This is a genomic window from Glycocaulis sp., from assembly GCF_050485565.1.
Lineage (GTDB): Bacteria > Pseudomonadota > Alphaproteobacteria > Caulobacterales > Maricaulaceae > Glycocaulis.
The window spans coordinates 295,567-347,860 of the sequence record NZ_JBJHBQ010000002.1 but is presented as its reverse complement, the minus strand read 5'-3'; the positions used below and the strand labels follow the sequence as shown (position 1 = coordinate 347,860).

General features: G+C 63.0%; 50 protein-coding genes. 21 read left to right on the top strand and 29 right to left on the bottom strand.

Annotated elements, in window-relative coordinates; translation table 11 throughout:
* The 9 genes from recO to folK all read right to left on the bottom strand — a co-directional run.
* Window positions 1-110, bottom strand: a 110-nt coding sequence (gene recO, locus ACQ5ID_RS03830; RefSeq protein WP_429911155.1) for a DNA repair protein RecO, incomplete at its 3' end; no start/stop codon positions are given.
* A 156-nt stretch (window positions 111-266) separates the two neighbouring features.
* Window positions 267-1,214, bottom strand: a complete 948-nt coding sequence (gene era, locus ACQ5ID_RS03825; protein WP_429911148.1) for a GTPase Era — start codon at window positions 1,212-1,214, stop codon at window positions 267-269.
* The gene (rnc, locus tag ACQ5ID_RS03820) at window positions 1,204-1,893 is read right to left on the bottom strand and encodes a ribonuclease III (RefSeq protein ID WP_429911147.1); all 690 of its coding nucleotides are present in this window, start codon (window positions 1,891-1,893) and stop codon (window positions 1,204-1,206) included. Before rnc ends, era begins: the two co-directional genes overlap by 11 nt.
* Window positions 1,890-2,303 (bottom strand): holo-ACP synthase, encoded by a 414-nt coding sequence (gene acpS / locus ACQ5ID_RS03815; RefSeq protein WP_429911146.1) that lies wholly within the window; start codon window positions 2,301-2,303, stop codon window positions 1,890-1,892. Before acpS ends, rnc begins: the two co-directional genes overlap by 4 nt.
* Window positions 2,300-3,046 (bottom strand): pyridoxine 5'-phosphate synthase, encoded by a 747-nt coding sequence (locus tag ACQ5ID_RS03810; RefSeq protein WP_429911145.1) that lies wholly within the window; start codon window positions 3,044-3,046, stop codon window positions 2,300-2,302. Before ACQ5ID_RS03810 ends, acpS begins: the two co-directional genes overlap by 4 nt.
* Window positions 3,047-3,051: 5 nt before the next feature.
* Window positions 3,052-3,639 (bottom strand): orotate phosphoribosyltransferase, encoded by a 588-nt coding sequence (gene pyrE, locus ACQ5ID_RS03805; protein WP_429911154.1) that lies wholly within the window; start codon window positions 3,637-3,639, stop codon window positions 3,052-3,054.
* A 29-nt stretch (window positions 3,640-3,668) separates the two neighbouring features.
* The gene (locus tag ACQ5ID_RS03800) at window positions 3,669-5,888 is read right to left on the bottom strand and encodes a RelA/SpoT family protein (RefSeq protein WP_429911144.1); all 2,220 of its coding nucleotides are present in this window, start codon (window positions 5,886-5,888) and stop codon (window positions 3,669-3,671) included.
* Window positions 5,889-5,891: 3 nt separating this feature from the next.
* A complete protein-coding gene (rpoZ, locus tag ACQ5ID_RS03795; protein ID WP_429911143.1) occupies window positions 5,892-6,257 on the bottom strand; it encodes a DNA-directed RNA polymerase subunit omega in 366 nt (121 codons plus the stop codon).
* 107 nt (window positions 6,258-6,364) lie between these two features.
* Window positions 6,365-6,883, bottom strand: coding sequence for a 2-amino-4-hydroxy-6-hydroxymethyldihydropteridine diphosphokinase (folK, locus tag ACQ5ID_RS03790; protein WP_429911142.1), 519 nt, complete (start codon window positions 6,881-6,883; stop codon window positions 6,365-6,367).
* Between the two features lie 44 nt (window positions 6,884-6,927).
* Here folK and ACQ5ID_RS03785 point away from each other — a divergent pair, with 44 nt between their 5' ends.
* Together ACQ5ID_RS03785 and ACQ5ID_RS03780 are read left to right on the top strand one after the other, a co-directional pair.
* The gene (locus ACQ5ID_RS03785; protein ID WP_429911141.1) at window positions 6,928-7,509 is read left to right on the top strand and encodes an NYN domain-containing protein; all 582 of its coding nucleotides are present in this window, start codon (window positions 6,928-6,930) and stop codon (window positions 7,507-7,509) included.
* Window positions 7,499-8,149, top strand: coding sequence for a uracil-DNA glycosylase (locus ACQ5ID_RS03780; protein WP_429911140.1), 651 nt, complete (start codon window positions 7,499-7,501; stop codon window positions 8,147-8,149). Before ACQ5ID_RS03785 ends, ACQ5ID_RS03780 begins: the two co-directional genes overlap by 11 nt.
* Here the strand turns inward: ACQ5ID_RS03780 and smpB are convergent.
* Window positions 8,146-8,616, bottom strand: a complete 471-nt coding sequence (gene smpB / locus ACQ5ID_RS03775) for an SsrA-binding protein SmpB (protein ID WP_371394603.1) — start codon at window positions 8,614-8,616, stop codon at window positions 8,146-8,148. The genes ACQ5ID_RS03780 and smpB overlap by 4 nt on opposite strands.
* On the bottom strand, window positions 8,613-9,485 hold the full coding sequence (dapA, locus tag ACQ5ID_RS03770) for a 4-hydroxy-tetrahydrodipicolinate synthase (RefSeq protein WP_429911139.1): 873 nt from the start codon (window positions 9,483-9,485) through the stop codon (window positions 8,613-8,615). Before dapA ends, smpB begins: the two co-directional genes overlap by 4 nt.
* A 154-nt stretch (window positions 9,486-9,639) precedes the next feature.
* Here dapA and ACQ5ID_RS03765 point away from each other — a divergent pair, with 154 nt between their 5' ends.
* Window positions 9,640-11,793 carry a transglycosylase SLT domain-containing protein gene (locus tag ACQ5ID_RS03765; RefSeq protein ID WP_429911138.1) on the top strand — a complete coding sequence of 718 codons (2,154 nt, stop codon included), beginning with the start codon at window positions 9,640-9,642 and terminating at the stop codon, window positions 11,791-11,793.
* Here the strand turns inward: ACQ5ID_RS03765 and ACQ5ID_RS03760 are convergent.
* Window positions 11,790-12,695 carry a LysR family transcriptional regulator gene (locus tag ACQ5ID_RS03760; protein ID WP_429911137.1) on the bottom strand — a complete coding sequence of 302 codons (906 nt, stop codon included), beginning with the start codon at window positions 12,693-12,695 and terminating at the stop codon, window positions 11,790-11,792. The two genes, ACQ5ID_RS03765 and ACQ5ID_RS03760, sit on opposite strands and share 4 nt — an antisense overlap.
* A gap of 138 nt (window positions 12,696-12,833) precedes the next feature.
* Here ACQ5ID_RS03760 and ACQ5ID_RS03755 point away from each other — a divergent pair, with 138 nt between their 5' ends.
* Window positions 12,834-13,607 (top strand): SDR family oxidoreductase, encoded by a 774-nt coding sequence (locus tag ACQ5ID_RS03755; protein WP_429911136.1) that lies wholly within the window; start codon window positions 12,834-12,836, stop codon window positions 13,605-13,607.
* A gap of 74 nt (window positions 13,608-13,681) precedes the next feature.
* Here the strand turns inward: ACQ5ID_RS03755 and ACQ5ID_RS03750 are convergent, their stop codons facing one another.
* Window positions 13,682-14,656, bottom strand: coding sequence for a threonine ammonia-lyase (locus ACQ5ID_RS03750; protein WP_429911135.1), 975 nt, complete (start codon window positions 14,654-14,656; stop codon window positions 13,682-13,684).
* Window positions 14,657-14,848: 192 nt separating this feature from the next.
* Between ACQ5ID_RS03750 and ACQ5ID_RS03745 the strand changes: the two genes are divergently transcribed.
* Both ACQ5ID_RS03745 and ACQ5ID_RS03740 read left to right on the top strand, forming a co-directional pair.
* Entirely contained in the window at window positions 14,849-16,486 is a 1,638-nt protein-coding gene (locus tag ACQ5ID_RS03745; protein ID WP_429911134.1) for a long-chain-fatty-acid--CoA ligase, read from the top strand.
* 251 nt (window positions 16,487-16,737) lie between these two features.
* Complete coding sequence (locus ACQ5ID_RS03740) at window positions 16,738-16,929, top strand: superinfection immunity protein (protein ID WP_429911133.1); 192 nt, start codon at window positions 16,738-16,740, stop codon at window positions 16,927-16,929.
* On the opposite strand, the gene ACQ5ID_RS03735 is transcribed toward ACQ5ID_RS03740, so the two are convergent.
* From ACQ5ID_RS03735 to ACQ5ID_RS03725, 3 genes are all read right to left on the bottom strand, one after another.
* The gene (locus ACQ5ID_RS03735) at window positions 16,930-18,351 is read right to left on the bottom strand and encodes an MATE family efflux transporter (protein WP_429911132.1); all 1,422 of its coding nucleotides are present in this window, start codon (window positions 18,349-18,351) and stop codon (window positions 16,930-16,932) included.
* An 85-nt stretch (window positions 18,352-18,436) separates the two neighbouring features.
* Window positions 18,437-20,719, bottom strand: coding sequence for an NADP-dependent malic enzyme (locus ACQ5ID_RS03730; protein ID WP_429911131.1), 2,283 nt, complete (start codon window positions 20,717-20,719; stop codon window positions 18,437-18,439).
* An 86-nt stretch (window positions 20,720-20,805) separates the two neighbouring features.
* Entirely contained in the window at window positions 20,806-22,338 is a 1,533-nt protein-coding gene (locus tag ACQ5ID_RS03725) for an NAD(P)H-hydrate dehydratase (RefSeq protein ID WP_429911130.1), read from the bottom strand.
* 110 nt (window positions 22,339-22,448) lie between these two features.
* Between ACQ5ID_RS03725 and ACQ5ID_RS03720 the strand changes: the two genes are divergently transcribed.
* The 11 genes from ACQ5ID_RS03720 (at window position 22,449) to ACQ5ID_RS03670 (ending at window position 36,935) form a co-directional block, all read left to right on the top strand.
* Window positions 22,449-22,787 carry a P-II family nitrogen regulator gene (locus tag ACQ5ID_RS03720; protein WP_127567030.1) on the top strand — a complete coding sequence of 113 codons (339 nt, stop codon included), beginning with the start codon at window positions 22,449-22,451 and terminating at the stop codon, window positions 22,785-22,787.
* 67 nt (window positions 22,788-22,854) lie between these two features.
* Window positions 22,855-24,258, top strand: coding sequence for a type I glutamate--ammonia ligase (gene glnA / locus ACQ5ID_RS03715; RefSeq protein ID WP_429911129.1), 1,404 nt, complete (start codon window positions 22,855-22,857; stop codon window positions 24,256-24,258).
* 205 nt (window positions 24,259-24,463) lie between these two features.
* Entirely contained in the window at window positions 24,464-27,673 is a 3,210-nt protein-coding gene (locus ACQ5ID_RS03710) for an autotransporter outer membrane beta-barrel domain-containing protein (RefSeq protein WP_429911128.1), read from the top strand.
* A gap of 45 nt (window positions 27,674-27,718) precedes the next feature.
* Complete coding sequence (locus ACQ5ID_RS03705) at window positions 27,719-28,327, top strand: hypothetical protein (RefSeq protein WP_429911127.1); 609 nt, start codon at window positions 27,719-27,721, stop codon at window positions 28,325-28,327.
* A gap of 97 nt (window positions 28,328-28,424) precedes the next feature.
* On the top strand, window positions 28,425-28,709 hold the full coding sequence (locus ACQ5ID_RS03700; RefSeq protein WP_429911126.1) for a type II toxin-antitoxin system prevent-host-death family antitoxin: 285 nt from the start codon (window positions 28,425-28,427) through the stop codon (window positions 28,707-28,709).
* A complete protein-coding gene (locus ACQ5ID_RS03695; protein ID WP_429911125.1) occupies window positions 28,710-29,138 on the top strand; it encodes a type II toxin-antitoxin system PemK/MazF family toxin in 429 nt (142 codons plus the stop codon). It begins immediately after the preceding gene.
* Window positions 29,139-29,186: 48 nt separating this feature from the next.
* The gene (parE, locus tag ACQ5ID_RS03690; protein WP_429911124.1) at window positions 29,187-31,286 is read left to right on the top strand and encodes a DNA topoisomerase IV subunit B; all 2,100 of its coding nucleotides are present in this window, start codon (window positions 29,187-29,189) and stop codon (window positions 31,284-31,286) included.
* 120 nt (window positions 31,287-31,406) lie between these two features.
* Window positions 31,407-32,870, top strand: a complete 1,464-nt coding sequence (locus ACQ5ID_RS03685; protein ID WP_429911123.1) for an amidohydrolase — start codon at window positions 31,407-31,409, stop codon at window positions 32,868-32,870.
* A gap of 1 nt (window position 32,871) precedes the next feature.
* Window positions 32,872-34,146, top strand: coding sequence for an amidohydrolase family protein (locus ACQ5ID_RS03680; RefSeq protein ID WP_429911122.1), 1,275 nt, complete (start codon window positions 32,872-32,874; stop codon window positions 34,144-34,146).
* Between the two features lie 193 nt (window positions 34,147-34,339).
* Window positions 34,340-35,758 carry a DEAD/DEAH box helicase gene (locus tag ACQ5ID_RS03675; RefSeq protein ID WP_429911121.1) on the top strand — a complete coding sequence of 473 codons (1,419 nt, stop codon included), beginning with the start codon at window positions 34,340-34,342 and terminating at the stop codon, window positions 35,756-35,758.
* Between the two features lie 133 nt (window positions 35,759-35,891).
* The gene (locus ACQ5ID_RS03670; protein WP_429911120.1) at window positions 35,892-36,935 is read left to right on the top strand and encodes a GGDEF domain-containing protein; all 1,044 of its coding nucleotides are present in this window, start codon (window positions 35,892-35,894) and stop codon (window positions 36,933-36,935) included.
* Window positions 36,936-37,030: 95 nt separating this feature from the next.
* Here the strand turns inward: ACQ5ID_RS03670 and ACQ5ID_RS03665 are convergent, their stop codons facing one another.
* The 10 genes from ACQ5ID_RS03665 to ACQ5ID_RS03620 form a co-directional block, all read right to left on the bottom strand.
* Window positions 37,031-37,636: a glutathione S-transferase gene (locus ACQ5ID_RS03665; RefSeq protein ID WP_429911119.1), complete on the bottom strand. Its 606-nt coding sequence runs from the start codon at window positions 37,634-37,636 to the stop codon at window positions 37,031-37,033.
* 59 nt (window positions 37,637-37,695) lie between these two features.
* Window positions 37,696-38,055 carry a HesB/IscA family protein gene (locus tag ACQ5ID_RS03660; protein ID WP_429911118.1) on the bottom strand — a complete coding sequence of 120 codons (360 nt, stop codon included), beginning with the start codon at window positions 38,053-38,055 and terminating at the stop codon, window positions 37,696-37,698.
* 11 nt (window positions 38,056-38,066) lie between these two features.
* Complete coding sequence (locus ACQ5ID_RS03655) at window positions 38,067-38,498, bottom strand: SUF system Fe-S cluster assembly protein (RefSeq protein WP_429911117.1); 432 nt, start codon at window positions 38,496-38,498, stop codon at window positions 38,067-38,069.
* A gap of 20 nt (window positions 38,499-38,518) precedes the next feature.
* Window positions 38,519-39,760: an aminotransferase class V-fold PLP-dependent enzyme gene (locus ACQ5ID_RS03650; RefSeq protein WP_429911116.1), complete on the bottom strand. Its 1,242-nt coding sequence runs from the start codon at window positions 39,758-39,760 to the stop codon at window positions 38,519-38,521.
* Entirely contained in the window at window positions 39,757-40,854 is a 1,098-nt protein-coding gene (locus tag ACQ5ID_RS03645) for a SufB/SufD family protein (protein ID WP_429911115.1), read from the bottom strand. Before ACQ5ID_RS03645 ends, ACQ5ID_RS03650 begins: the two co-directional genes overlap by 4 nt.
* A complete protein-coding gene (sufC, locus tag ACQ5ID_RS03640; RefSeq protein ID WP_429911114.1) occupies window positions 40,854-41,618 on the bottom strand; it encodes a Fe-S cluster assembly ATPase SufC in 765 nt (254 codons plus the stop codon). Before sufC ends, ACQ5ID_RS03645 begins: the two co-directional genes overlap by 1 nt.
* Window positions 41,611-41,979, bottom strand: coding sequence for a hypothetical protein (locus tag ACQ5ID_RS03635; protein WP_429911113.1), 369 nt, complete (start codon window positions 41,977-41,979; stop codon window positions 41,611-41,613). Before ACQ5ID_RS03635 ends, sufC begins: the two co-directional genes overlap by 8 nt.
* On the bottom strand, window positions 41,979-43,484 hold the full coding sequence (sufB, locus tag ACQ5ID_RS03630; protein ID WP_429911112.1) for a Fe-S cluster assembly protein SufB: 1,506 nt from the start codon (window positions 43,482-43,484) through the stop codon (window positions 41,979-41,981). The genes ACQ5ID_RS03635 and sufB overlap by 1 nt, the downstream gene beginning before the upstream one ends.
* A 131-nt stretch (window positions 43,485-43,615) precedes the next feature.
* Complete coding sequence (locus tag ACQ5ID_RS03625) at window positions 43,616-44,755, bottom strand: cysteine desulfurase family protein (protein ID WP_429911111.1); 1,140 nt, start codon at window positions 44,753-44,755, stop codon at window positions 43,616-43,618.
* An 8-nt stretch (window positions 44,756-44,763) separates the two neighbouring features.
* Entirely contained in the window at window positions 44,764-45,234 is a 471-nt protein-coding gene (locus tag ACQ5ID_RS03620; RefSeq protein WP_429911110.1) for an Rrf2 family transcriptional regulator, read from the bottom strand.
* Between the two features lie 238 nt (window positions 45,235-45,472).
* On the opposite strand from ACQ5ID_RS03620, the gene ACQ5ID_RS03615 reads away from it, so the two are divergent.
* Complete coding sequence (locus ACQ5ID_RS03615) at window positions 45,473-46,147, top strand: alpha/beta hydrolase (RefSeq protein ID WP_429911109.1); 675 nt, start codon at window positions 45,473-45,475, stop codon at window positions 46,145-46,147.
* A gap of 134 nt (window positions 46,148-46,281) precedes the next feature.
* Here ACQ5ID_RS03615 and ACQ5ID_RS03610 read toward each other — a convergent pair whose 3' ends face one another.
* Entirely contained in the window at window positions 46,282-47,400 is a 1,119-nt protein-coding gene (locus tag ACQ5ID_RS03610) for an anhydro-N-acetylmuramic acid kinase (RefSeq protein WP_429911108.1), read from the bottom strand.
* A gap of 229 nt (window positions 47,401-47,629) precedes the next feature.
* Between ACQ5ID_RS03610 and tyrS the strand changes: the two genes are divergently transcribed.
* Window positions 47,630-48,895, top strand: a complete 1,266-nt coding sequence (gene tyrS, locus ACQ5ID_RS03605) for a tyrosine--tRNA ligase (protein ID WP_429911107.1) — start codon at window positions 47,630-47,632, stop codon at window positions 48,893-48,895.
* A 90-nt stretch (window positions 48,896-48,985) separates the two neighbouring features.
* Here tyrS and ACQ5ID_RS03600 read toward each other — a convergent pair whose 3' ends face one another.
* Entirely contained in the window at window positions 48,986-49,162 is a 177-nt protein-coding gene (locus ACQ5ID_RS03600; protein WP_127566698.1) for a DUF1328 family protein, read from the bottom strand.
* Window positions 49,163-49,265: 103 nt separating this feature from the next.
* Between ACQ5ID_RS03600 and ACQ5ID_RS03595 the strand changes: the two genes are divergently transcribed.
* Window positions 49,266-49,793, top strand: a complete 528-nt coding sequence (locus ACQ5ID_RS03595; RefSeq protein ID WP_429911106.1) for a phosphoribosyltransferase — start codon at window positions 49,266-49,268, stop codon at window positions 49,791-49,793.
* A gap of 126 nt (window positions 49,794-49,919) precedes the next feature.
* Window positions 49,920-50,792: a CPBP family glutamic-type intramembrane protease gene (locus ACQ5ID_RS03590; protein ID WP_429911105.1), complete on the top strand. Its 873-nt coding sequence runs from the start codon at window positions 49,920-49,922 to the stop codon at window positions 50,790-50,792.
* Here the strand turns inward: ACQ5ID_RS03590 and gltX are convergent.
* Window positions 50,789-52,135 (bottom strand): glutamate--tRNA ligase, encoded by a 1,347-nt coding sequence (gltX, locus tag ACQ5ID_RS03585; protein ID WP_429911104.1) that lies wholly within the window; start codon window positions 52,133-52,135, stop codon window positions 50,789-50,791. The two genes, ACQ5ID_RS03590 and gltX, sit on opposite strands and share 4 nt — an antisense overlap.
* Window positions 52,136-52,294: the final 159 nt, after the last annotated feature.

Below are 52,294 nucleotides of genomic sequence, written 5' to 3'. Positions count from 1 at the left end.
CGCACCAGACCGGGGTGACGTCCATGCTCCGGGGTGAGCAGCTCCACAATGGCGCTGGTCTCGCCGTAATTGCGCACAGCGATGATGCGGCCTGTGTCAGTCCATTCCATGGGGGCCGTCTTTGACGCTTTTTACGCCCGTCATCGTTCTTGGCAGAGCCCCACCCATCAACAGCGTTTTCCCGGCGGAAGCCGGGATCCAGAAAAAGTCTGGGCACCGGCTTTCGCCGGTGAAACGCCAGTCAATGGCCGAATGAGGAAGTCTACTCACGCATCAAACTCCAGGCCGAGGGCGGAATAGCGCGCGCGCTCCTCGCTCCAGCCTGGACGGACCTTCACGTGCAGGAAGAGGTGAACCTCGCGCTCCAGATCGGCAGAGAGCTCCTTGCGGGCCAGCTCGCCAATGGTTTTGAGCGTCTGGCCGCCCTTGCCGATGACCATCGGCTTGTGGCCTTCGCGCTCGACATAAATGGTTTGCTCGATACGCACCGAGCCATCCTTGCGGTCCTGCCAGCTATCGGTCTCCACCGTGAGGCCATAGGGCAGCTCGTCATGCACGCGCAGGAAGAGTTTTTCGCGGGTGATCTCGGCAGCGAGCAGGCGCATGGGCAGATCGGCAATCTGGTCCTCATCATAGAAGAACTCGCCTTCGGGCATCAGCGCGACCAGGCGCGCGGCGAGGTCCTTCACGCCGCTGCCATTGCTCGCAGAGACCATGAAGACCTCGCTGTAAGCACCTGTTTCATGGAGACTTTGCGCCAGCGCGAGAAGTTCGTCCCGCTTGATGAGATCAATCTTGTTGAGCGCCAGAATGGCCGTGCGATTGGCGTTTTTTAGCCCTTCGATCACGCGGCGCGTGTCTTCATCGGCGCGCGCATCTTGCCCGCCTGTCCGGCCCTTCAGCACGCGCGATGCGGCAGCCGCATCGACGACATGGACGATGGCATCGGCCTCGTCTGCCCCGGCCCAGGCCGCTTTCACCATCGCCCGGTCGAGGCGGCGGCGCGGCGCGAACACGCCGGGCGTATCGACCAGCACGACCTGCGTGCGGTCCTTCATCATCACGCCGCGTATCTGGAAGCGCGTGGTCTGCACCTTGTGGGTGACGATGGAGACCTTCTGGCCGACCAGCGCGTTCACTAGGCTGGATTTGCCCGCATTGGGCGCACCCATCACGGCGACAAAGCCTGCGCGGGTGGTGTCCTTACTGGTCATGGGCGTGTTCCCGTTTGAGCATGGCGTCTGCGGCGGCGCGCTGCGCGGCCTGTTTGGTCGCGCCTTCACCCATAGCAGGTTCCAGCCCGTCTATCGTCACTTCCACCGTGAAATGCGGGCGATGGTCCGGCCCTTTGCGCGATACCAGCTGATAGGCTGGCGCTGGCAGGCTATTGCGCGCCGCCCATTCCTGCAGATAGGATTTCGCGTCCTTGGTCTGGCGGGTGAGCTGGGCCAGCTCCTCCTCCCACGCGGCGGCGAAAAAGGTACGTGCGGCCGGCAGCCCGCCATCAAGATAGATAGCACCGATCAACGCCTCGCAGGCATCACCGAGGATGGATTCCTTGTCGCGTCCACCCAGACGTTCTTCGCCCGGCGACAGTAGCAACGCCTCCCCCAGCCCCAGTGAGCGGGCCACGCGCGCGCATGCGCCCTTGTTGACGAGCGCGTTCAGACGATGCGCCAGCCCGCCCTCGCTAAGCCCTTCAAACATGGCGTAGAGCTGCTCGGCGACCAGAAGCCCCAGCACGCGGTCTCCCAGAAACTCCATGCGTTCGTTGGAATCGGTGCGGCGGCGGCCATCGCCATGGCTCGCATGCGTCAGCGCGATTTCCAGCAGGCCGGGATCGGTGAATTTGTAGCCGACAACCTCCTCAAGGCGCTTGATCCGGTTGGTCATGCGCCCGGCTCCGCCTTCGGGATCGCTTCCAGGATCGCGAATGCCTGCGCCCAGGGGTAATCATCGGTCAGGGTCAGGTGAACGGTGAAATCCATGCCTTCGGGCGTCAGCGCGCGCGCACGCTCCAGCGCCTTGCCCGAAAGGTTCATGGTCGGCTTGCCGCCTTTGAGGTTGATGACTTCCAGATCGCGCCAGATCACGCCCCGGTAAATGCCGGTACCCAGCGCCTTGGCGGTCGCTTCCTTGGCGGCAAAGCGTTTGGCATAGGTGTCCACCTCGCGCATGCGGCTTTCCGCCTTGGCGCGCTCGCCTGCGCTGAAAACCCGGTTCTTGAAGCGGTCGCCAAATCGCTCGATCGACCGCTCGATGCGGCGGATATCAATAATATCGGTGCCGATGCCGATTATCACGCGACCTTCTCCGCACGCGCTTCATCCATCAAGGCGCGCATGCGCTTCACGGCCGTCTCCAGCCCGGTGAAAATCGCCTCGCCGATGAGGAAATGGCCGATATTGAGCTCGGCCAGCTCCGGTATGGCCGCCACCGGCTTCACATTGTCAAAGGTCAGGCCATGACCGGCATGCGGTTCGATACCACGCCGGACGGCCTCTCTGGCCGCGTCCTGCAGGCGTTCCAGCTCACGCGCCACGCCCGCCTCATCGCCCTCCAGCCAGAGCTCGGCATAGCGCCCGGTGTGCAGCTCCACGACCGGCGCGCCCAGAACCTCGGCTACCGCAATCTGCACCGGGTCCGGCTCGATGAAGAGCGAGACACGGCAGCCAGCGTCTTTCAGGCGGCGTACAATCGGCGCAATCGTGTTGTGCAGGCCCGCCACGTCCAGCCCGCCCTCTGTCGTGCGCTCCTCGCGCTTTTCCGGCACCAGGCAGGCGGCATGGGGCTTAAAGCGCTCTGCGATCTCCGCCATCTCGTCGGTCGCGGCCATTTCCAGATTGATCGGCAGGCGCGTGGCCGAGCGGATAGCCTCCAGATCACCATCGCGGATATGACGCCGGTCTTCACGCAAATGGATGGTGATGCCGTCCGCGCCAGCGCTTTGCGCCACCGCCGCCGCACGCACCGGATCGGGATGCGTGCCACCGCGGGCATTCCTGATGGTCGCGACGTGATCGATATTGAGGCCCAGACGCAACATCTGCCTTACGCCTCCAGCCCCCGGCTACCGGGCTTGATAGCCGGAATGCGCTCCAGCTCCGGCGGCAACGCATCTTCGGCATAGGCCGGGAAGGCCACCGTCGCGAGCGCGATAAGCGGCACGCCGACATCGGCGCGTCCGCCAGAACGGTCCACGAGGCAGCATTCAGCCACCACTTTGGCACCGGTCTTCGATATCGCGTCGATACATTCACGCGAGGAGAGACCCGTCGTCACGATGTCCTCGACAACCAGTACGCGGTCAGCCGCCGTCAGCTGGAAGCCGCGGCGCAGGCGGAACTCGCCATCCTCGCGCTCGACGAACAGGAAAGGCAGGCCCAGCTGGCGCGCCGTTTCATAGCCCGGAATAATCCCGCCCAGCGCGGGCGAGACGATGGCCGTGATATTGTCCTGAACCTTCGCGCGCACCGCCTCGGCCATCGCCTTGCACAGCTTTTCGGTGCGGGCAGGCTCGCGGAAGACCAGCGCCTTTTGCAGAAAGACCGGGCTGCGCAGGCCCGATGACAGGATGAAATGGCCCTCCAGCAAGGCACCCGCCTCGCGGAACTCGTCCAGCACTTCGTCTGCGGTCATCATGTCCGGCCTCCCGATAAAACGCGGCGCTACTCGTAGCGGGCGCGCTCGGCACTGACTACCCGGTCACACGTCTTCAGTGCAGCGACGATATTGGACAGATGGCGCACGTCCACCACTTCGATATCGAACGCCATGTCGAAGAAATCGCGCGAGCGCGACAATGTCTTGATATTGGTGATGTTGCCACGTGCCTCACCAACCGCGCCGGCAATCTCGGCCAGCACGCCCGGCTCATTGCGCACCGTCGCCAGTACCCGGCCTACCGAAACAGCGTTCGAGCGCGCTTCAGGCGTCCATTTCAGGTCGATCCAGTTATCGCCGGAGGCCGGGTCTTCTTCCTCCAGCTCCGCCAGGCGTTCGCAGTCAATGACATGCACTTCAACGCCGCTACCTTCACGCAATATCCCGACAATCCGGTCACCGGGCAGCGGCGAGCAGCAGGCAGCAAAATGCAGCGACACGCCGGGCGTCAGACCACTGCCATGCACGTAGAGCGCGCCTTTCTCGTCGTCGATCAGCTCGCGCTGGCTCGGATCATTGGGGTTTTTCTCGCGCTGGCCGGGAAACACGGCGTCGAAAAGCTGGGTTGAGGTGATCTGGCCGCGCCCCAGCGCCTGGTAGAGTTCCGGCGCGGATTTCAGGTCGAGCCGGGCGAGCGCTTCACTCAACATGTTTTCCTTGAACGCCTTGCCCTCGCGCTGGAAGGCATGCTCGGCAATCACCTTGCCGAGCCGCTCAAACTCCTGCAGCTGGGTTTCGCGGATCAGCTTGCGGATCGCGGCCTTGGCGCGCCCTGTGACCACCAGGTCTTCCCACCCGGCGGGCGGCTGACGCACACCGCCCTTGATGATCTCCACCGTATCGCCATTGCGCAGGCGCGTTCTCAGCGGGCGCTCGCGTCCATTGATGCGCACGCCGACAGCGCCTGCCCCCAGCTCGGTATGGACCGCATAGGCAAAGTCCAGCGGCGTTGCACCCTGTGGCAGGGCAATCAGCTCGCCCTTGGGCGTGAAGGCGTAGACCTGGTCTGTGAGCATCTCCAGCTTGGCATGTTCCAGGAACTCGTCCGGATCACCGCCCTGCTCGAGGATCTCGACAAAGGCGCGCAGGCGGCTGAGCGGATCGCCGCCCGCCTCCCGCGCTGATTTGGGATCATAGCCGTACCGGCCGGCCTTGTAGCGCCAGTGTGCGGCCACGCCGGTCTCGGCTACCGCCTCCATCGCCTCGGTACGTATCTGCAGCTCCATGCGCACATTGTGCGGACCGACAATCGTGGTGTGCAGCGATCGGTAATTATTGGGCTTGGGTGTGGAGATATAGTCGTGGAAGCGCTCCGGCACCGAGCGCCAGTTCTGATGGATCACGCCCAGAGTCCGGTAGCATTCATCCGGCGTGTTCACGATCACGCGGAAGGCATAGATGTCGGCGATATCGTCAAACGAGGTCCCCTTGCGCTCCAGCTTGCGCCAGATCGAATAGGGCCGCTTCTCGCGTCCGAACACGCGGCAGTCTATGCCCGCCTCCTCCAGCCGCTGGGACAAGAGCGACGACATGGCAGCAATGGCAGAGGCGCGTGTGGTGCGCAGCGCGGCCAGCCGGCGGGTAATGGACTCGTAGGCATCGGGATTGATGTTGCGGAAAGCCAGGTCTTCCAGCTCCACGCAGATCCGGTTCACACCGATACGCCGGGCCAGCGGCGCGTAAATCTCCAGCGTTTCGCGGGCGATGCGTTCGCGCTTTTCCGGCTTGGGCATGAAATGCAGCGTGCGCATATTGTGCAGCCGGTCGCACAGCTTCACCAGCAGCACGCGGACATCATCGGTGATGGCCAGCACGAGTTTCTGGAAATTTTCGGCCTGACGGGTGCGCTTGTTGATCAGCTCCATCTGGCTGAGCTTGGTCTCGCCATCGACAAGCCGGGCGACATCATCGCCGAACAATTCTGTTATTTCTTCGAGCGTTGCATCCGTATCTTCAACTGTATCGTGAAGAAGGCCCGTGCAGACGGTTGCCACGTCAAGGTGCAGATCGGCCAGAAGCATCGCAACAGCCACCGTGTGCCCGTAATAGGGCTCACCCGAATGGCGTTTCTGATGGGAATGCTTGTCGCGCGAATACTCATAGGCGCGCCGGATAAGGTCTGCATCCGCATTGGGATGATAGGCCCTTACCCGCGCAATGAGCTCATCGGCGCTTGGGATACTTCCCGGCGCTTCGGCGGACGCGCTGAGCGCTACCCCGCCCAATGCTTACAAACGGCCGTCTGCCGGCCCGTCCCGATCGCTCTGCAGGGCGCGCAGCATGGCCGCCTCGTCCATTTCCGGAGCCGGAAGCGCGCGCGGAGCTTCAGCGGCGTCATGGCGCGCATCGTCCTCGTCTTCATCGGCGGGAATGACACGCTCCAGACCGGCAACCAGGCTTTCCGACAATGCGTCGAGATCCAGCTTTTCCTCGGCTACCTCGCGCAACGCCACAACCGGGTTCTTGTCGTTGTCCCGGTCAATCTGCAGCTGGGAACCGGCCGCGATATTGCGGGCGCGGTGCGCAGACAGAAGGACCAGCCGGAACCGGTTGGGGATTTTTTCGATGCAGTCTTCGACAGTAACGCGAGCCATGAGCGTGGACGCTCCCAATGCAAACAGGGGGTCGGGGGTAATAGCGAACCCTCCTGATACCTTAGTGCGGCTCCCGCTTCAAGCGCGGCGCTGCGCTGCACAAAGGTTCAGCTCTTAGCGGCAAACATGCCAAGGCGCGTCGTCGCTTCAACATCCGCGCGGGCAAGCGCCTCTGTAAGGGCGGCAATTCCCTCGCCCGTCTCGGGGTGAGTCCAGTCCGGCGCGATCTCGGCAAGGGGCAGCAGAACGAAGGCGCGCTGATGCGCGCGCGGATGTGGCAGGAGCGGCCCCTGCGCCTCACCGGCTACCAGGCCGTCAAAATCGATGATATCCAGATCAAGCGTGCGCGGCGCATTGCGCACGGCGCGCACCCGTCCGAACTGCGCCTCCACCTCATGCAGGCAGGCAAGCAACTCAGGCGGCGTCAGGCGCGTTTCAACTTCAGCCACAGCATTCACATAAGCCGGGTCTGCCGGATCCGGCCAGGCAGGCGACCGCCAGAGCGAGGAGCGCGCAACAAGCTGGACACCTTTGGCCTCAAGCGCATTTCCCGCCTCGCAGAGCAATGCGGCTGGCTGTATGCTGCCAAAGGCTTGGTTTGAGCCAAAAGCGATGTAGATACTCAAAACACTGCCTATTTCAGTTCGCGATAAGCCCCTTAAGGAGCCCCATGACATTCTATCCCAATGAGCGCATCGGCCTTTTTATCGACGGTGCCAACCTCTATTCCGCAGCCCGCGCCCTCGATTTTGACATCGACTACCGCAAGTTACTCGAAGAATTCAGGAAACGCGGCCGGCTGGTGCGGGCCAATTATTACACCGCCCTCCTGGAGAATGACGATTACACCCCTATCCGCCCCCTCGTCGACTGGCTGGATTATAACGGGTTCTCCATCGTCACGAAGGCGGCGCGCGAATATACCGACGAACATGGCCGCCGCCGCATCAAGGGCGATATGGATGTCGAGATAGCCGTCGATATCTTTGAGGCGGCTGGCTATCTCGACCATATCCTGCTGTTCTCCGGTGACGGTGATTTCCGCAAAGTGGTCGAGGCCGTGCAACGCAGAGGCGTACGCGTTTCGGTCGTGTCCACGCTGAAGTCCCAGCCGCCCATGATCGCCGACGATCTGCGCCGTCAGGCCGACAATTTCATCGAGCTGGCCGAGCTTGGCCGCCTTGTGGGCCGCGAGCGCCGCGCCCGTGAAGACTTCGTGCCCCCAACCACCGACAATGACGATGACGCATAGCGTGCCGGCCGAGCCGCAGCCCGCCTGCCCGCTCTGCCCGCGCCTTGTCGCCTACCGGCAGGAAAACGCCCGTCAGGAGCCGGACTGGTTCAATGGGGCCGTCCCCTCCTTCGGTGACGCCAACGCGCGCCTGCTGATCGTGGGGCTGGCACCGGGACGGACAGGAGCCAATCGCACCGCCCGGCCCTTCACCGGCGACTGGGCGGGCGATCTGCTCTACGCGACGATTGAGACCTATGGCTTCTCAAAAGGCACCTATAAGGCCGACCCAGCTGATGGCCTGACCCTGCACGACGCCATGATCACCAATGCCGTGCGCTGCGCTCCGCCGCAGAACAAGCCGGTGGGCGAGGAAATGGCCAATTGCCGGCCCTTCCTGGCCGCGCGCATCGCGGCCCTACCCAGGCTGAAAGTGATAATCGCGCTGGGGCGTATCGCGCATGAGAACACGCTGCGCGCGCTGGGCCATCGTCCAGCGGGTTTCAAGTTTGCCCACGGGGCAGAGCATGAGGTGAAAGGCCCGCAAGGCCCCCTCACCCTGATCGATAGCTATCACTGCTCACGCTACAACACGAACACGGGCCGGCTGACAGAGCCCATGTTCCATGCTGTGTTCGAGAAGGCCAAAGCGCGGCTTTAGCCGAAATCTTTCATCAGGCGGGCCTTGGAGCGGTTCCACTCACGCTCCTTGATGGTTTCGCGCTTGTCGATGGTCTTCTTGCCCTTGGCGAGGCCAATCAGGAGCTTGGCGAGACCCCGGTCGTTGAAATAGAGCCGCAAGGGGATGATGGTGCGTCCCTCGCGCTGCACCGCGCCGGCCAGTTGGGCCATCTGCTTCTTGTGGAGCAGCAGCTTGCGATGACGGCGCGGCTCGTGATTGAAGCGATTGCCGCCCTCGTAAGGGGGAAAATCGGCATTGATCAGGTAGAGCGCGCCATCGCGCTCCACGCTGACATAGGCTTCGGCAATATTCGCCCGTCCCTGACGCAGGGATTTCACCTCGGTGCCGACCAGCATCAGGCCAGCTTCCATCGTGTCCTCGATCTCGTAATCGAAGCGCGCACGCCGGTTGACGGCGATAAGCCCGTTATCGTCGCTCTTGCTCATATCAGCGACAACTCTTCCATCACCGACCTGATCCGCGCCTTCACCGCGTCGGGGCATTCCACCAGCGGCAGACGCACTTCGGCTGAGCACAGGCCCAGCAGGCTCGCGGCGTATTTCGCAGGTGACGGGCTGGAATAGGCGAACAACACCTCATGGAGCGGTTGCAGACGGTCATTAAGCGCGCGCGCCTCGTCCCAGCGCCTCTCCAGTGTTGCGTTCTGGAACGCCGCGCACAGGGCGGGTGCCACATTCGACGACACAGAAATCACGCCTACGCCGCCATGCGCGTTATAGCCCAGCGCGCTGCCATCTTCGCCGGAGAGCTGGATGAACTCAGCGCCGATGGCGCGGCGATGCTGCGTCACGCGGGCAATATCGCCCGTCGCGTCCTTCACCCCGATAATGTTCGGGTGCTTGGCGATGCGGGCCATGGTCTCAACCGAGACATCCACGATAGACCGCCCCGGCACATTGTAGATAAAGAGCGGAATTTCCACCGCGTCGGCGATGGCGAGATAATGCGCCGCCAGCCCCTCCTGCGAGGGCTTGTTGTAATAGGGCGCAGCGACCAGCACCGCATCCGCGCCCGCAGCCTTGGCAAAGCGCGCCAGCTCAATCGCGTGGGCGGTGTTGTTGGACCCTGCGCCAGCGATAACCGGCACCCGGCCTGCCGCCGTGGCAATAACGGTCTCCACGACATGACGGTGCTCGTCATCGCTCAGCGTGACGCACTCGCCCGTAGTGCCGACCGGCACCAGCCCATGGCTTCCCGCCTTTATCTGGTGCTCGACCACGCGTTTCAGCGCGGCGGTATCGACCTGGCCGTTGCTGAAAGGGGTGATGAGTGCCGTAAAAGAGCCGCGGAACATGGTTTGCATTGCCTTGTGAGAAGAGTGCGCCAGCGCAAATGGGCGCGGACCATATCGATTGCAACACCGCGCGCCAAGCCGCTGCAATCGCTGTGGACAGTGCGCGCGCGTTGGACGAGTCTGTAGATCTGCCTGCCGCCAGGAGTTTGCCCCCATGCTGTTGCGTGCCGCCCTGCTCGCCCTTTCAGTATCCATGCTGAGCGCGCCCGCCTTTGGCGATGCGCCGGTGCCGCGGCTCAAACCGCCCATGGCCAATCATTCGGCGATCCTGAATGATGCTGATTTCGACCTTTTGCGCCGGGGCTTGCGGGCGGCTGATGCAGGCGACTGGACCTTTGTGCGCGAGGCACGCTTCAACATTTCCCACCCGGTCGCGCAGAACCTCCTGCTCTGGCGGATTGCGTCGGCGGATGCGCGCGCGATCTTCTCCGAGCTGCATATGGCGCTGGAGGCGCTGGAGGGCTGGCCGCGCCAGGCGGCGATCCAGCGTGAGGCTGAATGGAAGCTCGCAGAAGCGGGCATGGGACCGGACCTGACCGCGGGCTGGTTTGCCCGGCGCGAACCCTTGACTGGCGAAGGCCGCATCGCCTGGGGCGAGGCGCTTATCGCCCTGGGCCGCGTTGACGAGGGCCGCGAGCAGATACGTGAGGCATGGCGGACCCAGTCCCTGCGCCAGACCCATCAGAGCCGCGTGCTGCGCGAGCATGGCAGCATTCTGACCGCCGCCGACCACGCCGAGCGCGTGGATTTCCTGCTCTGGGCCGGTCAGCGCAGCCTGGCCAGCGCCCTGCTGCCCCAGCTGGCGGCCGGTGAACGCCGCGTTGCCGATGCCCGTATCCGGTTGGCCGCGCGGGGCAGCGGTGTCGACGGCGCGGTAAATGCCGTACCGCCCAGCCTGCAGAATGATCCGGGCCTGGTGTTCGAGCGCACGCGCTGGCGGCGGCGGGCGGGCAATGCCGATGGCGCGCTGCAGCTGGCACTGGAGCTGCCGGATGCCCACACCAACACCGTTGCACTGGAATCGATGTGGACCGAACGCAAGCTGATCATCCTTGATCTGATGCGCTCCAACGATCACGCCACCGCCTACCGGCTGGCGGCTTCCAACGGCATGACATCTGGCGTGGCGTTTGCCGATGCGGAATTTCTGGCTGGCTGGCTGGCGCTGGTGCACCTGAACCAGCCCGAAGATGCTCTGGCCCATTTCAACCGGCTGGAAACGGGCGTCACCACGCCTGTATCGCTCGGGCGGGCCAAATACTGGCAAGGGCGCGCCGCAGAGGCCGCAGGCAATCCCCTGCTCGCCCGCGAACGCTTCATGGCCGCTGCCCAGCACGCCACCACCTATTACGGCCAGCTGGCCATTCTGGCGCTTGGCGGCGCGGCAGCCGAGCTCGACCTGCCCGCCGATCCGGTCATCACTGAGGCCGAGCGCGCCGCCTTCAATGAGCGCGAGCAGGTTCTGGCCTTACGCATGCTCGGCGAGCTGAACCAGACCTTCCTCTTCCGGACGTTCGCGGCCCATCTGGAGGGGCGCATGGAAACACCGGCAGAACAGGCCATGCTGGCCGATATCGCGCTGGACCATTTGCGCCTGCGCGAGTCTGTGCGCGCGGCCAAGGCTGGCCGCATGCAGGGCATGATACTGGCCGAACGCGCCTACCCGGTCATTGATGTGCCGTCCAATGCGCCGGTCATGGCCGACCCCTCCCTGACGCTGTCGGTCATCCGGCAGGAAACCGAATTTGATGCGCGCGCCGTCAGCGGCGCTGGTGCTCGCGGCATGATGCAGATGATGCCGGCCACCGCCCGCCAGACCGCCCGCCAGCTCGGCCTGCCGTACGAGTTTGAGTGGCTGACCGATGACCCCGACTACAATATGCGCCTTGGCATGGCCCATCTGCAGGAGGTGGTCGACAATTATGACGGCTCACTCGTCATGGCGTTGGCCGCCTATAATGCCGGCGGCGGGCGCGTGCGCCGCTGGGTGCAGGAATATGGCGATCCGCGCTATGGCGCGATTGATCCGATCGACTGGGTGGAGAGCCTGCCGTTTGCCGAAACGCGCAATTATGTGCAGCGCGTGATCGAGAATCTGCAGGTCTACCGCGCCCGCCGGGCCGGCCACACTGCTGTGCCGCTGGAGATCGAGCGCGACATGGTGGGAGCGGGTGCCGGCCTGCGCCGCATCCTGCCCCATCTCAGTGACGAGCAGCTGGCCGAGATCGAGGCCGCCGACGCCGCCGCCCGCGAAGAGCTGGGCATGGCACCACTACCGGATGCGGACGACGAGGATGGCGGGAGTTAGGTCTGGAGCAGATGCTGCCTTAACAGCGGCTCCACCCAGTCAAAGAAGGCCTGAAGCCGACGGGAGAGATGCTGACGGTGGGGGTATAGCAAAGCAACCGGCATAGGTTCCGCGCGATATCCCGGCATTACGTCGATCAGCTCACCGGCTTCCAGATGCTTCTGGATGTCGTAGGCGGGTACCTGAATCAAGCCCGACCCGGCGAGACAACACGCGATATAGGCCTCGGCACCGTTGACGGTGACGCGGCTGCGTACCGGCATGGTTCGCTGTTCTCCCTGCTCAACCCACTCCCACTCTTCCACCCGCCCGGTTGAGGGCGAGGCATAGTTCACGGCCCAATGTGCCCCCAGATCCTTTGGAGAGCGAGGCGTTCCGAAGCGTGCCAGGTAGGCGGGGCTGGCGACGTTGAGCAAGGGTAGCCTACCCAAAGGCCGCGCGATCAGACCGGAATCGCTGAGCGGACCCACACGAAGCACGCTGTCGACCGCATCCTCGACAAGGCTCACTGCCCGGTCGGTGACACCCAACTCGATGTCGATACCGGGATAGCGTTCGAGAAACTCCGGCAAGGCAGGCGCGATAATCAGCCGCCCGATCCGGCCGGGCACATCGACACGCAATCTGCCCGTCGGTTCACTCCCGGCCTTCCTGAACAGGTTTTCGGTATCCTCAACCTCGGCGATAACGCGCTGGCAGCGTGCGTAAAATGCCGTGCCATCATGAGTCACCGACACCTTCCTGGTCGTGCGATGTAGCAACCGCGCGCCGACGCGCCCTTCCAGCTCCTGAATGGCCGCCGAAACGGTAGAGCGCGGAATGCCGAGCGTGTCGGCAGCACGGGTGAAGCTGGCAGAATCCACAACCCGCACGAACACACGGAACAGATCGATACGATCCAAAAGACTCTCCGCCTATTGTTCGGGCATTTTGACAAGTGATGTCGAGCATCGCACCTTTATCCACAACAGGCAAACGATCACCTTCAAAAGGCAGAAGCGGCCAACAGCCCGGTCGCAAACCTGGAAGGAGACCAGCCAATGACCGATCACAGCATCAAAGGTAAAACTGTCATCATCGCCGGTGGCGCGAAAAACCTTGGCGGGCTTCTCGCCCGCGATCTCGCCGCTCACGGCGCCAAGGCGATCGCCATCCACTACAACAGCGATGCGGCGCGCGCGGACGCTGAGGCGACCGTTGCCGCCGTCAAGGATGCCGGCGCACAAGCAGCCGCTTTCCAGGCCGACCTGCGATCCGCGAAGGCCATGGAGTCGCTATTTGCGAACGTGGTTGCTGAGTTTGGCAGGCCGGATATCGCCATCAATACCGTCGGCAAGGTACTGAAGAAGCCCATCGCCGACATCTCGGAGGCCGAGTTCGACGAGATGAGCGTGGTGAACACCAAGAGCGCCTTCTTCTTCATCAAGGAGGCAGGCAAACACCTGAATGACAATGGCAAGCTGGTCACGCTGGTGTCATCGCTCCTGGGCGCTTTCACGCCCTTCTATTCCAGCTACGCCGGCACCAAAGCGGCTGTGGAGCACTTCACCCGCGCAGCAGCCAAGGAATACGGCGACCGGGGCATATCCGTGACGGCCATCGGCCCCGGCCCGATGGACACGCCCTTCTTCTACGGCCAGGAAACTGTTGAAGCGCAGGCTTACCATAAGACGGCAGCGGCGTTGTCCGGTTTCTCGAAAACGGGGCTTACCGACATCGAGGACATCGTCCCCTATATCCGCTTCATGGTTTCTGATGGCTGGTGGATGACGGGCCAGACCATCCTGGTCAATGGCGGCTACACCACAAAGTAGAACAGCACAGATGCGGACCCGGGCAGCCGTCATGCGGTGCCCGGGTCACCTGCATGAAGCGGCTGATGACAGGATCAGCCCCCTATCGCCTTTGCAAACACCGCCGCATCCACATTGCCACCCGTGGCGACAATCACGGTCGTCTTGCCCTTCGCGTCGATCTTCCCTGAAAGAAGGGCGGCGAGTGCGCACGCCCCGCCCGGCTCCAGCACGATTTTCAGATGCCGCCAGGCAAAGGCGACAGCAGCCATCGCCTCGGCATCGCTGACCACGCCGACGCCTTTCAGGCGAGGCTGGTTTATCGGGAAGGTCATCACGCCGGGCGCTTCCGACAAAAGCGCGTCCTGCAGAGAACCGGCCGTGCGGGCATTGCGCTCGCGCTGGCCGGAGGCAAGCGAGCGGGCATGATCATCAAAGCCTTCCGGCTCCGCGCCATAGACCGCGATGTCCGGCGCGCGTTCAGCCAGCGCCAGATTGATGCCCGCAATAAGCCCGCCGCCACCGACACAGCAGATGAGCTGATCTGCCGTTTCGCCGCGCTCTTCAAGCTGCTGGGTGATTTCCAGCCCGCACGTCCCCTGCCCGGCTATGACGCCAAAATGGTCAAAGGAGGGAATCAGCGTGGCGCCTGTCTCCTCGCATAGACGCCGGGAGATGGCTTCGCGGTCCTCGCGTGTGCGATCAAAGGTAATGACCCGGCCGCCCCTCGCCCGCACACCATCAGCCTTGATGGCGGGAGCGTCGGCGGGCATCACGATAGTGGCCGGAATGCCAAACAGCTTTGCCGCCTCGGCTATGCCTTGCGCGTGATTGCCGGAGGAGAAGGCGACCACGCCGCGCGCCCGGCCGGCTTGCGGGATCAGCGAGATCGCGTTGTACGCGCCGCGAAACTTGAACGAGCCGGTACGCTGCAGGCATTCGGCCTTTACCAGCACGCGCCCGCCGATAGCTTCGTCGAGCGCGGGGGACCATAGCAAGGGCGTTCTGACCGCCAGACCCTCAAGGCGCGCCGCAGCGGCCACGACATCACTGAAGCCGGGTAGATGCATGCTCTTTCCTCCGCGCAATGGCCGCCTGCTGCATCAGGGCCTTATCCGCTGAGGACGAGTTGCGCAAAAGGTATTGCATCGCAGCGCGGGCGCGCCTTTGATAACGCCAACTTCAAACAACGGGCCAGGCAGGCGGGCAAAATGCTCTGCCCTGTGAATGGCCGGTAACATCCGAGCGGGAGGACAAACGCCATGTTGCGTGGACAGATGATGAATCGCCAGCTGATGATTTCTGGCATTCTACAGCATGCAGCCGACAATCACGGGGGCCGCGAGATCGTGAGCCGCCTGCCGGATACTAGCGAAATTCACCGCTATGGCTGGAAAGACTGCCACGCCCGCGCCAAACGCCTCGCCAACGTGCTGACAGGCCCGCTGAAAGTGAAGTCCGGCGACCGGGTGTCCACCATTGCCTGGAATACGCACCGCCATCTGGAGCTTTATTACGCGGTTTCCGGCGTCGGGGCCGTCATCCACACGGTCAATCCGCGCCTTGCGCCTGACCAGATCGCCTGGATGCTCGACCACGCCAAGGCCAAGCACGTCTTCTTCGACGTGTCGTTCGCGCCGATCATCGATGCCATCGCCAAGAAGTGCAAAACCGTCAAACGCTTCATCGTGATGACGGACAGCGCACACGCGCCAAAAATCGCCACCAAATGCGATGCCTATGAGGTTTTGCTGAACAGCGCCTCGCCGGAGTTTGACTGGCCGGAGTTTGACGAGAACCTCGCCGCCGGCCTGTGCTACACCTCCGGCACGACGGGCGACCCCAAGGGCGCGCTCTATTCCCACCGCTCCACCGTGCTGCATGCGATGGCGTGTCTGGGACAGGACGTGCTGGGCGTCGGCTCACGCGGCACCATCCTGCCGGTCGTCCCGATGTTCCACGTCAATGCCTGGGGCGTGCCGTATGCGACGGCCATGGGCGGCGGCAAGCTGGTCATGCCGGGCGCGCAGCTGGACGGCAAATCGCTTCAAGAGCTGATCGAGAGCGAGCAGGTGACGCAGGTGCTCGGCGTGCCGACCGTCTGGCTCGGCCTGTTGCAGTATCTGCGCGAGAGCGGCAAGCGCATCGACAGCGTGGACAATGTGCTGATGGGCGGCTCTGCCATGCCCGAAGCGCTGCTGCGCGCCTATGAGGGCGAATATGGCGTCGACATGCAGCAGGGCTGGGGCATGACCGAGATGAGCCCGCTGGGTACGGTCGGCAAGCTCCTGCCCAAGCATGATGACCTCTCCGACGACGAGAAGATCAAGATCAAGCTCAAACAGGGCCGGCTGATCTATGGCGTGGAAATGCGCGCCGTGGACGATGATGGCAATGTGCTGCCGCGCGACGGCAAGTCTTCGGGCCATATCCAGGTGCGCGGTCCCTGGATCATCGATGCCTATTTCCGCGGCGCGGGCGCCGAAGCCTTCACCGATGATGGCTGGTTCCGCACCGGCGATGTCGGCTATCTCGACGAGGATGGCTACATGACCATCACCGACCGCTCCAAGGACGTCATCAAGTCCGGCGGTGAATGGATCAGCTCCATCGATCTGGAAAACGTGGCCATGGGCCACCCCGAGGTGATGATGGCTGCCGCAGTGGGCATGCCGCACCCCAAATGGCAGGAGCGCCCGCTGCTGGTGATCCAGCCCAAGCCGCACACCACGCCCACAGCCGAGGCCATTCAGGAATTCCTCGCCGAACGCCTGCCCAAATGGTGGGTGCCGGACGGGATCGAGTTCATCGACGAAATGCCGCTCGGCGCAACCGGCAAGATCCTGAAAACCCGCCTGCGGGAAATCTACAAGGACTATCAATTCCCGGATGCGGGGTAGGTCTGCCCTACTCTCGTCATTCCGGGCGAGTGTTTTCCTCCCCCGTTTACGGGGGAGGTGGTCCGAAGTACCGGAGGGGGGAAATCTTTCTCAACAATCCCCCCCCTCGCCGCTTCGCGGCACTCCCCCCGTTCACGGGGGGAGAAAACTCGTGGGCCCACGGCACCGCCTCAGCAATATTACCAACCTGTCACTTGCGCACCGGGGAAATCACCCTATATTTATCGAAAATCGATAAAAGGAGCCCGCAAATGGAAATCCTCGTTCTTCTTCTGGTTGGTCACTTCCTGCCCACGATCATTGCCGTCGCGCGCGGTCATCACAACGGCTTCGCCATCTTCCTGACGAACCTGCTGCTCGGCTGGACGCTGATTGGCTGGGTGGTGGCGCTCATCTGGTCGACGACCGCCGTACAGCGCCGTGCCACCATCATCAATGCGTAATCATTTAGCGGGTTTCACCGGCACCCCGGCCTTTGCCGCCTGCGCAGGCGGCACAACGGGCCGGGCCTTGCTCTCAATGGCCGTCATCGGCGCATAGCGCAGCACCACAAACGCGGTAATGGCACCCGCCAGCACATTGGCCAGCGCATAGCCGCTAATCATGCCGGCCGGGCCAAACTGCATCGCGCCCAGCCAGACCAGCGGCACCAATAGCGCGAAGCAGCGCATCAGATTGACCCCCACCCCCAGCAGCGGGCGGCCAAGCCCGTTAAATCCAGCGGCCGCGGCCATGGCGATGCCATAGCCGCCCATGGTCACCGGCGCGATCCACCAGGTCAGCCGGGCCATGGCCTGCGCTTCTTCCGACGGCAGGAACAGCCAGGACAGCGGATAGGCCAGCACCGCCAGCACAGCCGCCATGGCCACGCCCCAGCCTGCACAGAACAGGAAGGCGGATCGAAAGGCTTCGCGCACGCGGGCCACATGACCGGCCCCGCCGTTCTGGCCTGTAATGGGACCAATAGAACCGGACAGCGCAAATAGCGGTATCAGGGCCAGCGCTTCCACCCGCCCGGCCACGCCGAACCCGGCCACGACCGGCTCGCCAAACTGTGCAGCGGCGGCAAAGACCATCGTCATCGCGATCGGGTTGATCATGTTGGAGCCGGCAGCAGGCGCGCCGATGCGCGCAATCTCGCCCCAGTTCCACGCGATCTCGGAAATGCCCGGCCAGGACAGATCCATGATCTTCTCGCGGAAGATCATGATCCCCATCGCCACCACGAAGACCACCAGGTTGGAAATCAGAGTGGCCAGCGCCGCGCCCTGAACCTCCATCGCCGGGATCGGCCCCAGACCGAAGATCAGGATCGGGTCGAGGATCATGTTCAGCACGGCGGCGATAATCATGATGATGCTGGGTAAAATCGCATCGCCGAGCGCACGAAGAATGTTACTGGCGACCATCGGCCCGACCATGAAGATGATGCCGGCAAACCAGATGACCATGTATTCGCGCACAAACGGCATCATAGCCTCGCTCGCGCCCATCAGGCGGAAGAGCGGATCAATCAGGGCAATGCCGATGGCCGAGGTGATGGCGGTAATGACCAGCGCCAGAAGCACGGCGTCGGTCGCCACGCGTTTGGTCCGCTCGCCATCGCCGCGTCCGGCGGCGCGCGCCACGACGGACACCGCCCCCGCCCCCAGGCCGATGGCGATACTCATCACGGCCATGGACACCGGGAACACGAACTGCACGGCGGCCTGCTGAACCGTACCCAGACGGCCGACCCAGTAGGCATCGACAATGCCGACCATCATCATGGCCACGATGCCAAAGCTCATCGGGATGACCATGCGCATGAGATGGCCGAAGACCGGCCCTTGCGTCAGGTCGCGGGCATTGCGTTTCTGGGACATGCAGGAAGAACCGGCCTTTTAAGAATGGCTCTCACATTTAGGCGCGTCCGCCCTCTCCCGCCAGAGGCAGTGCGTGAAATATTCGTCACGTCCTGCGTGTGAGGTCAAAGCTGGCCATGCCGGCAAGGTTCACGATGTCGGATACCGGCGAGCCGAGCCGAGCGATCTGCACCGATTTTTCGAGACCCACGAGCAGTCCTTCGATCACGGTTGCGCCGCCCGTCGCCTTCAGCAGCCGCGTGGCAATCGAGGCAGAGTGAACCGCCGGCATGACCAGCACGTTCGCCGCGCCGGACAGACGCGAAAAGCTATAGGCTTCATGGTGATCGGGGTTCAGGGCCACATCTGCGGCCATCTCGCCCTCATACTCGAAATCCACACCGCGCGCGTCGAGAAGACGTACCGCGCTCTGGATCTTTTCGGTACGGATGCCCGGCGGGTTGCCAAAGGTCGAGTAGGAGAGAAACGCCACACGCGGCGTCAGGCCCAGCTTGCGGGCAGCAGCCGCGGCGCCAACGGCGATGTCCGCCAGCTCCGGCGCTTCTGGAAACTCGGTGACATTGGTGTCGGCGATAACCAGCGTGCGGCCCCGGCTGATCGCCAGCGACAGGCCGATCAGGCGCCCGCCCGGCGCTTCGTCCAGAACCAGGCGGATGTCTGACAGCGTGTTGGTGAAATGGCGCGTCACGCCCGTCACCATGCCGTCCGCATCGCCAAAGCGCAGCATGCAGGCGGAGAAGACATTGCGGTCATTATTGACCAGGCGCTGCACGTCCCGGCGCAGATAGCCCCGGCGCTGCATGCGCTCATAGAGGAAATCCACATAGTCGGGATTCTGGTCCGACAGGCGTGCGTTCCAGATTTCCAGCGAGCCGGGATCAATGCCCAGCTCCTTCATATTGGCTTCGGCAATCTTCTCGCGCGCAACCAGCACCGGCGTGCCCAGCCCCTGTGCCTGGAAGGCGGCCGCCGCGCGGATCACGCTTGGCTCCTCGCCCTCTGCAAACACGATGCGCTTGGGTTCGGCCTTGATGACCTCGGTAATGTGCTGTTGCAGGGCGGCGGTCGGGTCCAGCCTGCGGGCCAGCCGCGCGCGATAGCCTGAGCCCTCTTCGGGCATGGGCAGACGTGCGACACCGCTATCCACCGCCGCCTTTGCCACATAAGGCGGCACAAACGAAATCAGGCGCGGATCGAAGGGCGACGGGATGATGTAGTTGCGCCCGAAGCTGAGGCGGGCGGAGCGATTGGCGCGCGCTACCTCATCTGGCACGTCGGTGCGGGCAAGATCGGCCAGCGCGCGGGCAGCGGCCAGCTTCATCTCCTCATTGATCGTGGTCGCGCGTACATCCAGCGCGCCACGGAAGATGTAAGGAAAGCCCAGCACATTATTGACCTGATTGGGAAAATCAGATCGCCCGGTCGCGATGATGGCGTCAGAGCGCACCGCCTTGATCTCGTCGGGCATGATTTCCGGCGTCGGGTTGGCCATGGCGAAAATGATCGGGTCAGCCGCCATGGACTTGACCATGTCCTTGCTGACAATGCCGCCCGCCGACAGGCCCAGCATCACGTCGGCATCCACCATCGCCTCGTCCAGCGTGCGCAGATCGGTCTTGCGCGCATGCGCGGCCAGACGGGGGTGCAAATCGTTCCGGCCCGTATGCACCACGCCCTTCACGTCAATGATCGTGACATTGTCGTGCTGCACGCCGAGCGATTTCACCAGTTCCAGAACCGACAGGCCCGCAGCCCCTGCCCCGATCAGCACCAGCTTCACGTCTTCGAACTTGCGGTTGGTCAGGTGCAGCGCGTTCATCAGGCCAGCCGCGGCAATGATCGCCGTGCCATGCTGGTCGTCATGGAACACCGGAATGGCCAGCCGCTCGCGCAATTGCGCTTCAATTTCAAAGCATTCCGGAGACTTTATGTCTTCCAGGTTTATGCCACCAAAGCTGTCGCCAAACCCCGCTACGCAGTCGATGAATTTCTGCGGGTCTTCGTAATCAATCTCGATATCGAATGCGTCGATATCGGCAAAGCGCTTGAAGAGAACGGCCTTGCCTTCCATCACCGGCTTGGAGGCGCGTGGCCCCAGATTGCCCAAGCCCAGAATGGCCGTGCCGTTGGAGACGACCGCCACCATATTGCCCTTCGACGTGTAGTCATAAACCGCGTCCGGGTTGGCAGCGATGGCCCGGACAGGCGCCGCCACACCGGGGCTGTAGGCCAGCGCCAGATCACGCTGGGTGGCCATCGGCTTTGTAGGTGCCAGCGCCAGCTTGCCGGGCGGATATTCGCGATGGAACGCGAGCGCATCCTCATCAGTGCGCGACTGGGCCAGTTCGGCGGCGGTCTTTTCGGTCATCAGTCAGGTCCGGTGGCTGGATGCGTCGATCATGGTTACCTATCAGGCTATAGCCGCGCCCACGGCCAAGAGCCATGGCCTATCTGTCACCGGGCCAGACGATTGAGCGTCAGCAGGCGCGCCTGCTCGCGCCCAAGGCTTTCCAGCGCAGCCGGAATCACCGCCAGCAGGTCTTCTGCCGTACCGCCCGGCGGCAGGTGATATCCCGCTTCGCCATGGAGGAAAGCGGCAGACCGCGCGGCCTCGAACGGTGCAATTCCTTGCGCCATCAGAGCACCGGCAATCCCGGCCAGCACATCGCCACTGCCTGCCGTGGCGAGCCGTCCGCTGGCGTGGATATTCACCGCGACGCGGCCATCGGGGTGCGCGATTGTGGTCGCTGGCCCCTTCAGGAGCACGATGGCTCCAGATTGAACCGCTGCAGCTCTGGCTGCGTCCAGCGGGCTGGCGCCGGCGTCCAGCAGCCCGGGGAAGAGCAGTTCGAACTCGCCAGGATGCGGCGTCAGCACGGCGCGATCATGCAGGGCCGCAAACAGCGCTTTCGGATCATCGGCAAACACGCTCAGCGCGTCGGCGTCGAGCACGGTCTGAATCCCGGTAGAGAGCGCTGCCAGCACGCGCGCTTTGAGCGCCTCGTTCAGCCCGCCCCCCGGTCCAATCACCAGCGCGCTGGCGCGGTGAAGGCTCAAGGTATCGGCAAAGTCCTCCTCGCGGATGGATTTCGTCATAACGGCGAGACTGGCGCTGGCTGCTTCCATCAGCGAGGCGGGCGGACAAAGCAGCGTGACGAGCCCTGCCCCGGATTTCAGCCCTGCCATGGCGGAAAGGCGCGCAGCGCCGGTAGCGCCCGGCGGCCCGGCCAAAACGCAAAGCCGCCCCTTGCCATGCTTGTGCACAGCGCGGTCATGCCCGGTGTCCGGCAGAGTGATGCCCGGCAGCTGCACGATTTCGGGCAGAGCGCCTGCACCCTGCCGCCAACCATCCGGGATACCGATATCGACAACGATGATCTCACCGCAGGCGGCGCGCGCCGGGTGGAAGAGATGGGCAGGTTTCAGCCGGTGAAACGTGACCGTCAGATCGGCCGCGATACACAGTCCCTCAACAGCGCCGTGGTCGCCGTTCACGCCACTGGGCACATCCACCGCCACAACCGCGCAATCGCGCTCAGCGAGGCTTCTGGACGCCTTTAAGGCCACACCGTCCAGCGGCCTTGAAAGCCCCGCCCCGAACAGCGCGTCAACGACCAGAGCGAAATGGACCGCCTTGAATGAATCCAGCGGCTTGACCGCACCCGTCCAGAGCCCGGCCATATGCGCGGCATCGCCCTTCAAAGCGCCGATGTCGCCGAGCGTGAACACTTCAACCGGCCAGCCCTGCTCGGCCAGCAGGCGCGCGACAACATACCCGTCGCCGCCATTATTGCCCGGACCGCACAGTATGGCCGCCGGACGCGCCGCCCAGCGGGCCACGATAGCCTGCGCCACCCCTGCCCCGGCCCGCTCCATCAATGTCAGCGAGGCCACACCCTGGCGAACCGCAAACGCATCCGCCCGCGCCATTCCGGCACAGTCGAGCACTTCAGGCCCCGGCACACTCGCTGCCATGTTTTTGAACATTCATGCCTCACTTGCGAGCAACCCTGCGCCGCCCCGGAGGGCCGCCACCAGATTAGCTTGAGGCGCAGCCCGCCTCGGCTATGCGTCTCCTCATCAAGGAGACCAGCTTCATGAAGAAGATCGAAGCGATCATAAAGCCTTTCAAGCTCGATGATGTGAAGGAAGCCCTTCAGGAAATCGGCCTGCAGGGCCTGACCGTGACCGAGGCCAAGGGTTTTGGCCGTCAGAAAGGCCATACCGAGCTTTATCGGGGCGCGGAATACGTGGTCGATTTCCTGCCGAAGATAAAGATCGAGCTGGTGATCCCCGATAGCCGCGTGGATGCAGCCGTTGAGGCCATCCAGAATGCCGCCCAGACCGGGCGGATCGGTGATGGCAAGATTTTCATCATGCCCGTGGAGACCGCGATCCGCATCCGTACCGGCGAAACCGGCGACGACGCGCTCTAGTCCGGGCGCTCGGCTTTTCACTCATCTCTCGGCGTTCAACCGCCCACAACACTGAAACGAGGACGACATGTCAGACGCGATCCTGAAGAAGATCAAGGACGAGAATATCGAGTATGTGGACCTGCGCTTTACCGACACGCGCGGCAAGCTGCAGCACGTCACCTTCGACAAGTCGATGGTCGACGCCGACTTCTTCGAGGACGGCCAGATGTTCGACGGTTCGTCGATCAATGGCTGGAAGGCGATCAACGAGTCCGACATGGTGCTCAAGCCCGACACGGCGAGCGCCCATATCGATCCGTTTTTCCAGGAACCGACCCTGGCGGTGTTCTGCGACATCTACGATCCCGTCTCCGGCGAACCGTATAACCGTGACCCGCGCACGACCGCGAAGAAAGCCGAGACCTATATGGCCGCCGCTGGCGTGGGCGACACCGCCTATTTCGGCCCTGAAGCCGAGTTCTTCGTCTTTGACGATGTGCGCTGGAAAACCGCCCAGAACGAGACCGGCTACGTACTGGACTCCGAGGAAGGCCCGTATAATTCCGGCACGATGATGGAAGGCGGCAATCTGGGCCACCGTCCCGGCCCGAAGGGTGGCTATTTCCCGGTCCCGCCAATCGATTCGGCGCAGGACATGCGCACCGAGATGCTGGCCGTCATGCGCGAGCTGGGTCTGGAGCCGGAAAAGCACCACCACGAAGTGGCACCGAGCCAGCACGAGCTGGGGATGAAATTCTCCACCCTGCTGCAGATGGCCGACCGGATGCAGCTCTATAAATACATCGTCCACAACGTGGCCGCGTCCTACGGCAAGACGGCCACCTTCATGCCCAAGCCTGTCTATGCCGATAACGGCTCGGGCATGCACGTGCACCAGTCGATCTGGAAAGATGGCAAGCCGATGTTTGCGGGCGACAAATACGCCGATCTGTCGGAGATGTGCCTCTACTACATCGGTGGCATCATCAAGCACGCCCGCGCCATCAACGCCTTCGCCAACCCGACCACCAACTCCTACAAGCGTCTGGTGCCGGGCTATGAGGCTCCCGTGCTGCTCGCCTATTCGGCGCGCAACCGCTCGGCCTCCATCCGCATCCCGTATGTGGGCTCGCCCAAGGGCAAGCGCATCGAAGCGCGTTTCCCCGATCCGGCCGGCAATCCCTACCTCACCTTCACGGCCCTGCTGATGGCCGGTCTTGATGGCATCGCCAACAAGATCCACCCCGGCGATGCCATGGACAAGGACCTCTATGATCTGCCGCCGGAAGAACTGAAAGACATCCCGACCGTCAGCCGCAATCTGCGCGAAGCACTGGAGAATCTGGATGCGGACCGCGCCTTCCTGAAAAAAGGCGGCGTGATGGATGACGACCAGATCGACGCCTATATCGACCTGAAAATGGAAGAGGTCAGCCGGATCGAGCACCACCCTCACCCGGTCGAGTTCGAGCTCTACTACAAGGTCTAGACAATCCACTATCAGGGCCAGGCAATCTGCCTTGCCAGCGCATCAGGCCCGCCGGTTCTCCGGCGGGCCTTTTCGTCACTGTGATCGAAAGATTACAAGCGCGTCTGGGTGGTCGACGCCGACAATTGCTTCGTCTAAGACTCTGCATGGCTTACTGCGCCGGGCAATTGCCGGGCCAGAGGGGAATGTCCGCCGGAGGGTCTTTATGCGCCGTCGTCTTCTTGCTGCTGCATCAATTGCGGCTCTGTGCTCATCGCCTGCCTGGGCTGACGAAGAGATCAGCAACGAGCGCACCAGCCCGGTACGCACGTCCACATCCGGCGACATTGTCATCACCTCCAGCGGACGCGTGACGCTGACGGGCAATAGTGGTCCGGCAGTCGTCATCGACTCCGACAACTCTGTCGAAACGGCGGCAAGCTCCAGAATCACGATTGCTGATCAGAGCAATGCCACAGGCATTTTCCTGGAAGGCGGACGAACCGGCAGTCTGACCCATGCCGGCGTCATCCAGCTCACAGACTCCGACGCGGCCCAGAACACGCCTCTGGATGAACCGCTTGATGTACTGACCGAAGAAACCAACAAGACCGGGGTGCTCGTCGGAACGCCGGGAGGCGCAGCATTCAACGGCGATGTTTCCTTGTCAGGCAACGTTACCGTTGTCGGCCAGAACTCCTACGCCGTTCGGGTGGCCTCAGGGATTGATGGCAACCTCAATGTCGGTGGAACAATTTCGGTAACAGGCGAGAACAGCACCGCAATATCGATTGAAGGTCCGGTCAGTGGCGACGTGGTCGTTCCGACCTCAAGTAACGTCAGTGCGACCGGAGCTGGCTCTTCCGCTCTCGTGGTCGACGGTGATATCGGCGGTGGTGTCCGCATCTCCGGCCAGGTGCAATCCAACGGCTACCGTATTTCCCAACGGACTACGCGTGACGTGTTTGCGGCGCTCGCCGGTAACGGCAGTCCGATCTCCGAAGATCAGCGACAGTCGGGTTCAACGGTCGTCATCGCCGGTTCGGTAGTTGACGGCGTGTTCATCGCCAGCAACGCTGCCGGCGCACCTCTCGGTGTCATCCGCAATACCGGCAGCGCACCCGCGCTCGTGATCCGGCCGGATGCTGACGCAACCAGCCCGCTTACGCTGGGGGAAGTCGTCTATGAGGAGCCGGACACCAGCGAAGGTGCGGCCGAAGGTGCCACCGTCACCAGAAATCGCGGCTTCGGGTTCGTGAATGACGGCGAAGTCAGAAGCACGGGTATATTCGATGGCATCGACGCTACAGCCTTGCTGATTGCAGGCCGGGATGTGAACGGCACGATCCAGGCTGCGATCCTGGAGGCAGGCGGATTTGAGAACACCGGTACGGTGGCCGCCGACGCCTACGACGCACACGCCACGGCGGTCCGCCTTGGCGAAGGCGCGCAAATGGCGGGTCTCACCAATTCGGGGAACATTCGCGCCACGGCATCACGCGGGCATGAAGACGACGGTTTCGCCGATGGCGCATACGGCGAAGGTACGGCTACCGGATTACACATTGAAGCCGGTGCGACGGTGCCCCGGATCGATAACACGGGCAATATTGTTGCCCAATTGACGTTTGATGGCGCAGAGGCGACCGCGATACTCGTCGAAAGCGACAGCCTTCATACCATCACCAATACCCGCACGATCAGCGCCACCACGCTACAGCTGGCAGATGGTGCTACCCCCGTTCTGACGGCAATTGATGCGCGCTCCATGACATCGGGGCTTACCGTTACCCAGTCGGCGCCTGCCAGCGAGACGGCCCCGGCGCCGGAGATCAACGGCGATATCCGCTTCGGGTCGGGCGCGGACACGCTTGAAATTCTGGCCGGCCGGGTGAACGGCGATATCTATTTTGGCGATGGTGCAGACAGCCTGATTCTGCGCAATGCGGTGCTGAACGGCGCCATCAATTCAGGTGATGGCCAGCTGGCGATCGACGTTGAAGATTCAACGCTGGCACTCGGCCTTACCAACGCGATCACCATCACCTCGGCCCGTTTCGGCGATGGGGCAGTTCTCGATCTGGTTCTGGACAGCAATACCGGGGTGACCCCGTCCTTGACCGCTAGCGGCGACATCTCGTTCGAGCAGGGCTCCGAACTCGTTGTTTCCCTGTCAGAGCTGGTGGGCCAGGGCCGGTCCTATCAGGTGATTTCTGCTGGCACCCTGAACATTGCCGATGAATCGGTGATCCTTGAGGCCGTCGATACACCGTTCATCTATTCGGCAACACTCGAGCGCGACGCGGGCGACCCCAACACACTCGTGCTGAGCCTGGAACGCAAAACCGCCGAGCAGATCGGCTTTGATCCCAACAGGGCCGCCGTCTACGACGCCGCCGTCGCCCTGTTCGAGGACGTTTCCTCGCTGGGTAACGCCATTGCGGCGATCCGCGATGCAGACGCGTTCTACAGCGCCTACGACCAGCTGCTGCCTGAATACGCCGCCAGCGCGATCCAGTTCGCCCTGGCCTCACACGACGCGGCGGCAGGTGCGGTTTCCACCCGTCTGCGCAATGCCCGGCTTTCGCCGTCAGAGCTTGCCGGCATGTGGATCCAGGAGTTCGGCTACTATGCGGACCGCGCGGACACCACGCTCGGCCCGGGCTATCGCGGCTATGGCGTGGGCCTTGCCGTCGGCATCGACCGGCCGCTCGGACCGTTCTACGCGGTTGGGGTGAGCTTTGCCGGCGCAGCGAGCGAGATCGAGCAGATCGGCCTCAACCATGATCCGATGACCACTTTGATGGGGCAGGTGTCCGGTTACGCCGCCATTGATCTGGGCGGTATCGACGCATCCTTCACGGCCTCCGCCGGTATCAATCGCTTCGAGACAGAGCGCCGTATTGGCATCGGCTCCTTTAGCGGCTCCACATCGGCTGACTGGAGCGGCTGGCATTACTCCCTGTCTGCCCAGGCCGGGCGTGATATCCCGCTTGGCCGGTGGGTCGTGCGCCCTGAAGCGTCGCTGACCTGGCTATCCATCTCCGAGGACGGGTTCAGCGAAATCGCGCTCGACAACACGGCGCCGGAACTGGCCCTGTTTGTCGATAGCCGCACCACGAGCGCGCTGACCGGGGGCGCGACAATCACGGTAGGCCGGATGTTCAACCGCGCCGGCAGCTGGTGGCTGCCCTATGTCCGAGCCGGTTATCGCGGAGATTTCTCGGGCAATTCCGGCACGACGACAGCCCGCTTTGGCGAGAATGGCACTCCGTTCACCCTGCGCGCTGCCGAATTGCCGTCAGCGGGCTTGCTGGCGGGTATCGGCTTCTCTGCCGGTTCGAACTACACAACCTTCACCTTCGCGTATGACGCCGATTATCGCGATGACTACGTGAACCATATGCTCCGCCTCGTCCTGCGGATGAACTTCTAGGACGGTTTAACGCTCTTTAACCATGGCGAGGGATACACTCTGGCCATGGTTTTGCGTCTGGCTCTCTTCTTTGCACTTTTGACGGCGGCGGCCATTCTTGTCGCCGCCTGCAGCCATCGCGCGCCTCCGACGCAGACGCAGAATGCCTGCTCGATCTTCGCCCAATACCCGGCCTGGCGCCGCGCGACGGAACGGGCCGAGCGCCGCTGGGGGCTTTCTCAAGGCACACAGCTCGCTTTCGTGAACCGCGAATCCAGCTTCGTTGCCAATGCCCGTCCGCCCCGCACCCGCAGGCTGATCGTCCTGCCCGGCCCGCGCGCATCCTCCGCGCACGGCTACGCGCAGGCGCTTGATGGCACCTGGGACTGGTATCGCGAGCAAACCGGCAACCGCTCCGCGCGCCGGACCAATTTCGCCGACGCGGTAGACTTCATCGGCTGGTACGCCTCGATGAGCCAGCGCCTGTCGCGCATCTCTCTGGATGATCCGCGCAATCTCTATTTTGCCTACCATGAAGGCCATACCGGCTATAATCGCGGCACCCACAACTCCAAGGCTTGGCTGCAACGCGCCGCAAGCCAGGTCGAGGCCGATGCCCGCCGCTATGACAGCCAGCTGCGCTCCTGCCAGCGCCGCAGCCGCTGGTTCCGGTAGGGGAAGAGTCGCGTTGTGCCGTTCCCGGCATGGCCATTGCCAAAATTATCTATTTTATCTATTTTAGCGCATCGCCCGATCAAGCTTGGAGCCTCTCATGGGTAACCCAACGATAAAGCTGGAGAGCTTCCGATCTGTCAGCTCGACCGAACTGCAACAAAATGTCGGTCACTACCTTCTGGAGTCCATGCGCAGCCCCGTCATCGTCAAGAAGCACGGCCGGGCTACCAATGTGGTCATGTCGGTCCATACCTTCGAAGCGCTGACATCAGGCCGCGCCGTACTGATGGCATCCGATCTTGATGAAGCCATGCTCGACGAAATTACGGCGGCACCCCGCTACGAGGACAGCGCCGAACACGACCATTTGCTGGACGACTAGATGCCCGTTCCTGCGCCGCCTCAACACGGGCAGATCATTCGCTACAACTATCTCTGGCATGCAGACCGGCGCGCGGGGCAAGAAGAAGGCACCAAGCCTCGCCCCTGTGTGATCGTGGGAATCAATGATGGACCGCACCGCACGGTGTATGTCGTACCCATCACCCACAGTCAGCCAGCGCCAGACCGGCATTTTGTTGCCGTCCCTTCTGCCTACGCGGCTGCAGTCGGGCTGGACGCGCAGCAAAGCTACATCATCGCAGACGAGCTTAACGCCTTCATCTGGCCCGGCCCCGACATCCAGCCCGTCCCGGCACCGGAAGGCTATATTGGACGGCTGTCCTGGAAGCTCCTGAAGAAGGTTCACGACGCCCTGCGACAGGCATCAGCGGCCGGTGACATGAATCCCGTAGCCCGCGAGGATAGCTGACAGCCCTTCAAGCTTTCCCGCTACAGGCGGGATCGGGCAAGGTGGCACATGATGACCCACGATTCGCAAAATGACCTGTTTGGCGGCGGCGCGCCTGCCCCGAAACCCGTCTCGCCCGCCCCGCGTGCAGAGCCTGAGCCCGTGAAGGCAGCAGAGCCCCCTGCGCCGCGCGCGCCAGCAGCCTCCCCTGCTCCGCCACCACCGCCGCAGCCGGGCTATAACGCCTCCTCGATCGAGGTGCTTGAAGGGCTGGAGCCGGTGCGCAAGCGGCCTGGCATGTATATTGGCGGCACCGATGAACGCGCACTGCACCACCTCTTCGCCGAAGTGCTGGACAACGCGATGGACGAGGCCGTGGCGGGCCATGCTGACCGCATCGAGGTGCGCCTTGATGAGGAAGGCTTCGTCACCGTCACCGATAATGGCCGGGGCATCCCCGTAGACGAGCATCCCAAATTTCCCGGCAAGTCGGCGCTGGAAATCGTGATGACCACGCTGCATTCGGGCGGCAAGTTCTCCGACAAGGCCTATCAGACCGCAGGCGGCCTGCACGGCGTCGGCATCTCGGTCGTCAACGCGCTGTCAGAACGCGTCGAGGTGGAAGTGGCGCGCGACCGCACGCTCTGGGGACTCAACTTCTCGCGCGGCACGCCGCTGGGCAGCTTGCAGAAACTCGGCGCAGCGCCTAACCGGCGCGGCACGAAGATCCGCTTCAAGCCCGATCACGAGATTTTCGGCAGCCGGGCGCATTTCAAGCCCGCGCGCCTGTTTGCCATGTCGCGTTCCAAGGCATTCCTGCGCCGGGGCGTGGAGATACGCTGGTCATGCGTGCCTGAGCTGGTCGAAGGCACCGCGACGCCAGCCGAGGCCGTGCTCTCCTTCCCCGGCGGGTTGGCCGATCATCTCGAAGAGCTGGTCAAGGGCGCAGCCCTGGTTACCGAGAACTTCTCCGGCCGTGTCGAGCGCTCTGAGGGGCGCATGGGCGCGGTGGAGTGGGCGGTGGGCTTTTCCGCCAACGGATTTGGCGAGCATGACAGCTTCTCCAATTCCTACTGCAACACCGTGCCCACCCCGCAAGGCGGCACGCATGAGGCGGGCCTGCGCGCCGCGCTGTCGAAAAGCCTCAAAGCGCACGCCGAGTTGGCAGGCAATCGCAAGGCGGGCCTCATCACACCGGACGATGTGATGGGCGGGGCGGGCGTGCTCGTCTCCATCTTCCTCAAAGACCCGGAGTTTCAGGGTCAGACCAAGGACCGGCTCGCCACGGCAGAGGCGCAGCGTCTTGTCGAGAACGCGATCCGTGACCGGTTTGACCACTGGCTCGCCGCCCGGCCCAAGGAAGCGGCCCGCCTCATCGACTGGGCGGTAGAGCGCGCCGAGGACCGGCTGAAAAAGAAGAAGGAAAAGGAAGTCCAGCGCCAGAGCGCGACGCGCCGCCTGCGCCTTCCCGGCAAGCTGGCTGACTGCTCCACCTCCGGCGCGGACGGCACGGAGATTTTCCTCGTCGAGGGCGATTCGGCCGGCGGCTCGGCCAAGCAGGCGCGCAATCGCAAGACGCAAGCCATCCTGCCCTTGCGCGGTAAAATCCTGAACGTCGCCTCGGCAACGCCGGACAAGATCGCCGCCAATCAGGAAATTTCCGACCTGATGCTGGCGCTCGGCACCCGTCCGGGCTCGAAGTTCGACCTTGAGGATCTGCGCTATGAGCGCGTCATCATCATGTGCGACGCGGACGTGGATGGCGCACATATCGCGGCCCTGCTGGCCACCTTCTTCTATCGCTTCACGCCGGGCCTGATCGAGAGCGGACGCCTCTTCATGGCCCAACCGCCCCTCTATCGCCTGACCGTCGGGGCCAGGACGCTCTACGCGCAGGACGAGGCAGAGAAGGACGCCATTATGAATGGCGAATTCAAGGGCAAGCGCGTCGAACTTGGCCGCTTCAAGGGGCTGGGCGAGATGACGCCGCCTCAGCTCAAAGCCACCACCATGAACCCGGAAACGCGCTCGCTCGCGCGCGTGACCATTGATGACGCCTTCCGTGAGGAGGCCGATGACCTGGTGGAAACCCTGATGGGCAAGAAGGCAGAGCTGCGCTTCCAGTACATCCAGGAGCATGCGCCCTTCGTGGAAGCGATTGATTTATAGAGATGAACAGCTCAACTCCTTGTGATGTAACACAATAACCCCCTTCCCCCTGTAGCGGATTCCGGCAAGTCTGCGCGTCGTAAAGATCGATGCGTGTGTGAAACACTTGGGGAGGGCTGGATGATGCAGCAGACAGATGATCGCAGGCGCGGAGCCTTATGGCCCATGATGGCAGGCGCGCTGGCAGGGCTGGCAGCCCTTGGCCTTGCGGCCTGTAATGGCGATGCGGGCGAGACCACGAACGGCAATGGCGCCAGCGCCGGCAATGGTGATGGCCTTGTCCGCTTCAACCCGGACCCCTACCCCTCCACCTACACCCCCTTCCCCTCTGAAGTGGTGCTCATTCAGGGCGCGACCGTCTTTGATGGCGTCGGCGGCGAGTTTGAAAACTACGACGTCCTCATGCAGGACGGGCGCATTGCCGGTGTCGGCGAGGGCCTTGAAGCTCCGGAAGGTGCCACCATCGTCGACGGGCGCGGACGCTATGTGACGCCGGGCGTGATCGATATTCACTCCCATCTGGGCGTCTACCCCTCCCCCGGCGTCAGCGCACACAATGACGGCAACGAGATCACCAGCCCGGTGACGGCAGAGGTCTGGGCCGAGCATGGCATCTGGCCGCAAGACCCCGGCTTTGACTCTGCTCTGGCTGGCGGCGTGACCACGCTGCACGTGCTGCCGGGCTCGGCGAACCTGTTTGGCGGACGCGGCATCACCCTGCGCAACGTGCCTTCACGCACCGTACAGGGCATGAAGTTTCCTGATGCCCCCTACACGCTGAAAATGGCCTGCGGGGAGAATCCCAAGCGCGTCTATGGCGGACAGGGCCGCGCGCCCGGCTCACGCATGGGCAATATGGCCGGCTACCGCGAAGCCTGGCAGCGCGCGGTGGAATACCGCCGCAGCTGGAACCGCTACTGGGACGCTGGCGATGCCGATGCCACCCCGCCGACCCGCAATCTGGAGCTGGATACGCTGATGGGCGTGCTGGAGGGCGAAATCCTCATCCAGATGCACTGCTACCGCGCCGATGAAATGGCGCTGGTGCTGGATATGGCCAACGAGTTCGACTACCGCGTCACGACCTTCCACCACGCGGTCGAAGCCTACAAGATCGGCGACATGCTGGCCGAGCGTGATGTCTGCGCCGCCGTCTGGGCCGACTGGGGCGGGTTCAAGATGGAAGCCTACGATTCCATCAACGAAAATCTCGCCCTCGTTCACGCTGCGGGTGCATGCGCGATGATCCACTCTGATGACCAGCTAGGTATCCAGCGGCTCAATCAGGAGGTCGCCAAAGCGCTCGCCGCCGGGCGAAGGCTCGGCATAGAGGTCACCGATGGCGAGGCTGTTGCCTGGTTCACCTCCAACCCGGCTCGCGGGCTTGGCATTTTCGACGAGACCGGCTCCATCGAATCGGGCAAGCGCGCTGATGTGGTGCTGTGGTCGGCTCATCCCTTCTCCACCTACGCCGTTGCCGACCATGTCTATATCGACGGCGCGCTGATGTTTGACCGCGAGGACCCGGCCCGGCGCACCGTGCGTGACTTCACCCTCGGCCAACCCGGCGAAGGAGTGCTGTAAGATGATGAAATCTCTCATATCTGCGGCGGCACTGGCCGCCATCGGCCTTGGCGCGGCATCGGCCCAGACCATCGCCGTCACCAATGGCCGCGTCGTGACCAACAGCGAAGCCGGCATTGTTGAAAGCGGCTCGGTGCTGATCCGGGACGGTGTCATCGTCGCGGCCGGCGCGAATGTTTCCATCCCGGACGGGGTGGAAACTGTTGATGCCAATGGCGGCTGGATCACGCCGGGCATATTCCACCCGCACACCCAGCTTGGCTTGATCGAAGTGGCGCTGGAAAGCTCCACATCGGATGCGTCAGCCCCCGGTGCCAGCTTCACCGCCGCGATCGATGTGTCCGACGGCTTCAACCCGGCAGGCGGGCATATTCCCGACAGCCGCCGGCGGGGCATCACGCGCTTTGCGGTCTTCCCGTCCACGGGAAGCGGGGTGATCGGTGGGCGCGGCGCGCTGGCCAACAGCTCCGGCCAGCCGGATTCGGTCTTTGATGACCGCACCTTCCTTTATGTCGACCTGTCACAGTCCGGCGCGTCGACCGCGGGCGGTTCACGCAATGCAGCCTGGGCCTATCTGCGGGCAGCCTTTGAGGATGCGCGCTTCTATCCGGGACGCTTCATGTCCCACCATGAGGGCGATGCCATCAACCGGTTCGACGCGGCATCCCTGGTGTCCGCCGTGCGCGGTGAGATCCCGATTGTCCTGCAGGTCGAGCGGGCGTCCGACATCCGCCGCGCCCTGCGCTTCGCCCGGCAGCACCCGTCAGCCCGCTTCATCCTGGCCGGTGCCGCCGAAAGCTGGATGGTCGCCGACGAAATCGCGGCAGCGGGCATTCCCGTCATCATGGACCCGCTGCGTAACCTGCCTGCCAGCTTCGACGTGCTGGCTGCGCGCCTTGACGCCCCTGCCCGGCTTCACGCCGCCGGGGTACAGACGGCCTACACCACGATCAGCGCGGACCTCTATTTCAATCCACGCCTGATTACCCAGCACGCGGGCAATGCCGTGGCCAATGGTGCCAGCTGGGAGGATGCCTTCCGGGCCATCACCCTGACCCCGGCGGAGATCTACGGTGTGGGTGACCGCTATGGCGCACTGGCTGACGGTTATGCCGGTGACGTGGTGATCTGGGACGGTGATCCGCTGGAAGTGATGAGCGCCCCGGTGGCCGTCATCATTGACGGGGTCAGCCAGTCCATGGTCTCGCGCCAATCCCGTCTGGCGGAGCGTTACGCCGAGCAGGTGCCGGACGGCCAGTACGGCTATCGCCACTAGAGAGATATCGCTGCCGCAGGTATGGGCGTTAAGCCACACTGCGGCAGCGATACATCACGTCTGCGCTAGGATGCGTTGACACCTAATGGCGCGCGCCTATGTTGCGCGACGCAAGCGGCTTGCGATCCGCGCAACCCGCCCGAACGTATGACAGCGCGCTCCGAGCCTTGAGGCCGGGGCGGATATGAGGCGCATGACTTTTGATGATCTGGGCTTGAGCCCGAACCTGCTGGCAGCCATCAAGGACGCCGGCTACACCAGCCCGACCCCCATCCAGGCCGGTGCCATCCCGGTGGCACTGACTGGCCGCGACGTTCTAGGCATTGCCCAGACGGGGACAGGCAAGACCGCCTCTTTCACCCTGCCGCTGATTGAACGCCTGTCACGGGGCCGTGCGCGCGCGCGCATGCCGCGTTCGCTGATCCTGTGCCCCACGCGCGAACTGGCCGACCAGGTGGCGCAGAATGTGCGCCTCTACGCGAAGAACCACAAGCTGACCATGGCGCTGCTGATTGGCGGGGTCGCCTTCCAGCCGCAAAAGGAAATTCTCGACAAGGGCGCGGATATCCTCATCGCGACGCCCGGCCGCCTGCTGGACCATTTCGAGCGCGGCGGTCTGATGCTGATGGGCATCGAGATCATGGTAGTCGATGAAGCCGACCGCATGCTGGACATGGGCTTCATCCCCGATATCGAACGCATTTTCTCGCTGGTGCCGCCACGCCGGCAGACCCTGTTCTTCTCCGCGACCATGCCCAACGAGATCGTGCGGATCGTGAACACCTTCCTTAAGGATCCCGAGCGGATCGAAGTTTCACGCCCGGCCCAGACCGCGGAGACCATCAAGCAATATATCGTGCGTGTCTCCGACGGCTCACCTGCGGGCAAACGTGCCGCGCTGCGTGCCGCGATCAATCGCGACGGCGTCAAGAACGGCATCGTGTTCTGCAACCGCAAGCGCGATGTCGACATTGTCGCGCGCTCGCTACAGCGCCATGGCTTCTCTGCGGCCGCGATCCACGGTGATCTGGCACAGGCCCAGCGGATGAAGACGCTGGCCGATTTCAAATCCGATCAGGTGCGCATTCTGGTGGCATCCGACGTCGCGGCGCGTGGCCTCGATATTCCGGCAGTCAGCCATGTCTTCAATTTCGACATCCCGCGCAACGCTGATGATTATGTCCACCGTATCGGCCGGACCGGCCGCGCCGGGCTGACCGGCGAATCGATCACGCTGGTAACGGGCGATGACAAGAAATCGCTCGCCAATGTCGTCAAGCTGATTGGCGGCGAGCCGGAAACACTGGCGCTGGACGGCGCGGCAACTTCAGCCCCGGCGCCTGCCAAGGCTGGCGAAGCCGAAGGTGAGGTCAAGGCAGCCCGGTCACGCCGTGGTGGCCGGTCTCGCAATCGCGCAGCGCCCGAAAAAGCTGAAAGCCAGCCCCCTGCCCAGCCAGCGGCTCCGGCAGAGGACGCAGCCCCGGCGCCCGCGAACGATGTGGACGCCGGTAAACGCCGCAAGCCACGTGACAAGGACAAGGGTGAAAGCGTGAAGGCAGCCGGTTTCGGCGATCACGTTCCCGAATTCCTGCTGCGCTCGGCGTTCGGCTAGATGCGAAAATAATTCAAAATTCGTCTGCCGCGTTTACCCCATCTTTCCAAACCGCCCCTAGTCTCTCGCCTCAAGGGAGTCATTGGTCCGAAGAATTCGGTCCGAAAAACGGGGAAGTAACGTGAACGGTCGCTTGCAAACATTTGAGGGTATTGATCTGGCGCGGCGCGCTTTGGATCTTATGGACGAGCACGATGTAGCTCCCACCCCGCAAAACTACGCCGTCTGGGTTGCTTACGTTTCTGACTCAATCCCCGAACTGTCGGAAACGCTCCAGCGCGCCGTCGATAAAGGCGGCCCGATTGACGACGAGCTGTGCGACGAGCTCTACGAACGCCACTTTACCTTCAAGCGCATTCAGGATGCCGTGCTGGACACTGGCGGCGCGATGAGCCGCGAGCTGGGCGCTGTCGTGAAGACGCTCGAAGCAGCAGAACGCGATACCGCCGCCTATGGCGAAGCACTAGCCGGCGCATCCGGGCAGCTGGGCGACACCACCGACATTGCAGCCTTCAAACGCATGGTGGAGGGGCTGGTATCGGCCACCGCGCGCATGCAGCGCCGCTCACGCGAGCTGGAGCGCCGCCTGCAGGAGACCTCCGTGGAGGTGAATCAGCTGCGCGGCAATTTGGAAAGAGTGCGCGAAGAGGCAATGACCGACGCCCTCACCGGCCTCGCCAACCGCAAGCGCTTCGACGAAGCCATGCGCAAGGCACGCCGTGATGCAGACCTGCAAGGCGACGATTTCTGCCTGGTGCTGTGCGATATCGACCATTTCAAGCGCTTCAACGACACTTGGGGACATCAGACGGGTGACCAGATCATCCGCTTTGTCGCTGCTTGCCTGTCCCGCTTTGCCAAGGACACCCATATCGTGGCGCGCTATGGCGGCGAGGAATACGCCGTCGTCATGCCTAAGACGACCCTCATCGAGGCCGCTGAAATCGCGGAGAAGGTCCGCGCAACGGTGGAATCCAAGCGTCTCTTGCGCAAGTCCACTAACGAGGATCTTGGCCACATCACCGTGTCTATGGGTGTCTCCCAGCACCATAGCGGCGAATCGATCGAAAGCCTGATCGAACGGACCGATACCAATCTGTACAAGTCCAAGCAGACCGGCCGTAACCGCGTCACGGTGGACAGCCCTGCCCCGGAAAGCGACGTGGAAGCGGCGTAAATCTCCCGTCTCTCGTGGCAAACTGATATAGAAAACGAAAATGCCCCCGGTCGGGGGCATTTTACGTTACCGCCCTGAGACAACGCCAGGCGCGCCTAGCTTCCAGCCGGAGGCGCCGTCAACTTCATGCTTTCGCGCTGTTCCCAGCGCTCCAGGTACGCGCCGAGCCCTGGATGAGCTGAGCGCCAGTCCAGCTCTGCGTATCTCAGATCAAGATAGGACAGCGCCACAGCAATCGAGAGCGCCCCATGATCCACAGAGCGTTCAAACTGCACCCGTTCACGATCCAGCTGTTCCAGCGTGCGGGCAATGCCCTTTTCCCAGCGTTCGGTCCATGCCTTGTAGCGCCGGTTGGCAGGCCGGTTCATCTCGATCCGCCGGCCGATCGTCAGGTCCATCAACCCGTCCGCCATGGCCTGCTGACGCAGGACCAGAATGCGGCTCTCGCCATTGGCGGGAATCCAGCGATCATCATTGAGCGTGTCGATAAACTCGCAAATCAGCGGGGAATCGATCAGCGCCGGGCCACTCTTGCGGATCAGCGCAGGCACCTTGCCCAGCGGATTGGCGGCCAGCAACGCCTTGGGATCATCAAGCGGCAACGCCTCAACGCACTCGATCTTGTCCTCGAGGCTCTTCTCGATGATCAGCGCACGGCACTTGCGGGCATAAGGCGAGGTCGGCGAGTAAAAAAGTTGCATGCAAGCCCCCGAAATTCAGCCACCGGGTTTAGAAACTCGCAAGGCGGGCGGCAAGTTGCCTAGCTGGCATTGGCCACAGGAATAATGGTGACGCTTTCGCCACACCCGCACGCATCGGTCTGGTTGGGATTACGGAACACGAACTTGGCGTGCAGCGGCGTCACCTCATAGTCGATCTGGCTGCCGAGCAGGAACAGGATCGCCTTGGAATCGATCACGACCTCCACGCCCTGATCCTCCACCCGTTCATCCAGCGGCGCGGGCGCCTCAACATAGTCCATCGTGTATTCCATGCCCGCGCAGCCGCCATTCTTCACGCCAACGCGTAAATAGCCCTTGCCCTCACGCGCCATCAGCGCGCGCACACGCTCCGCAGCGGCGTCGGTCAGGGTTACGGGCTTGGGTCTTTCACGGGCCATCTCATCGGCTCCTAGAGCATGTTCAGTTGCAGGCGGGCTTCATCGGTCATCCGGTCGGGTGTCCAGGGCGGGTCGAAAGTGAGGTTCACCTCCGTGCGCTCCACCCCATCGACCGTATTGCAGGCATCCTGCACCCAGCCCGGCATCTCGCCAGCGACGGGGCAGCCGGGCGCGGTCAAGGTCATCTCGACCTTCAACGTGCGGTCATCTTCCAGATCGACCTTGTAGATCAGGCCGAGCTCGTAAATGTCGACCGGGATTTCCGGGTCATGCACCTGCTTGAGCGCGGCCACCACATCATCGGTGATGCGCGCGATTTCCTCAGCAGGAATGGCCCCCTCACCGTCCGCCGGTGTTTCAGGAGCGACAGGGCGCGCAGGCGCAGCGCCCAGATCGATGACATCGCGCTGGCGGCTGGCGGCGGGGCTGGCAGTACTGGACATATCGTTCATTCCCATAAGCCCTAGATGAGGAACTCGCGCGCCCGGCGCAAGGCATCGAGGAAGGCATCGACCTCCTCAGGCGTGTTGTAGACGGTAAAACTGGCGCGCACGCTGGCGGTGACGCCAAAGCGCTTCATCAGCGGATGGGCGCAGTGATGGCCCGCCCGCACGGCGACGCCATAGCGGTCCATCAGCTGGGCGATGTCGTGCGCGTGGGCGTTCTCCACCACAAACGACACGATAGGCCCCTTGCCGGGTGCCTCGCCCAGAATGCGGATACCGTCCATGGATTTGAGGCCCGACGTGGCCGCCTCTGCCAGAGCGTGTTCGTGCGCCAGCGCCTCCGGCGTGACGTGCACGTGCATCCAGTCCAGCGCTGCGCCGAGCGCGATCACGTCGGCGATGGCCGGCGTGCCGGCCTCGAACTTGTGAGGCGGCGCGGCATAGACGACCCCCTCCTCACTCACCTCTGCGATCATCTCGCCGCCGCCCATGAAGGCGGGCAGACGATCCAGCCAGTCACCCTTCGCATAGAGCGCGCCGGTGGCGTTCGGCCCGTAGAGCTTGTGCCCGGTAATGGCGTAGAAATCACAGCCGATGGCCGACACGTCGACCGGGCCATGCACCGCAGCCTGTGAACCGTCGAAAAGGATCGGTACGCCATGGCGGTGCGCGATCTCTGTCAGCGCCTTCGCGTCATTCTTCGTGCCGAGCACGTTGGACATATGGCTGAGCGCCACCATCTTCGTGCGGGAGGTAAAGAGCGCCTCATAAGCCGCTGTATTTAGAGCCCCTTCATCCGCCACCGGAACCCAGCGAATGACTACGCCCTTGCGCTCTCGCAGGAAGTGCCACGGCACGATATTGGAGTGGTGCTCCATCTGGCTGAGGATGATTTCATCACCCTCTTTCAGGCTGTGGCCGATGCCCGAAGCCACCAGATTGATCGCCTCGGTCGCCCCGCGCGTCAGCACGATTTCCTCGGTGCGCGACGCGCCCAGAAACGCGGCGAGCTTGCCGCGCGTCGCCTCGAACGCCTCTGTCGTCTCGTTGGCAAGCGTATGGAGGCCGCGGTGCACATTCGCGTAGGAGCCGCGCCAGACATCGCCCAGCGCATCGATCACCGCTTGCGGTTTCTGCGCAGAGGCGGCGCTGTCGAGATACACCAGCGGCTTGCCGTGAACCTCGCGCGACAGAATGGGAAATTGCGCGCGGATGGCGTCCACATCAAACGCAGAGGCGGTGCGGGCAAGGGCGCTCACGATACCGCCTCCAAAGCTGCATCGAGCCTGGCCAGGAGGGCTTCGCGCACGGTCTCGTCCTCGACGGCGTCCAGCGGCTCAGCCAGGAAGCTGCGGGTCAGCACGGCGCGCGCACGCGGCTCGGAAAGCCCGCGCTGGCGCATATAGAACAACGCCTCCTCGTCCACCGCGCCCAGTGCATTACCGTGCGCGCAGACCACATCGTCAGCGTAAATTTCCAGCTCCGGCTTGGCGTAAATTTCCGCGCCGTCGGCCAGCAGCAGGCCGCGATGGTTCATCTGCGCGTCGGTTTTCTGGGCGGCCTGTTCCACATGGATCTTGCCCTGGAAGACGCCGCGCCCGCCCTTGGCCGCCGCGCCCTTGAACAGCTCGCGCGTCGCGCCATTCGGGCCGGTGTGACGCACAATGCCGGTCTGGTCGAGATGGAGGCCAGAGGCGATGAGATAGGAGCCGCCAAGGTTCAGCTCGGCGCCCTCGCCGGCATGGCTGACATGGGTTTCCAGCCGGGCGAGCTTCGCGCCGAAGCCGAGCGTCGTCTGGTGCAGCTTTGCGCGCGCTGCGAGATCAATGCCGCTGGTCGCCACCAGCACGCCGTCGGGTGAGGCGTCCTGCTCAACAATGCGGGTCAGCGTCGCGCCCTCGCCCAGCACGATACGCAGGGCGATATTGGCGAACCCGCCTGCTGCCACGCGGTAGCGCTCATGCAGCGTGGCCTGGACGCCCGCAGGCACGTTTACGGCTGCGATATGGTGGGCCGCGCCCTCGCTTCCTTCAAAGTCCAGCGACAGGCTTTCGCCTTCTTTCAGCGCATAGACCGGGCAGCCCTCCGACAGCCCCGCCGCCAGGCGCGGCATGAGCAGGTCCGGCTGGTGGTCCAGCACGCGCATCTCGTCCGCCTTGCGCGAGGCGTTGACGGAGAGCGTGCCGGCCCCGGCAGGTGCCTTGGCGAGCGCGGCGCGCAGATCTGACCATTTCCACGCCTCAACGCGCCGGTGCGGCAGGCCGCCCGTTTCCAGCGCAGCGCGCAGCTCGCCCGCAGGCAGGCTGGCTGCGAGCGCCGCTTCAAATGCGGAGAGGTGCGGGACTACACCCATCAGGCTGCCGCTCCGGTGAATTTCTCATAACCTTCGGCTTCAAGCTCCAGCGCGAGCTCTGGCCCGCCCGTCTCCACGATGCGGCCATTCGCCATCACGTGGACTACGTCGGGTTTGAGGTATTCCAGCAGGCGCTGATAGTGGGTGATGACCAGCATGGAGCGCTCCGGCGAGCGCAGCGCATTCACGCCATCGGCCACCACGCGCAACGCATCGATGTCCAGGCCGGAATCCGTCTCATCAAGGATGAGGAATTTCGGCGAAAGCATCATCGCCTGGAAAATCTCCATGCGCTTTTTCTCGCCGCCGGAGAAACCGACATTTACAGGGCGCTTGAGCATTTCATTGGAAATACCGAGTTTTGCGGCGTTTTCCCGCGCAAGTTTCATGAACTCCGGCGCCGAAATTTCGCCCTCGCCGCGCGCCTTAAGCTGCGCATTCGCGGCCTCTTTGAGGAAGGTCAGCGTCGGCACGCCGGGGATTTCAACCGGGTACTGGAAGGAAAGGAAGAGGCCCTTCGCGGCGCGCTCTTCGGGCTCCATGTCGCCGATTTCCTGCCCCAGGAAATGCATCGCGCCGTCGGTCACCTCATAGCCCTCATGGCCCGCCAGCACGTAGGAGAGCGTAGACTTCCCGCACCCGTTCGGCCCCATAATGGCATGCACCTCGCCCGCAGGCACGGTCAGGTCGACGCCTTTCAGGATGGCCTTGGCTTCACCCTCTTCCGGGTTCACGCGGGCATGGAGGTTCTTGATCTCAAGCATTTGTTTCTCCATGTGCTTCTTGCTCACCCCTAGCCGCCGCTTCACGCGCTTCCCATAATTCATCCATAGCTTTCCGGTAGCGCTCATGGTCCACGCCACCCTCTATGGCCTTAGTGAAGGCCTCCGCCTGGAAGAGCAGTTCATTCGAGGCCGCCTTCAACAGCCTCTCATGCTCAAAATCAGCTGCCAGCTCATCGTGCAAACGCCAGACAAAATCGCTGACGCCGATCCTGACCGCAGCCTCTAGGAGGTAAGGGTCGGCAGCCGATTTGACGATCAACCGCGCATACGCACTGGCTGCTTCATGGATGGGCTTAGCGGCCTTATCCATCTCAAAGTCAGGCTGTGGCGAATCTTCCATCACCCCACGCTCCCTTCCAGTGAGACTTTCAGGAGCGCCTGCGCCTCGACGGCAAATTCCATCGGCAATTCCTGCAACACTTCGCGGCAGAAGCCGTTGACGAGCAGGGCGACGGCCGTTTCCTCGTCCAGCCCGCGTGAGCGGGCATAGAAGAGCTGGTCGTCGGAGAGCTTGGAGGTCGTCGCCTCGTGCTCCAGCGTGGCTTTGGGCGTTTTCGCCTCAATGTAGGGCACGGTGTGTGCGCCGCACTGATCCCCGATCAGGAGCGAGTCGCACTGGGTGAAATTGCGCGCGCCTTCCGCCTTGGCATGCACCGAGACGAGACCGCGATAGGTCTGGTCGGAGCTCCCGGCCGAAATGCCCTTGGCGATGATGCGCGATTTCGTGTTGCGGCCCAGATGGATCATCTTGGTGCCGGTATCGGCCTGCTGGCGGCCATTGGTCACCGCGATGGAATAGAACTCGCCCTGGCTGTTATCGCCGCGCAGCACGCAGGAGGGATATTTCCAGGTGATGGCAGAGCCGGTCTCTACTTGAGTCCAGCTGACCTTGGAATTGCGCCCCCGGCAGTCGGCGCGCTTGGTGACGAAGTTATAGACCCCGCCCTTGCCTTCGGCGTCGCCCGGCCACCAGTTCTGCACGGTGGAGTATTTGATCTCGGCATCATCGAGCGCGACCAGCTCCACCACGGCGGCGTGGAGCTGGTTCTCGTCGCGCATCGGCGCGGTGCAGCCTTCGAGATAGGAGACGTACGCGCCCTTGTCGGCGATGATCAGCGTGCGCTCGAACTGGCCGGTGCCTTGCGCATTCATGCGGAAGTATGTCGACAGCTCCATCGGGCAGCGCACGCCCGGCGGCACGTAGACAAATGAGCCATCGGAAAAGACCGCGCTGTTGAGCGTCGCGAAATAATTGTCCGTAACTGGCACGACACTACCGAGATACTGGCGCACCAGATCAGGATATTCCTGCAGGGCTTCGGAGATCGGCATGAAGATCACGCCGGCCTTTTCCAGCTCCTTCTTGAAGGTCGTGGCGACGGAAACAGAATCGAACACCGCATCAACCGCCACACGCGGCGCTTCGCGCGCTTCGGCGGCGGTGCGGTCTTCTGCGCCCTCTACGCCGAGCAGAACTTCGGCCTCGCGAAGCGGGATGCCGAGCTTTTTATAGGTTTCAAGCAGCTCGGCAGGAACTTCGTCCAGAGACTTGTAATTGGCTACGTTTTTCGGCGCGGCATAGTAATACGCGTCCTGATAGTCGATTTTCGGGTGATGGACGTTGGCCCATGTGGGCTCCTCCATCTGCAGCCAGCGGCGATAGGCATCCAGCCGCCAGTCGAGCATCCATTGCGGCTCGCCCTTCTTCTCCGAGATGAAGCGCACGGTCTCTTCGCTCAGCCCTTTGGGCGCGAACTCCTGCTCGATCTCGGTCGTGAAGCCATACTTGTACTTGTCGGCTTCCAGCCGGCGTACGTCTTCAATCGTTTCCTTCACAGCAGGCATGGAGCCCGTCCTTCCTTTAGTCAGCCTCAAGCGCCAGCGCGCCCATCCGGGCGCTTGGCTACCGCGCCACGAGGCGCGGCGGCCGTTCGGCCTTGCCATTCTTGCGTGCGCAAGAATGGTTTAGTCAGTCACTACACAGCGGCCGCGAGGCGCGGCCGGATGCGCGCGTATTCGCGTATCCAGGCGTCCGAGAAGCGGTCCACATCGTCTTGCGTACTCGTCCAGCCAAGGCTGATACGGATGGCGCTGGCGGCCTCGTCCGCACTCGCGCCCATCGCTTCCAGCACGCGGCTTTTTTTCACCTTGCCGGAGGAACAGGCAGAGCCTGCGCTGATGGCAAAGCCCGCCAGATCCATGGCGATAACCTGTATTTCTGCGGCCCACCCGTCAGCAGACAGGCAGAGCGTATTGGGCAAGCGATCCGCCCCTGCCCCCCATATGCGCACGCCCTCAACCGATTCCAGCCTCAACTGCAGCGCGTCACGCAGAGCGGCCATGCGCGTGGCCTCGTCAGCCTCTACGGCAGCGAGGGCAGCGGCAAAGCCCGCAATACCGGCGACATTCTCGGTACCGGAGCGGCGCCCCGTCTCTTGCCCGCCGCCATGCATCTGGCGGTTAAGCGGCGCATCACACGCCAGTAGCAGTGCGCCAACGCCTTGCGGCCCGCCCGCCTTGTGCGCGGACAGCGCTGCATAATGGGCAAGACTGCCGGCAAAATCGAAGGCGAGCTTGCCCGCCATCTGCACCGCATCGACGTGGAACAGGCCCTCAGCTTCGCGCACGAGCCGCCCGGCAGCCTCTACGGGCTGGATCACGCCGGTCTCGTTATTGGCCGCCATCAACGCCACAAAGGGCACGCCTTCGGCTTCGCGGTCCCAGCGCGAAAGACGCGCCTCCAGCCAGCCCAGATCAGCGACGCCATCGCCCGTGACCGGCAGCATTTCAACGTCGAGCCCGCTGGCGGACGCCGCATCGCGTACCGCATCATGCTCGATAGCCGAAATGATGAGGCGCTTAGCGCCTGCCGCCTTGGCCGAGGCAATCACGAGATTATTCGCCTCGGTGCCGCCGGAGGTGAAAACCACATCTTCGGCGCGCGTCACGAAATGGCGGGCGAGCGAAGCCCGCGCCGTCTCCACGAAGGCCCGCGCGGCCCGTCCGGGGCCATGCACCGAAGATGGATTACCGCCTGAATCATAGGCACGCGCCATCGCTTCGCGCGCTTCGGCGCGCAACGGGCTGGTTGCGTTATGATCCAGATAGACGGTCATAATTCCTGCTATTCTGCTGCTGCGGCTCTCAGGGCTGCTGCCATGCCGCGCGGACCGCTGGCAGACCCGGCCACCCGGCGGCTGACAACATCATCAAGGCTGACCGAGCTGAGATAGAGATGGATATGGCGCGACAGCTCATCCCACAGATCATGAGTGATGCAGCGCTGGCCGTTTTCCATACAGCCCTTCATCTGGTGCTGGCAGCGCGTGATATCGACCGGCTCGTCGACCGCCAGAATGATGTCGGAAATGCGGATATCGCCCGAAGCCCGCGCCAGCCGGTAGCCTCCGCCGGGGCCGCGCACCGCCTTGACGATACCAGCCCGGCGCATGCGCGCAAACAGCTGCTCAAGATAGGATAGCGAGATTTCCTGACGCGAGGCGATCTCGGCCAGCGGCACCGGCCGCTCGTCCACATGACTGGCAAGATCGGCCATCGCCATTACCGCATAACGGCCCTTGGTACTCAGCTTCATTGCTGCCTCTCCTGAGCTGGAAAGCCCGGTAAATTGTTTCCCGTGCTCGCAATTGCCCGGCGCATTATGCTAAGAGCGCGCACGCCGTGCTGGTAAGCCGCCTTGCTTTCGGAAGTAGGTATCCCAGCTACAGAGTCAAGAATTATTGTCCGCCGCCTTGCATACTGCGCCGATACGCCGCGCGCAAACCTGACGGGGCTGCTAGTGCATTAGAGTTTCAGGGAAGACCAGATCACCCATGCCTGACGTCATTATTCCCGGCCCGGCCGGCCGCATCGAAGGCAAGTATACGCCCGGAAAAGCCGAAAACGCGCCCGTCGCGCTGATCCTGCATGCCCACCCGCGCGGGGGCGGCCATATGGACACGCCCGTCTCGCTGATGATGTATGAAGTGTTCAAACAGCGCGGCTTTGCCGTGCTGCGCTTCAACTTCCGCGGCGTGGGCCGCAGCCAGGGCGTTTATGAGCAAGGCCTGGGCGAGCTGTCCGACGGTGCAACGGCGCTGGACTGGATGCAGGCCCACAATGCCAACGCCCCCTATTGCTGGGTGGCCGGCCACTCCTTCGGTGCGTGGATCGGCATGCAGCTATTAATGCGCCGCCCGGAGATTGCCGGCTTCATCTCGGTCTCCCCGCCCACCAACATGTACGACTTCACCTTCCTGGCGCCCTGCCCGGCATCGGGCCTTGTCGCACACGGCGAGGCGGACGTGATCGTGCCGCATGACGACATGGAAAAGGTGATGAGCAAGGTGCGCGCCCAGAAGGGTATCGACATCAAGCGCCAGATCATTCCCGGCGCAGGCCATCTGTTCTCGAACCATGTCGAGCCGCTGCAGACCGCTATCGATGACTATCTCGATCTGCGCCTTGTCGAGCTGGACAATCCCAAGCCGAAAATTTCGAAGCGGTAGCAACGCCCCACTCAAATGGTGTCATGGCCCGGCTTGTCCGGGCCACCCATGCCTGAGAGGTGCAAGCCTACGGGCTACTTTGCAGGCATGGATCACCCGCATGAAGCGGGTGATGACAACGTTGAGGTGCCTGATCAGCGGGAAGCAGCAGGCACCACCGCCTTCCCCCCGCCCATCGGCGCTGCCACGCCCGTCGTGCCGGGGAAGGTATAGGGCAGGCCGGCAATCACCCGCGCGGCGAGGAAGGCGAAGGCTTCGGCCTCAACGAGATCACCGCGCCAGCCGAGCGCCTCGGCGGAATAGACTTTCAGTCCCGTAGCCGCGGCCACCAGCTCGGCGAGCGTTTTGTTGCGCCGCCCGCCTCCGCATAGAACCAGCCGTCCCGGCGTGTCCGGCAGGGCGGCGACGCCGAGCGCAATCGTCTTCGCGGTCAGGCCGGTCAGCGTGGCTGCGCCGTCTTCCAGTGAGAGATTGCGCACCGCATCGAGGGAGAAGTCCCAGCGGTCGAGCGATTTTGGTCCCGGCGCAGCAAAATACGGATTGGCGAGAAATTCGGCAAAGGCCGCCTCATGGATGCGGCCGTTTGCGGCGATTTCGCCATCCTTGTCCATCGCTTCGCCGGTATGACCTTCGATGAAGGCATCGATTAACCCATTGCCGGGACCGGTATCGAACGCCGTCAACGTGCCGTCAGCCGCGATATGGGTGATGTTGGCGACGCCGCCAATATTGATGACGCCCAGAGGCCGCTCCAGCCCGGACCAATCCGCCAGCGCCCGGTGATAGACCGGCACCAGAGGCGCGCCCTGCCCGCCTGCGGCCACATCCGCAGACCGGAAATCAAATACCACCCGGCAGCCGAGCCGCTCCGCCAACGCCTGCCCGTCCCCGATCTGCAGGGTGCGCCCCGCCACGTCGCCTCTGGGTGCCTGATGCAGCACGGTCTGGCCGTGAAACCCCACCCCATCCAGCTCTGATGGCGTGATGCCCGCCTTGGCACACACCGCCTCCACCGCCTCGGCATGGGTGGTGGTGAGCACGGCTTCCGCCTCCGCGAATACGCCCTGCGCCTCGCCCTGCCAGCGCCATTGCAGCGCGGCACCGACAGCCGCTTGCAGCACTTTGCGCTCTGACGGCATGTAGGCGCGCTCCAGCCCCGGCCCGAAGCGGATCAGCCTCTCGCCATCGCTTTCCAGCAGTGCTGCATCCACCCCGTCCAGCGAGGTGCCGCTCATCAATCCCACCCACTTCATCGAATGCCCTTTTTTATTGGCCTCAGTCGCCGGCGCGCCCATCCGGGCGCTTGGCTATCGCGCCACGAGGCGCGGCGGCCAGTCGGCCTTGCCGCTTTTGCCCGCGCAAAAGCGGGGATCGTCACACACCCGCAGCCTCGATCTCCCATACGATGGCCCAGCGCCTTCCATACCCGCGTACAATCCTGCTATTAGCGCGCTATTCGCATTCACAGGAAAGCCTTATCCCATGGCCGCAAGCACCTACGCGTCAGAACTCGTCCACACGCTGGTGGAGCGCGGCTATCTCTATCAGGCAACCGATATCGAGGGGCTAGACAAGCGCGCGGCGAAGGAACGCTTAAGCGGCTATATCGGCTTTGACCTCACCGCGCGTTCGCTCCATGTCGGCTCGCTGGTCCAGATCATGCTGCTGCGCCGTCTGCAACAGGCTGGTCACAAGCCGATCGTCCTGATGGGCGGTGCGACCACCAAGGTGGGCGATCCGACAGGGCGCGACACCAGCCGCCCCATGCTGACGCCGGAAATCATCGCGGAAAACAAGGAAGGCATCCTCAAACCCTTCGGCGCGCTGCTCGACATGAAGGAGGCCATGGTCGTCAATAATGACGAATGGCTGGCCGAATACGGCTATCTCGATTTCCTGCGCGATTACGGCACGCATTTCACGATCAACCGCATGCTCAGCTTTGACAGCGTGAAGCTGCGCCTTGAGCGTGAACAGCCCATGACCTTCCTGGAGTTCAACTACATGCTGCTCCAGGCGGTGGACTATCTGGAGCTGAACCGGCGGTTCGGCACGGCGCTGCAGATGGGCGGGGCCGACCAGTGGGGCAATATCATCAACGGGGTGGAGTTGTGCCGCCGCGTGGACGCCAAGGAAGTGTTCGGCTTCACGACGCCGCTGATTACCAGCGCGTCTGGCGCGAAGATGGGCAAGACGGCCGATGGCGCGGTCTGGCTCAATGCCGACATGAAAAGCCCGTACGAGTACTGGCAGTTCTGGCGCAATACCGAAGACGCCGATGTGGGCCGCTTCCTGAAACTCTTCACCGATATTCGGCTTGACGAGATCGCCCGGCTGGAAGCCCTGCAGGGCGCAGAAATCAACGACGCCAAGATCGCGCTTGCCAATGCCGCGACCGCCATGTTGCACGGCGATGCGGCGGCGAGCGAGGCGGAGGCAACCGCGAAGGCGGCATTTGAACAGGGCGTTGCAACGAGCAACCTTCCGACCTTTGAATTGGACTGTAGCGGTGGGTCGTGGCCCTACGGACGATCAGCGCTGAATATTGCGCTAGCTTCTCAACTCGTCCCATCAGGGGGCGAGGCGAAACGAAAGATCAAAGAGGGCGCGCTTTATATCAACGACCGAAAAGTTTCTGCCCCAGGTGATATTTTCCCTTACGCCGACAATGACGCCTCCACAGGGGCATACAAGGTTCAGCTAGGAAAGAGGATTTCCTTGGTGCGGCCGATAAACATTACCAGTTAGAAACGCCACGCACTAGTAACGCCACGCACTGGTAAGGCCGGGCTAAGGGGAAAGCCCGGCCTTACAAACGCTCTGCCCTTTAGGGAAGACCTATATCCTCGGTGAGCGTCCGCGCACCAGGCCGACAACGAGGGCGACCAGGAACAGGACCACAAAGAGGAAGAAAAGAATTTGGGCAATGCTGGCAGCGCCAGCGGCAATACCACCAAACCCAAACAGGGCCGCAATTATCGCAACGATAAAGAAGGCCAGCGCTAGACGAAGCATATTGCTATCCTTTCGCATTTTGAACACGAACAGATAACGCCGCCCCTCAGATAGCGTTCCCACACTTGCAAAAAACTTCACACACCAGCCCGGAAAATCCTTCATGGCAAAACGCTTTCTGACCGCTGACAGCCTTGTGCGCGACGGGTTCGCGCTGGCGCTGGCCGTGCTGGAAAGCGGCTGGCACCCGGATCATCTTGTCGGTCTGTGGCGCGGTGGCAGCCCCATTGCCATCGCCCTGCACGAGGCGCTGGCGTTCAAGGGCGTGAACGCCGGCCACTCTCCCCTCGCCGCGCAGTCCTATACCGGGATCGATGAGCGTAAGAGCCAGATCGCCATCTCCGGGCTGGATGCCCTGACGGCTGCGCTTCCAGCTGGCAGCAGGCTGCTGGTGGTCGATGATGTGCTGGACCGGGGCCATACGCTGGCCGCTGTGCTGGACGCGCTCAAGGGCCGCTATGAGGTGCGCACAGCCGTCGCCTGGTATAAGCCGCAGCGCAACGAGACGCCGCTACGGCCCGATTATCACGTCCACGAGACAAATGACTGGCTGGTCTTCCCCCATGAGCTGGAAGGGCTGACGGACGAAGAGATCCGTGCCCACAAGCCGGTGCCAGACGGGTTTTTGTGAGGCGCCGCTTCGAGGTGTCAGCACCTGCCTTACCTGTCTTCGCTTAATCCAAGGATGCAGCCTTGCCTGCGCAGACCACACTACCTATCGTTTGATTCAATCAACTTCAGGGGGAGCATGTTCGGCATGAATACGCAAAGCAGCGAAATTCCAGTCGGTCGGGGCAGCGCACTGGTCCGGGTCATTATCATGGCCGCAGTTCTCGTAGCTATACTGTCGGGTCTGGGATGGATATCGGCCAACATACTTCAACCCAACCTCCCCAATATGGCGGTTGCGGGGTTGAGGGCGGTGCTGACCAGCCTGCTCGTAATGGGCATCGTATGGCTCATGCACCGGCGCCTCCAGAGACGGTCATGGAGTGAGCTGGGCTTTGTCCGCACCTCCTCTGCCATCATTACTTTTCTTTTTGGTGCGGCGTTCTGGATAGTGCTGGCGGCCGGCGGAATAATGGCAGGCGTATATCTGGGATATATTGAACTTGCCATCAGCCCGTTTTCTCTGACCGCACTGGGCATAGTTGTGTTCCACATACTTGTGGTTTTCTTCTACGAGGCACTTCCCGAAGAGACAGCGATCCGTGGATACATAATGAATCAGCTGGACGATGCTGCAGGCTTGTTGGTGGCAGTCATAGGCCAGGCCATATTCTTCATGCTGTTCGCTTTCGGACTGGTGGCGCTGAGCAATCTGCTGGGGCTTGGAACAGGCTGGGAGATAGGCACCGATCGCGTGATCCTCTTCCTGAGCTTCGGGATCACCCTGGCACTTCTGCGAATTTGGACAGGCTCGTTGTGGACCGCGATGGGGTTTCACACCGCGTTCCAGACCACAATCCAGCTGATGGGCCAGAACCGCTTTATTTCGGTCAATCCAGCCGATGCGGCCAGTTTCAACGAGATCGCGATCTTCAGCTGGATGAGCGCTATAGCTCTAGGCGGGGTCATCGCGCTGATTGCGGTTCTGCTAAAACGGCGCCGGACTGGCAGAGCGGTTTAGGCCGCCTGCCCCGACAGACGGGCCAGCGCCTTATCCCGCCCGATCAGCATCAGCACCACATCCATCTCCGGGCCGTGGTTCTGGCCGGTAAGCGCCTGACGCAGCGGCATGAACAGCTCGCGGCCCTTGCGGCCCGTCTCGGCCTTGATGGCACTGGTCCACACGCCCCAGCTTTCGCGGGTCAGTTCGCCATCGGGAAGCAGTGACGCTGCCTTCGCGGCATAGTCCGCATCCTCGATGACCGGCGTGACCGGGCCTTCAACCAGCTGCCACCAGTCCGCGGCGTCTTTGAGCCGGTTGAGATTGGGGCGCACGGCATTCCAGAACGCCTCACCAGCCGTGATACCAAGGGCTTCCAGCCGGTCCCTGACCGCGAGGAACCCCGTCTCATGGAGCAGTTTGGCGTTCAGCCGCTCCATCTCGGCAAAGTCGAAGCGCGCAGGCGTGCGCGAGACTTTCGAGAAATCGAGCTCTGATACCAGCGAGGCAAGATCGCTGCGCGCCTCGATGGCGTCAGACGTGCCAAGCTTGGCCAGCAGGGAGAGAATGGCCATCGGCTCGATGCCCTCCTCCTCGCGCAGCGCCTTCACCGACAGCCCGCCAATACGCTTGGAAAGCTTCTCGCCATCCGAGCCGACCAGCAGCGGGAAGTGCGCGAGCGCAGGCGAAGAACCCATCCCGCCCAGCGCGTCGAAAATCTCGATCTGCGCGGCGGAATTGGTCACATGGTCCTCGCCGCGGATCACATGCGTGATGCCCGCTTCGAGGTCATCAACAACGCTGGGGAGCGTGTAGAGATAGCTGCCATCTTCGCGGATCAGGATGGGATCAGAGACCGAGCTGGTGTCGATATGGCTGGGGCCACGCACCAGATCATTCCACTCAATGCGCCCGCCAGACAGCTTGAAGCGCCAGTGAGGCTTGCGCCCCTCTGCTTCGTATTTCGCCCTGTCGGCATCGGTAAGGCTCAGCGCGGCGCGGTCATAGACAGGCGGCTTGCCCTGCGCGCGTTGCAGCTTGCGCTTGCGATCAAGCTCATCTTCGGTCTCGTAGCACGGATAGAGGAAGCCAGTTTCGACCAGCTTTGCCCGCGCAGCCTCATAAAGATCAAAGCGCGCCGACTGGTTGAAGCGCTCATCAAAGTTCAGGCCCAGCCAGTGGAGATCCTCCACGATCTGGTCCTCGAACAGCTTGGTTGAGCGTTCCAGATCGGTGTCATCGACACGCAGCACGAACACCCCGCCCTCGCGCCGGGCAAACAGCCAGTTCATCAGCGCAATGCGCACATTGCCGACATGGATCAGCCCGGTCGGGCTCGGCGCGAAGCGGACTTTGACGGACATGAACGGATTTCCAGCACAGTTAGAGCGGCAGATGAAGGCGGCTGGCTTTGCCACGCCCGCATGCGGGCGTCAAATGCCAGAACCAATCTTTCCTCCCCCGTTTACGGGGGAGGTGTCAGCGCAGCTGACGGAGGGGGGAACTTTTATGGACAAGGCCCC

What these genes read in the sequence shown, in the direction of transcription:
- pyrE (WP_429911154.1), bottom strand. Translation starts at nt 3,639, where the DNA reads ATGACCGCAGACGAAGTGCTGGACGAGTTCCGCGAGGCGGGTGCCTTG.
- ACQ5ID_RS03785 (WP_429911141.1), top strand. Translation starts at nt 6,928, where the DNA reads ATGACATTCTATCCCAATGAGCGCATCGGCCTTTTTATCGACGGTGCC.
- ACQ5ID_RS03600 (WP_127566698.1), bottom strand. Translation starts at nt 49,162, where the DNA reads ATGCTTCGTCTAGCGCTGGCCTTCTTTATCGTTGCGATAATTGCGGCC.
- gltX (WP_429911104.1), bottom strand. Translation starts at nt 52,135, where the DNA reads ATGTCCGTCAAAGTCCGCTTCGCGCCGAGCCCGACCGGGCTGATCCAT.
- ACQ5ID_RS03590 (WP_429911105.1), top strand. Translation starts at nt 49,920, where the DNA reads ATGAATACGCAAAGCAGCGAAATTCCAGTCGGTCGGGGCAGCGCACTG.
- ACQ5ID_RS03685 (WP_429911123.1), top strand. Translation starts at nt 31,407, where the DNA reads ATGATGCAGCAGACAGATGATCGCAGGCGCGGAGCCTTATGGCCCATG.
- ACQ5ID_RS03655 (WP_429911117.1), bottom strand. Translation starts at nt 38,498, where the DNA reads ATGTCCAGTACTGCCAGCCCCGCCGCCAGCCGCCAGCGCGATGTCATC.
- rnc (WP_429911147.1), bottom strand. Translation starts at nt 1,893, where the DNA reads ATGACCAACCGGATCAAGCGCCTTGAGGAGGTTGTCGGCTACAAATTC.
- ACQ5ID_RS03645 (WP_429911115.1), bottom strand. Translation starts at nt 40,854, where the DNA reads ATGGGTGTAGTCCCGCACCTCTCCGCATTTGAAGCGGCGCTCGCAGCC.
- ACQ5ID_RS03675 (WP_429911121.1), top strand. Translation starts at nt 34,340, where the DNA reads ATGACTTTTGATGATCTGGGCTTGAGCCCGAACCTGCTGGCAGCCATC.
- ACQ5ID_RS03780 (WP_429911140.1), top strand. Translation starts at nt 7,499, where the DNA reads ATGACGCATAGCGTGCCGGCCGAGCCGCAGCCCGCCTGCCCGCTCTGC.
- ACQ5ID_RS03610 (WP_429911108.1), bottom strand. Translation starts at nt 47,400, where the DNA reads ATGAAGTGGGTGGGATTGATGAGCGGCACCTCGCTGGACGGGGTGGAT.
- ACQ5ID_RS03720 (WP_127567030.1), top strand. Translation starts at nt 22,449, where the DNA reads ATGAAGAAGATCGAAGCGATCATAAAGCCTTTCAAGCTCGATGATGTG.
- ACQ5ID_RS03750 (WP_429911135.1), bottom strand. Translation starts at nt 14,656, where the DNA reads ATGCATCTACCCGGCTTCAGTGATGTCGTGGCCGCTGCGGCGCGCCTT.
- parE (WP_429911124.1), top strand. Translation starts at nt 29,187, where the DNA reads ATGATGACCCACGATTCGCAAAATGACCTGTTTGGCGGCGGCGCGCCT.
- ACQ5ID_RS03755 (WP_429911136.1), top strand. Translation starts at nt 12,834, where the DNA reads ATGACCGATCACAGCATCAAAGGTAAAACTGTCATCATCGCCGGTGGC.
- ACQ5ID_RS03710 (WP_429911128.1), top strand. Translation starts at nt 24,464, where the DNA reads ATGCGCCGTCGTCTTCTTGCTGCTGCATCAATTGCGGCTCTGTGCTCA.
- ACQ5ID_RS03735 (WP_429911132.1), bottom strand. Translation starts at nt 18,351, where the DNA reads ATGTCCCAGAAACGCAATGCCCGCGACCTGACGCAAGGGCCGGTCTTC.
- ACQ5ID_RS03665 (WP_429911119.1), bottom strand. Translation starts at nt 37,636, where the DNA reads ATGCAACTTTTTTACTCGCCGACCTCGCCTTATGCCCGCAAGTGCCGT.
- ACQ5ID_RS03725 (WP_429911130.1), bottom strand. Translation starts at nt 22,338, where the DNA reads ATGTTCAAAAACATGGCAGCGAGTGTGCCGGGGCCTGAAGTGCTCGAC.
- ACQ5ID_RS03625 (WP_429911111.1), bottom strand. Translation starts at nt 44,755, where the DNA reads ATGACCGTCTATCTGGATCATAACGCAACCAGCCCGTTGCGCGCCGAA.
- ACQ5ID_RS03765 (WP_429911138.1), top strand. Translation starts at nt 9,640, where the DNA reads ATGCTGTTGCGTGCCGCCCTGCTCGCCCTTTCAGTATCCATGCTGAGC.
- ACQ5ID_RS03700 (WP_429911126.1), top strand. Translation starts at nt 28,425, where the DNA reads ATGGGTAACCCAACGATAAAGCTGGAGAGCTTCCGATCTGTCAGCTCG.
- ACQ5ID_RS03705 (WP_429911127.1), top strand. Translation starts at nt 27,719, where the DNA reads ATGGTTTTGCGTCTGGCTCTCTTCTTTGCACTTTTGACGGCGGCGGCC.
- ACQ5ID_RS03730 (WP_429911131.1), bottom strand. Translation starts at nt 20,719, where the DNA reads ATGACCGAAAAGACCGCCGCCGAACTGGCCCAGTCGCGCACTGATGAG.
- ACQ5ID_RS03810 (WP_429911145.1), bottom strand. Translation starts at nt 3,046, where the DNA reads ATGTTGCGTCTGGGCCTCAATATCGATCACGTCGCGACCATCAGGAAT.
- glnA (WP_429911129.1), top strand. Translation starts at nt 22,855, where the DNA reads ATGTCAGACGCGATCCTGAAGAAGATCAAGGACGAGAATATCGAGTAT.
- sufB (WP_429911112.1), bottom strand. Translation starts at nt 43,484, where the DNA reads ATGCCTGCTGTGAAGGAAACGATTGAAGACGTACGCCGGCTGGAAGCC.
- ACQ5ID_RS03635 (WP_429911113.1), bottom strand. Translation starts at nt 41,979, where the DNA reads ATGGAAGATTCGCCACAGCCTGACTTTGAGATGGATAAGGCCGCTAAG.
- ACQ5ID_RS03695 (WP_429911125.1), top strand. Translation starts at nt 28,710, where the DNA reads ATGCCCGTTCCTGCGCCGCCTCAACACGGGCAGATCATTCGCTACAAC.
- era (WP_429911148.1), bottom strand. Translation starts at nt 1,214, where the DNA reads ATGACCAGTAAGGACACCACCCGCGCAGGCTTTGTCGCCGTGATGGGT.
- ACQ5ID_RS03680 (WP_429911122.1), top strand. Translation starts at nt 32,872, where the DNA reads ATGATGAAATCTCTCATATCTGCGGCGGCACTGGCCGCCATCGGCCTT.
- ACQ5ID_RS03595 (WP_429911106.1), top strand. Translation starts at nt 49,266, where the DNA reads ATGGCAAAACGCTTTCTGACCGCTGACAGCCTTGTGCGCGACGGGTTC.
- ACQ5ID_RS03740 (WP_429911133.1), top strand. Translation starts at nt 16,738, where the DNA reads ATGGAAATCCTCGTTCTTCTTCTGGTTGGTCACTTCCTGCCCACGATC.
- dapA (WP_429911139.1), bottom strand. Translation starts at nt 9,485, where the DNA reads ATGTTCCGCGGCTCTTTTACGGCACTCATCACCCCTTTCAGCAACGGC.
- ACQ5ID_RS03660 (WP_429911118.1), bottom strand. Translation starts at nt 38,055, where the DNA reads ATGGCCCGTGAAAGACCCAAGCCCGTAACCCTGACCGACGCCGCTGCG.
- tyrS (WP_429911107.1), top strand. Translation starts at nt 47,630, where the DNA reads ATGGCCGCAAGCACCTACGCGTCAGAACTCGTCCACACGCTGGTGGAG.
- rpoZ (WP_429911143.1), bottom strand. Translation starts at nt 6,257, where the DNA reads ATGGCTCGCGTTACTGTCGAAGACTGCATCGAAAAAATCCCCAACCGG.
- ACQ5ID_RS03615 (WP_429911109.1), top strand. Translation starts at nt 45,473, where the DNA reads ATGCCTGACGTCATTATTCCCGGCCCGGCCGGCCGCATCGAAGGCAAG.
- smpB (WP_371394603.1), bottom strand. Translation starts at nt 8,616, where the DNA reads ATGAGCAAGAGCGACGATAACGGGCTTATCGCCGTCAACCGGCGTGCG.
- ACQ5ID_RS03620 (WP_429911110.1), bottom strand. Translation starts at nt 45,234, where the DNA reads ATGAAGCTGAGTACCAAGGGCCGTTATGCGGTAATGGCGATGGCCGAT.
- sufC (WP_429911114.1), bottom strand. Translation starts at nt 41,618, where the DNA reads ATGCTTGAGATCAAGAACCTCCATGCCCGCGTGAACCCGGAAGAGGGT.
- ACQ5ID_RS03745 (WP_429911134.1), top strand. Translation starts at nt 14,849, where the DNA reads ATGTTGCGTGGACAGATGATGAATCGCCAGCTGATGATTTCTGGCATT.